We start from the raw sequence: 56,154 nt of genomic DNA, 5'->3' as shown, positions 1-56,154 counted from the left end.
ACCAGCCCAGCGCCCCAGCTCCGGTGCCTACCCCAGCCCACAGCCACCAGGGCAACGGCCTGGGCGGTTCCAGCGCTGGGCTTTCCAGAGACATAGGCGAGGTGGGCCGTTCGTGCAGCAGGACTTCCAGCCGCCGCAGGGTGTCCGGGTGGGCAAATGCTTCTACGTCGCCGTATCTGCGGGCCCGGTCCAGCGCCGCTTGTGACGCGTCGTACTCGCCCAGGCTGACCAGCGCTAGCGCCTGCAAATAGTACGCTTTGGGGTCGTCGCCTTCCGCCAGCAGCACGTCGGCGATCAGCCGCAGCGCTGCCTCTGGGTCGCGCTGCATCACCCGGTCTATCTCGCGGGGTGACTCGTAAGGCACGCTGAGGTCTTCCTCCTCCCACTGCGGCAACGCCTGCGCCTGGGCCAGCACTTTGCGCGCTTCGGCCCAGCGGTCCTGGCGTGCCAAAATCCGCGCCAGGACCACGCGGGCCCGGGCCGAATCCGGGCGGGCCAGCGCCGCCCTACGGGCTGCCGCCTCGGCTTCGGGCAACTGGCCGCTGTCCATCAGGTCCAGCACTTCGTCTGGGGTGAGCAGGGTCAGGACTGGAGCCGTAAGCAGGGGAGAGCGGGCGGAGAACGCCGCCCGGTGGCCCTGGGCCTGACCTGGCAGCAGCGCCGCAAGGAGCAGCAGAAGTTTAAGCATGAGGGGAACCTCCGCCAGCAGGTACGCGGCCCCCCACCCTGAGGTTGCAGGTGTTGAGGTTATAGGTGCTGGAACCTCAACACCTCCCTGCCTTTAGCCCCGGATGGCGCTGAGGACTGCTGGAATCGCGTCCGGGTTCTCCAGGCTGCTCAGGTCGCCCTGCGCTTCGCCGCTGCCCAGCAGGTCGCGCAGCACCCGGCGCATGATCTTGCCGCTGCGGGTCCGGGGCACTGTATCCACCACAATCACGCGCCCTGGCCGCGCAATGGCCCCCACCTCGCGCACGATGGCTTCACTCAGTTCGTGTTCCAGCGCTGGCCCCCGCTGGGCGTCGCCGCGCGGCACCACGAAGGCCACCGGCAGCGTGCCCTTGAGCTCATCGTCCACGCCCACCACCGCCGCTTCGCTGACGGCGGGGTGGGTGATTAGCGCCGCTTCCAGCTCCATCGTCCCGATGCGGTGCCCGGCCACGTTGATCACGTCGTCCAGCCTACCCGTGACCCACAGCTGCCCATCAGCGTCGAACAGGGCGGCGTCGTGGGCGGCGTAGCGGCCCGGAAAGTCGCTCAGGTAGGTGCTTTCGTAGCGGGCGTGGTCGCCCCACACGGTGCGGGCCAGGCAGGGAAACGGCTCACTCAGCGTCAGGGCACCCAGTTCGCCAGCCTCCGCCGGGGTGCCATCTTCGCGCAGCACCTCGGCGCGGTAGCCGGGCAGCGGATGGCCGCAGCTGCCCGCCCGCGTGGGGGTCAGGCCCACCATTGAGCTGGCCCAAGCGGTGCCAGTTTCGGTCTGGCCGTAGGTGTTGTTTACAAACAGCCGCCCGCCGCCCAGCTGCTGCCGCGTCCAGTGGAAGGTTTCGGGGTCCAGTGGTTCGCCCACCAACGCGACCAATTCCAGTCGGCTCAGGTTGTATTTGGCTACCAGCTCGTCCCCGGCGCGGCGCATCATTCGCAGGGCGGTGGGGGCAGTAAAAATCTTGGTGACGCCGTAGCGCTGCATGATGTCGTAGGGCCGCCCGAAATCCGGCGTGTCAATACTGCCTTCGTACACCACATGGGTGGCCCCATGCGCTAGCCCGCCGACCAGAGCGAAGATGGGAAAGGTCAGCCAGCCTACGTCGGCGGTGCACCAGTACACGTCGCGCCCGTGCAGGTTCAGCGCCCATTTCACGTTGGCGTAGGCCCCCGTCAGGAACCCCAGGCCCGAATGCACCAGTCCTTTGGGCTTGGACGTGGTGCCCGAGGTGTAGATGATGAAGCCGGGGTCGTTGGCTTCCAGTTCGGCGGGCGCAGCGCGGCGCTCGGTGGCCTTCAGCAGCGCGTGAAAATCCAGCTCGCCGCTCCCCAGCGGGAAATCTGGGTCTATGCGCCGTGCCACGATCACCTGTGGGCGGGGCAGGCCGACCAGGGCTTCGTCCAGCGTGCCCTTGAGGTCCACTGTACGGCCCCGGCGCAGCGTGGCGTCGGTGCAGATCACCACTTTGGGGGCGGCGTCTTCCAGGCGGTCCCGCACAGCCCCGGCGCTGAAGCCTGCAAAAATCACCGAGTAAATCGCCCCGATACGGTAACAGGCATGAATCGCAATAAAGGCTTCGGGGGCGTTGGACATATACACCGCCACCCGGTCTCCCTTCTCCACCCCCAGGTCCTCCAGGGCCGCAGCGAAACGGGCCACGGCGTCGGTCAGGCGGCCATAGCTCCACTCTTCGCGCTGGCCGTCCTCGCGCTCATACAGCAGCGCGGTGCGCTCCGGTGGATGGCGGTCCAGGCAGTTCACGCTGACATTGCCAGTCGCCCCCGGAAAATAGCGGAAGTCCCCAAATGTTCCTTCCAGGCCCCGGTCTGGCGCCCGGAACCAGCTCAGTTCACCGGCCACCTTCAGCCAGTACGCTTCGGGGCTCAGGCTCAGCCACTCCTGGGCTTCCTCGGCGCTGTAGGGCGACTCCTGGGACAACAGGTCCGTCGGAGAAATCAGCGGCTGCTGCAAAAGGGAAAAATCCATGCTCATAAGACTCCTGACCGGGGCTGGGCGTTTCCTCAGCACGGAAAAAGACGGCCGCGCCCCGCAAATGAGAGAGGGAGTGGGTGGTAAGGAGAGCTAAATTGTAAATGTGCAGGCATCTTAGCCCAGGGTGCAGGCTTTTGTCACGCCAATTCCGTCTCTGGCATAGCAATTGTGCAGCGCGGGGCACTGCTGCGGTGCGCTGAGGGCAGGGGCAGGCCAGAGGGGATGGCGCTTGAGGGGGCACCCGAACGGGCCATTACTGGGCCGACGGGAGAACTGTTTTACAATGCGGCCCGTGACTTCCGCCGACGCCGCTGCGCAACCGCTTCTCGTGATTGATATCGGCAATACCAGCACGGTGCTGGGCCTGACTGACGGCCATAGAACCCTGCTGGATACCTGGCGGGTGCGGACCAACCGCGACCTGCTGCCCGATGACCTGGCCCGGCAGGTGCGGTCCCTGTTTGCCATGAGCGGGCGTGAGCTGCCTGCCCAGGCGGTGCTGAGCAGTGTGGCTCCGCCTGTCGGTGAGAACTACGTGCAGGCGCTCGAAAGCCGCTTTGGGATGCGCACTTTTTCGGTGAGCAGCGCCGCGCTGCCGCAGGTGAGCGTGGAGCTGGATGACCCCGCCGGGGTGGGGGCTGACCGCCTGTGCAACCTGTTCGGCGCTCAGCCTTATCTGGAGCGCGAGAACGCCGAGTACGCCATTGTGGTCGATTTCGGCACCTCCACCAACTTTGATGTGATCGGGCGCGGCCACCGCTTTCTGGGCGGCATGCTGGCGACTGGGGCGCAGGTGAGCGCCGACGCCCTGTTTGCCCGCGCCGCCAAGCTGCCGCGTATCGCGCTTCAGGCTCCGCCGCGCACCATCGGCAAGAATACGGTGCAGGCGCTGCAAGCGGGCCTGGTCTTCGGGTACGCCGAAATGGTGGACGGCCTGCTGCGCCGCACGCGCGCCGAGCTGGACGCGCCTGCCATCACCATCGCCACCGGGGGCTTTGCCAGCGTGCTACAGGGCATCTGCACCGAGGTGGATTTCTACGACGAGGGCCTGACCCTGCGCGGGCTGATCGAGTTGTGGGAGCAGCGGGAGCGGGGGCAGGGCCAGCCATGACGGCGGCGTCCACCCATGCGCTGTATATCGGCCGCTTTCAGCCGCCGCACCACGCACATGTCGCCTCGGCCTTGGCGGCGCTGGAACACGCGCCCCGGCTTACGCTGGGGCTGGGCAGCAGCAACCTGGCCCGCAGCATCAAGAACCCCTGGACGCCGCAGGAGCGCGAGCAGCTGTGGCGGCTGGCGCTGAGCGAAGTGGGCGCAGACCTGGGCCGGGTGCGCTTTTGCCCGCTGCCCGACCGCTTCGATGCTGCCGCCTGGGCCGCCGACGTGCGCGGCCTGTTCGCTCCTGGCGAGGGGGTCACGTTGGTGGGTTACGAGAAGGACGATTCCAGCGCCTACCTGCACTGGTTCCCCGACTGGGAGCGGCTGGTATTGCCGGAGCTGGAAGGCGGCTTGAGTGCCACCGAACTGCGCCGCGCCTACTTTCTGGACGGCCCCGACTCCGCGCTGCTGCCTCAGCACCTGCCGGCGGCCACGCTGCCCTGGCTGCGTGAGTGGGCACGGACCCCCGACTATGCCCGCCTCCGGGCCGAATGGCTGGCTGTGGACGCAGCCAAAGCGGAAGCCCCGGCGCAGGGCGTGCGCGAGCAGCTGTGGCTGTGGCTGGACGGCCCCGATATCTGCCTCCGGGTGCGCCCCGGCCCCATCGGTGCGGGCCTGTGGGAACTGCCGGGCGTGACCCTGCCGCCACAGGCAGAGGGCACGGGCACCCTGTACAGCGGTGGTGGCCGCACCCTGACCGGCGACACCTTCAGCTGGGTGCAGCCTGGTCCGCCCCCGCTGGAGCTGCAACCCGGACTGCAGCGGGTGCCGCTGGCGCAGGCGTTGGGCCAGCCGAGACGCTTCTACGCCGACCATGGCGTGATCGTGGGGAAAATGGCAGGGGGGACCAGCAGGCAGCGGAGCTAGCCGGTTCCCAGCCTCTCCGTGACAGATTCGCTTAACCTTGGGCGCGTATACTCGCCCTAATGTTCCGAGTACCCAAAGTTCTAGACAAACTCTTTGACAACAACCAGCGGGATGTGAATACCATCATCCGCACCGTGGTGCAGCCGGTGAACACGCTGGAAGAGGAAATGAAGGGCGTAGAAGACCTCGCCGGGGCCTTTATGCAGCTGCGCCGACGTGTGCAGGAAGGCGGCGAGACCCTGGACGACGTGATGGTCCCGGCCTTCGCCCTGATTCGTGAAGCGGGCCGCCGCAGCGTGGGCAAGCGCCACTACGACGTGCAGCTGATCGGCGGCACCGCGCTGCACCAGGGCCGCATTGCCGAGATGCGGACCGGCGAAGGCAAGACGCTGGTGGCGACGCTCGCACTGGCCCTCAACGCGCTGGAAGGCAAGGGCTGCCACCTGGTGACGGTGAACGACTACCTCGCCAAAGTGGGCATGGAAGAAATGAGCCTGCTGTACCGCACGCTGGGCCTCACCGTGGGGCTGGTCACCCGCGACATGCAGCCGCACCAGCGCCAGGCCGCGTATCAGGCCGACATCACCTACATCACCAACTCCGAGCTGGGCTTCGATTACCTGCGTGACAACATGGCCCAGAGCAAGGATTCGCTGGTGCTGCGCGCCGACCATCCGCTGCATTACGCCATCGTGGACGAGGTGGATAGCATCCTGATTGATGAGGCCCGCACCCCGCTGATTATCTCGGGAGCCGCCGAGAAAGCCACCGACCAGTACTACGTGATGAGCAAGCTGATTCGCCGCCTGCAAAAGGGCGAACCCGCCGAGCCGGGCGTCCGCGAAGATCCCACCGGCGACTACGTGATCGAGGAAAAGGGCAAGCAGGTGCACCTGACCGAGCAGGGCATCGACAAAATCGAGCGGCTGCTGGGCCTGGACGATCTGTACAGCCCCCAGAACATGGACAAGGCCCACATGATTCAGCAGGCCATCCGCGCTGCCGAGCTGTACCACCGCGAAAAGGATTACATCGTGAACGCCGAGGGCGAGGTCATCATCATCGACGAGTTCACGGGCCGCTCCATGCCGGGCCGCCGCTACGGCGAAGGCCTGCACCAGGCGATTGAGGCCAAAGAAGGCGTGAAAATCGAGAACGAGAACCAGACCCTCGCCACCGTGACCTACCAGAACTTCTTCCGCCTGTACGACAAGTTCGCGGGGATGACCGGTACGGCCAAGACCGAGGAAAAGGAATTCCTGGACATCTACGGTTCCGACGTATTGGTGATTCCCACCAACCGGGGGATTCAGCGTATTGACCTCAACGACCTGGTGTACCGCACCCGCAACGGCAAATACGACGCCGTGGTGCGCGAGGTGCAGGAGATTCACGCGACCGGCCGCCCCATCCTGATCGGCACCGCCAGCATCACCACTTCCGAGGAGATGAGCGCCAAGCTCCAGCAGGCCGGCATCCAGCATGCCGTGTTGAACGCCAAGTTCGAGGCGCAGGAGGCCAGCATCATCGCGCAGGCGGGCCGCTCGGGCACCGTCACCATCGCCACCAACATGGCCGGGCGCGGCACCGACATCATGCTGGGCGGCAACGACGAGTTCATGATTGGCGAGGCGCTGGAACAGAACTTCGGCGTGAGCCGCTACGCGCCCGAGGCCGAGGCGTTCATCAAGGCCGTGAGCCGGGGCAGCGACAACGTGTATGAACTGGGCGCGCAGATTCCCGGCGTGACCCGCGACTTTGTGGCGCAGGCGGTGCAGCTGCACGCCGACACCCTGGCCGACCGGGAAAAGGTGAAGGAGCTGGGCGGCCTGCACATCATCGGCACCGAGCGCCACGAGTCGCGCCGGATCGACAACCAGCTGCGCGGACGCGCCGGACGTCAGGGCGACCCCGGCTCCAGCCGCTTTTACCTGTCTTTCGACGATGACCTGATGCGGCTGTTCGCCAACGAGCGCATCACCGCCATGATGGACCGGGTGGGCTTCGACGACTCCGAAGCGATTGAGGCCAAGATGGTCACCGGCGCCATCGAAAAGGCGCAGTCGCGGGTGGAAGACCGTAACTTCGGTATTCGCAAGCAGCTGCTGGAGTTCGACAACGTGATGAGCAGCCAGCGCGAGACCATCTACGCGCAGCGCCGCGAAGTGCTGCTGGGCGAGGACGAGGAAGTGGAGCTGTCGGTGGAAGGCATGGTGGGCGACCACCTCGAACTGCTGCTGGACGAGTTCGCCCCGCCTGAGCAGGCCCCCGAAGAGTGGGACCTGGAGGGCCTGCGCGCTTCGGTGCTGGACGCCATTCCCCAGCTGGAAGGCTTTGATTTTGAGGGCCTGCGCTCGGCCAGCCCCGAGGAGATGGAGACCCGTCTGATTGCTGCCGCCGCCGATGCCCTAGACGCCCGCAAGGAAGAACTGAGCCCCACCATGATGAACAGCCTCTCGCGCTACGTGATGCTGCAAGTGGTGGATCAGAACTGGAAAGAGCACCTCTACAACATGGATGTGCTGCGCCAGGGCATCGGCCTGCGTGGCTACGGCCAGCGCGACCCCTTTACCGAGTACAAGTTCGAGGCCACCAATATGTTCAACGAGATGATTGATGGCCTCAAGGGCAGCGTGACCCAGCAAGTCTTCCGTATGCAGTTCGGATAAGGGCAGAAGGCAAAAAGAGGCAGGCGGGCAGCTTTTCCGCTCCCGCCTGCCTCTCTCTTTTGTCTTTATTTCAGCGCTCGTCTTTATTTCAGTTCGGGCAATTCAAGTAGCGCGTCCAGCGCGGTGTAAGCGTCAGGACGTGCCAGCAGCATCACCTCGTCGCCGCGTAGCAACCTCTGGCTGCGCCGGGGCAGCAGAATCTCGCCGTCGCGGACTAGGCCTACCACTTCCACGCTGGGCGGCAGGGCCAGTTGCCCCACCGCTACGCCGCCCCAGCTGCTCGGCACCGGGCGGCGGTACAGCTCGCGGTCCTGATACGGGTCTCCCTCGCCAGCTCCGGCCTGTGCGGGCCTGCGGCTCACCTCGGCCAGCACCAGTGCGGCGGCGTCGGCCTCTTCCGAGCGCTTGGAGCGGCCGGCCACCTGTGCGGGCAGCAGCCCAGTCTCGCCGCTGAGCATGTGGGCCAGCCCGGTGGCCAGCAGGGCGGCCGGCAGCGCTGCGTCACCGCCCCAGGCCATGACCAGCAAGGTGGCCGCCACTGGAATGTTGTGGGTCACGGTGATAAAGGCCGCGGCGCCGAGCAGTGTTCCCAGGGCCGGGTCGCCGCCCAGCATGCCGCTTAAGGCCGCACCCAGCAGCCCGCCGATGGCCGCACCCGGCAGCACCCCGGCGCCGAAGGCCAGCCCTGCGCCCAGGGTCAGCAGCAGCCAGCGCCAGCCGGCCGCTTCCAGAGCCGCGCCGTCCAGCATGCCGCTCAGGCCCAGGCCCAGCCAGCCGCTCCCGTCGCCCAGCATCTGCGGCCCGGCCAGCAGGACCAGGCCGGCACTCAGCGCACCGAACGCCGCGCCGGCCGCTACCCGCGCTGCCGCTGTGCGTGGTTGGGGCAGGCGGGTACTCAGGCGCAGGGCCAGCCACGCCGCTGCTGTGGCAGCCAGGGTCACGGCCAGCCCCGGCAGCAGGTCGCTCCAGCTCAGGCTTTCTAGGCTCGGGGGCACAAACAGGGGATGAAACCCGAAAAATAGACCGTAGACCGCGTAGCCAGTCACCGCTGCCAGCACGCAGGACATCAGCACTTCGTATTCAAACTCAAAGCGGCGGTAAAGCACTTCGGCCACCAGCACAGCGGCAGCCAGAGGAGCGTGCAGGACGGCCCCCAGGCCCGCTGCCGTGCCCGCCAGGACCAGCGAGCGGTGTTCGCTGGCGCTGAGTGGAGTCAGCAGGGCGAGCAAGCGGGTGCCCAGGCGGCCCAGCGCTGCAAAGGCGGCGTCGCGTCCCACCAGCAGGCCGCCCGCCGAAGCCAAAGCGGCGGCGCTGAGGCTCTGCACTTCACTGTCCAGGGCCCAGCGCTGATCCGCGTCGCTGCGCTTGCCCAGGCCAATGCGGACCATCTGATTGAGTGGCGTGCCGTCTCGGGGCATCAGCCACACGTACAGCGCCCCCAGCACGGGCAGCAGCAACAGCCCAAAGTTCTGCGGCGAGCTAAAGCTGATCATCAGTCCGCCCTCGCCGGGGGTGCCGGGTGGGGCGTAGCCAGTGATAGATGTGGCGGCGCGTCCCAGGGCCTCAAGCATTAGCCGCAGCGCTGCCGCCAGCAGCCCAGTCATTACTCCGCCTGCCACGCTGAGCAGCACCAGCCGCGCACTCTGCCAGCGGCGCAGCACGTTCTGTCGGCTGAACTGAGAGAGGACAGGCAAATGCATCTCCCTATGCTACGGCATGGACTCATGAGAGCAGGAAGGTTGTAGAGTCTGATAAAGCTTCTGTGGGCATAGTTGTCAGGGGAGGTCGGGATGCCGACGACATCACATCAGTGGACTTGCTATGCTGCGGGCCGACGATGAGCCCTACCGATTCCCCCACACCTGCTCCTGCCCGCCGACCTGTTCGGCTGGGCCGACTGTGGGCGCAGGTGGGCCGGATTCCCCTGATGGCGGTGATGCTCTCGGTGCTGTGTGGGCTAGGGATCGTGCAGACCTTGGTGCATATCGGCACGGGAGTGCAGCGCTCGGTGACCTGGCGTCAGGAGGCGCAGGCCACCCAGGCCGAAAATGCGCGGCTGCGCCAAGACATTCAGATTCTGAATGACGCCAAGGTTCAGCTGAATTCTCCGCAGTATCTGGAACAGTTGGCTCGCTGCTGGGGCTATGTGGGCCAGGGAGAAAAAGTGCTGGTGGTCGAAGACGCTCCAGCGACGGTGGGCAGCAACTGCGACGAATACCGCCTGCCCTGAGTGGCGCAGACCTGAGTCGGCGGAGCTTTGAGCGCGCAGAGGCTCAGAAGTCTCCCCAGGGCCGCCGCGCTCGACCAGACAGCAGAAATCCCCACCACTGGGGTGGGGATCATTTGGCGGGCCCTGAAGGACTTGAACCCTCGACCTACGGTTTTGGAGACCGCCGCTCTACCAACTGAGCTAAGAACCCGCGCTCTGGGTAAACCCAAAGGCTGAAACAGTTTAGCAGAGGGGATGGAAGCGTGCAAGAGCCTGCGCCATCAGGGAGGTTGCGCACCCTCCCATTCATCGTCCTAGGGCCATCGCCCCAGATTCATCGTCTCAGACTCATTAATTCTGATGACACCATTACGGCAGTCCGCCTCGGGAGGGTCACATATGGCCGCACCAGAGTTGGCTGCTGGCTAGAAAAATCCCCCACCCAGCAGCAGCCTCAGCGCCGCCAACCCAATCACGACAGCATTAAACGTGGTGGCTCCCCGGTCACGGGCCAGCACGCCCAGCAGCAGTCCCAGCAGGGCCGGAGGCAGCGTGGCGAACCAGTTCACCCAACCCAACAAGGGCAAAAATCCAGCAAACAGGCCCAGCAGACCCAGAATGCCCAGCAGGATCGAAGCAGTTCTCATGCCTTCTGATACGCGCTGACGGCATTTGAGGTTCCTGAGTTTTGAGGTCCTGAGTAGTGCTTGTTCTGAGAGGACTGAGGGCGGAGGCGGAGTGCAGGCCCAACACTGGCTTTTGGAGCGGAACCGCTGGTATGCACAGCACGAGTGACCTGTACAGCACGGGCGAAGCTGCACTGCAATGAGGGCAGCCTCGCTTGAGAATGTGTACGGTAACCTCCTGAACTATTGGCCAAAAAGAGGCATCACTCTGCCGTGAGAAGGGGAGTGCAGCATGGAGCATGGAGTGATCTGGGGTAGTTCTCGCCGGAGCAATTCATTTGGACTTGCAAAGCTGCGGTGCTGCACACTGCTCTAAGCCATTTGGCGCAGGGGAGGGTGCGGCCTGCCGGTGTAGCCTAAAGGGCGTGACCCAACCTTCCCGAACGTCCGTCCAGCGTCTGCCCGCTGGGGCCCGGCAGCGTGCTCCGCAGGTGCTGGTTTCATTGCGTGAGCTATACCCGGACGCCCGCACCGAGCTGGAATTCCGCACCCCTTTCGAGTTGCTGGTGGCGACGGTGCTGAGCGCCCAGGCGACGGACGTGAGTGTGAATGCGGCGACCCCGGCGCTGTTTGCCGCCTATCCTGACGCAGCAGCCATGAGCCTGGCAGAGCCGGAGGACATTGAGCCTTATATCCGGCGGATTGGGCTGTACCGGGCCAAGGCCAAGAATCTGGCGCGGCTGGCCCGGCAGCTGATGGAGCGGCATGGCGGCGAGGTGCCGGACGATTTTGACGCGGTGGTGGCGCTGGCAGGGGCGGGGCGCAAGACCGCCAACGTGGTCCTGAGCAATGCCTACGGGCGGCCCGCCATCGCTGTAGACACCCACGTGGGCCGCCTATCGCGCCGACTGGGCCTGAGCACGCAGCAAGACCCCGACAAAGTGGAGGTGGACCTCATGCGGCTCTTTCCCGAAGGCGACTGGATTTTCCTGCACCACGCGCTGATTCTGCACGGGCGGCGCATCTGCCTGGCCCGCAGGCCGCTGTGTGAGCAGTGCCTGATGGCAAGCTTCTGTCCCAAAGTAGGCGTAGACCCGCGCTGATGAGCCGCCCCCGCTACTCCCGGCAACTGTGGCTGTTCCTGGCAGCCAGTTTCTCCTTTGGGCTGTCGCAGGCGTTCGTGATGCTGTTCCTGAACTTCTATCTGCGGGCGCTGGGGCTGGGACCGGAGTGGCAGGGCATCATCAATGCGCTTCCGGCGCTGACACTGGCCGCGGTCAGCCTGCCGCTGGTGGTGCTGGCCCGGCGGCTGAGCAACGCACGGGTCATTCAGCTGGGTGCTGCGCTCAGTGTCCTGGGACTGACCCTGCTGGCACTGGCTCCCGGTGCGCTGCTGGCGGTGGCGGGGGCACTGCTTCAGGGCATGGGCAGCGCCGCGCTGGCCGTCTCTGGTGCCCCTTTTATGGCGAACAATTCCACCGAGAAGACCCGTGTGGGCCTCTTTACGCTGCAAAGTGCCTTGATGGTGGGCGCGGGCTTCGTGGGGAACCTGCTCGGGGGGCAGCTGCCGGGGCTCTATGCGGCCTGGACGGGCGTCGATCCCGGCAGTCTGGAAGCGCTACGCACCGCCATGCTGATGGCGGCGGCACTTCAGCTGCTGGGGGCTCTGCCCACCCTGGGCCTGCGCCCCAGCGGGAAGCCGTCGCAGCCGGGCCGCAGCGGGGCGCTCAGCATTCAGGACAAGCCCACCATGTTCCGCCTGGTGCTGCCCACCATGTTTGTGGGTCTGGGAGCAGGAGCCACCATTCCTTTTCTGAACGTGTATATCGAGGGGCGTTTTGGCATCAGTTATGCCAGCTTGGGGACACTGTTTGCCTGGACCAGTCTGGCGACGGCGGTCACCGTGCTCATTCAGCCCTGGCTGGTGCGGCGGCTGGGACAGCTGAGTGCCGTGCTGGCGGTGCAGGCATCCAGCTTGCCGTTTCTGGTGCTGCTGGGTTTTGCACCTTACCTCTGGATGGTCACCGTGGCCCTGTTCATGCGCGGAGCGCTGATGAACGCGACTGGGCCGGTCTACTCGTCCTACGCCATGTCGGTGCTGCCGGAAGCGGACCGGCCCATGTACTCGGCCACCAACACCATTCTCTGGAGCGGCAGCTGGGCGCTCGCCAGCCTCGGCTCTGGGGCGCTGCGGGCTTCCGGCTGGTTCGATTTCGGCACCAATTTCAATATCCTGTTCGCCTTTACCCTGCTGATGTATCTGTGCAACACCCTGGCCGTGTACTTGGGCGTGTATCTGCCGGACCGGCGCGGCGAGCTGCGGCGGCAGGACGCCGACTTGCCGTCTGGCTGAGCCGCCCACTGTACTGCCCACTGTGCCGGACGCTGCTTACGGAGGCCTGTTCAGGGCTGGCCGCGCTGGATGGTCTAGACTGGAACCATGACCGATGCCGCCGCTTCCGCCGAACCACAGGTCCAAACAGCCGCTTCCTCATCTGCTTCAGGCAGCCCCATGGAGCGGCTGTTTGAGATTCAGGACCTGGACCTGCAACTGGACAGCCTCAGTGCGCGTGAGGCCGAACTGCCGCAGGAGCTGGTGGACCTCCGCCGGGAGATGGATGACCTCAACAACCGCCTAGAAGACACCGAAATGGTGCTGGAGCGCGTAGAAGCCCAGACCCGCCAGTTGGACCTGGACCTGGGGACCACCCGTGAGCAGATGGAGCGCACCCGCGCCGAGCAGGACAAAAATGCCTTTGACGCCCGCGCTCAGGCGCAGTATGGCAGCCGCCTGCAACAGCTGACCGAGCGCGCCGAGGAAATGGAAGAAGACCTCGCTCCACTGCGTGAGCGCCAAAGCAGTCTGCTGGCCCAGTCCACTGAGCTGCGTGCCCAGCACCGTGCCCTGCGTCCCCGCCTGGGCGAACTGGAGCAGGCCGACGAGCAGCGTGTGACGGACCTACGCGCTTCGGGGCAGGAGATGCGTGAGCGCCGTGAAGCCCTACTGGGCACAGTAGACCCCCGCACCGCCCGCGAGTATGACGCCATTCGCCGCTCTAAAGGGGGTGTGGGCGTGGCGACCCTGACTGGGGGCCGCTGCTCGGCATGCAATGTCAGCCTGCCGGTCAATGTTCAGCAGCGTGTCTCAGCGGGCCAGGTGCCGCCGGTCAAGTGTCCTTCGTGTGGCCGCTTTTTGCTGAGCCGCGCTGAGGGCTAAGCTGCCCAGTCCCACTCCTTTTTCACCTGCGGCTGCTACTATGTAAGCAGTCGCCGCAAGGCTGAAGCTTTTTTCGAGGTACTTCCATGAACATTGTCCTGACCGTTTTCCTGATTCTGTACGCCCTGGTTGCTGTGGGCACCATCTTTTTCGTGCTGCTGCAAACGCCCAAGCAGGCTGGAATGTCGCCCAGCATGGCGTCGGGCGGCGACCTGTTCGGCGGACAAGGCGTCGAAGGTGGCCTGATTCGCACCTCGGCTATCCTCGGAGGGCTGTTTATGTTGCTGGCCCTACTGATCAATTACGTGTCCTGAGCCCTCTGCGCCTTGCTTTGTTCTACGGCCCCGCTAGCCATGCGCTATGCTGGGGCCGTCAAATTTTTTAAACCCGGAACTGCTAGCGCTGTCCCACCCCCCCAAACCGGGGCGGCGTCAATCAATTTCTTATGCCAGATCATGTATATCGGGGCCTCGTCGCTGTGGATAGCGCAGGCTTGGTCCTGAGAAATCTAAACCGTGTATGATGGCGGGCGTGTTCCGAAGTGGAGGAGAGAAATGACCCAACAGGGCGAAGTCCTGCTGGCCGTAAAAGGCCTCAAGACGTATTTTCATACCGACGAGGGTGTCGTCAAAAGCGTTGATGGAGTGACCTTCACGCTCAACAAAGGCGAGACCCTGGCCGTGGTGGGTGAGTCGGGCTCGGGCAAAAGTGTGACCAGCCTGAGCGTGATGCGCCTGATTCCCATGCCGCCGGGCGAGATTGCAGACGGCGAGATTCTGTTCAATGACCGCGGCACCGTCAAGGACCTGACCAAAGTGTCCGAAACCGAGATGCGGAGCATTCGCGGCAATGAAATTTCCATGATTTTTCAGGAGCCGATGACTTCGCTGAACCCGGTGTATACCGTGGGCGACCAGATTGCCGAAGCGGTTATGCTGCACCAGAACAAGAACGCCAAAGAAGCCCGCGAAGTCGCCATTGAGATGCTGAAGTTCGTGGGGATTCCTGCGCCGGACAAGCGGGTGGATGAGTACCCGCACCAGCTGTCGGGCGGGATGCGCCAGCGTGTGATGATTGCTATGGCGCTCTCGTGCAACCCGGCCCTCTTGATTGCTGACGAGCCGACCACCGCCCTTGACGTGACCATTCAGGCGCAGATTCTGGACCTGATGCGGAAGCTTCAGCAGGAAATCGGCATGTCTATCCTGTTCATCACCCACAACCTGGGCGTGGTGGCAGAGATGGCGGACCGCGTGGTGGTGATGTACGGTGGCCGCGTGATGGAAGAAGGCGACGTGATTGAGATTTTCAAAGCGCCCCGCCACCCCTACACCATGGGCCTGCTGAACTCGATCCCCCGTCCCCTGACCGCCGAGCAGGCCGCCGACAAGAAGAACCTGCGCCTGGAAGCGATTCCCGGCAACGTGGTCAACCCGCTGAACCTGCCGCCTGGCTGCGCCTTTGAGCCGCGCTGCAAGTTTGCGCTGCCCGCTTGCCGTGAAGTAGTGCCACCGCTGGAAGACACCGGCGGCGGTCACATGGCCCGCTGCATCCGCTGGCAGGAGTTTGAAGCGGTGCAGGAAGGTGGAGGCGACTACAACAGCCTGCACAGTCAGGAGGTGGCAAGGTGACCCGCATGGACAATGACACCCCACAGGGGCCCCAGACTGACGCGGCCACGCGGACTGGCGCAACCATCACTGAAATCATTCCTGGCCCGGCGGCCACACTGACGGTCAGTGACAACGTTTCTGCTTCCCAGACCACGGCACCAGCCCCAGTGTCAGCAGATGTCACTGCCTCAGCTGCTGGCGTGCAGCCCAGCGGGGCCATGCAGACCGTGATGATCGGAACTTCGGTGCAGACGGGTGAACCGGTGATGGCCGAAGTACCCGCCTTCACTGCGGCGGGAGAGCGCAGCGAACCGCTGCTGAGCGTCCGCAATCTGCAAAAGCACTTCCCGATCAAGGGTGGCTTCTTTGGGCGAACGGTCGGTTCGGTCAAGGCCGTTGATGGCGTGGATTTTGACCTGTTCCGGGGCGAAGTGGTGGGCCTGGTGGGCGAGTCGGGCTCCGGCAAGACCACTGTGGGCCGCACGCTGCTGCGTCTGGTGGAGCCAACGGGCGGCGACGTGATCTTCAAGGGCCAGGACGTGGTCAAGATGAACAAGCGCCAGCTGCGTGAAGTTCGGCGCGACATGCAGATCATCTTCCAGGACCCTTTTGCCAGCCTGGACCCCCGCATGACGGTGGAAGAGGTCATCGGTGAAGCGCTGGACATCCACAAGCTGCACCAGGGAGCCGAGCGCAAGCCCCGCGTGGCCGAGCTGCTCCAGCGCGTGGGCATTCGCCCAGAGCAAATGGTGCGCTACCCGCACGAGTTCTCGGGTGGTCAGCGTCAGCGTATCGGCATTGCCCGCGCCCTGGCTGTGAGTCCCGATTTCATCGTGGCCGACGAGCCGGTTTCGGCACTGGACGTGTCCATTCAGGCGCAAGTGGTCAACCTGCTCCAGGACTTGCAGCAGGAACTGGGCCTCACCGTGCTGTTTATCGCGCACGACCTGCTGGTGGTCGAGTACATCTGTGACCGCATCATCGTGATGTATCTGGGCAAGATCATGGAGATCGCGCCCAGCCACCAGCTGAACAATGACCCCCAGCACCCTTACACCGAGGCGCTGCTGTCGGCTGCTCCTGTGCCCGACCCCACCATCAAGCGTCAGCGCATCATTCTGGAAGGGGACATTCCCAGCCCTATCAACCCACCCAGTGGCTGTGTCTTCCGGACCCGCTGCCGCTACGCGATTCCTCAGTGCGCCGAGGTGGTGCCCGCACTGCGCGAAGTCAAGCCGGGTCAGTTCAAGGCCTGCATCCGCGACGATATTCTCTGAGTCACATTTTCTGATTCTGCGGTTCTGGCCCTCTGGCCGGGCCGCTTTTTTATGCCCATGAGGTGAACCATGTCCCCCCTGGCCTTGCTGAAACGCTCGCTGACCACCCACTATTTGAATTTCACGTCCAGAAGTGGGCGGCGGGAGTACACCTTTTTCGCCTTGCTGGTCTGGCTGTATCCCTTCCTCATGGTGGGAGTGGCGGCGCTGCTGCTTCCAGACTTACTGGCAAAGGAACAAGAACCGTACACGTTGCTAGAAAAGGGCTTCGTAGGTTTATTCATGCTGATTCTGTTTGGCCTGATTCCGCCGACCCTGGCTCTTCACGTGCGCAGGCTCCATGATCTGGGCAAAGGTGAACTGCTGTATATCGTCATTCTCCTTCTTTCCTTGATTCCGTTTCTGGGAGTGCTGATTCAGTTGCTGTTCACCATTTATCTGGCGCTGGCTCCTGGGCAGCCGGTGCCTAACCGCTGGGGCCCGCCCCCGCTTGAGCGCTGAGGCCTTTCTTGACGCTGGCTCATACTTAAGCTGACGCCTGCCTGAAGCAAAGTAAAAGTTCGGTGACGCGGGCTTTAACGGCGCTTTCCCCGCCAGGCGGCACAGTCAGCGCATGGACGCGAAAATGAGGCTGGGGGGAATGCTACTGCTGGGTGCGCTGGGAGCCGCTGGGTTGGGAATGCTGGCTGGACGCGGCCTAGAGGTGCCGGGCAGTGCCGCGCAGGCCCAGGCGGCCAGCTCAGCGGCAACGGGCGAGCAGGCGCAGTCCGCTGGCAGTGAGCTACGGCTGTACGGCAGCTTTGCCGAAGTGCGGACGCCCGTGACCACGGGTGAAACCCAGCTCAGCTACGCTTGGCCCGAAACGGCCTGGGAGGGGATGGTCCCTGGTTCGCTGGACCTGGAGGGACTCCCCTATACCCGCGCTGTACATGCCGTGGCTGCACCCTGGCTAGAGGGCTATGAGGGCCAGACGGTGACCCTACACGAAGAAGGCCGCGCCAGCCGGGTCACGCTGGTGCGCGCCCGCGACGGGCTAATTCGTGACCGCCGGGGAGATTACCGGCAAGTTCCCCTGGCACAGCTGGCGGTGCCTGACATGCCACCCCTGAACAGTCAGGGCCTGGAAAGCGGGGGCCAGACCACCACGACATTCGACCTGCCTGCGCCGGGAAGTGGCACGCTGGCTTACTTGACCCATGCGCTGCGCTGGGCCCCCCGCTACACCCTGACTTTGGGGCCCGAGGGGACACCGCCGCAGCTTTCGGCCCTGGCCGACCTGCACAACGGCAGCGACCTGGCCTATCAGGTGCAGAGCACCGAGCTGCTGGCGGGCGATGTGGGGCTAGAGCTGGGGCCGAGCACTCCTGTCATGGGCCACACGGCGCAGGCCACCTCCGCCGCTGCCGAAACAGGCAGGGCCGCTTACGATATTGCCGCGCTGGGCAGCTTGAACGGTATCTACCGCTATGCACTGGACCAGCCGTTTGAGTTGCCAGCAGGCAGCACCGTGACCCTGCCTTTCATGGAGCCGAAGCTGAGCAATTTTGAGAGCTACGCAGGCCTGAATACCGGCTTTAGCGGGCAAAGCAGCAAAGGCGTGCTGGGCCGCTTTTACCGCTTCAAGGCAGCGCAGGCCCTGCCAGGCGGCACGCTGACCGTGCGCGAGCAGGGCCGACTGGCGGGGCAGACCCGCGTGTCTGAGACGGCAGCTGGGCAGCCAGTGGAGTTCTCGCTGGGCCGCGATCCGGACCTAAGCTATGACCGCACAGTGAAGAAGGGCGACGTGGTGCCCGAAGGCAAGGCCAAACGCGTGACGTACACCGTCACTTACCGCCTGCGCAATGCCCGCCCGCAGCCAGTCCGTGCCGAAGTGACCGAGCAGGTTTACGGCGACACCAGGGTCAGTGGTGACGCCGAGCTGCAAGGAGGCCGGGTGCGCCTAGTGGCCGAAGTGCCCGCTGGGGGAGAGGTGACACGCACCTTTACGGTGAAGGTGTTGCAGTAAAGAGGTTCCAGCTTTGTCCGCAGGCTTTTCCTCATGGACCGTCAGGTGAGAAGTGCCACAGTAAAGCCATGAACAAAATGATGATTTCCCTCCTGGCGGTTCCCCTCCTGCTGGGTTCGGTGCAGGCTCAGACCGTTTCGCGTCCCGCTGCTTCCGCCCCAGCTGCTGAGCGCACCTTGCAGGCGGACCTGCGCCTATATGGGGACTTTGCTGAAGTCCGCCAGGCGGTGACCCCTCAGGACGGCACCCTCACCGTGGTCTGGCCCCAAAGTGCCTGGAGCGGTCTGATTCGTGACTCGCTGGACCTGGAGGGCCTCGCGTACACCCGCGCTGTACATGCAACCCAGGCGAGCTGGCTGGAAAACCTTGAAGGCCGTGAAGTGGTGTTGCACGAGCAAGGCAAAGCCCCGCAAACCGTGACCCTGGTACGTGCCCGTGATGTGCTGATTCAGGACGCTCAGGGCATGTACCGCCGGGTGGACCCCGCGCAGCTGGCTTTCCCCGCGCTGCCCCCCGAAAGTGGCTACGGCGCGCTGCCGGTCAGCACTTTCACCCTGGCGGCTCCTGCTGCTGGGCAAGGCACGCTGAGTTACCTGACCCGTTCTCTCAGCTGGACCCCGCGCTACACCCTGCGTGTAAATGGTGGCAAGCCGACACTGGAAGCCCTGGCCGACGTGAACAACGGCACCGAGCTGAGCTACAGCGTGGGCAAGACGGAGCTGCTGGCGGGGGATGTGAACCTGAATCCTGGCAACGGATATACCACGATAGGAGAGCCAGTGATGGCGTTTGATGTATCCAAGGTGACTGAGGCCCAATTTGCATCTCGCAATATTGCCCAGCAAGAGAGCCTGAACGGTATCTACCGCTATGCCCTGACCGAAGCCTTTACTCTGCCCGCGAGCAGCACCGTGACCCTGCCGTTCATGACCCCGGCGGTGAGCGAGTTTGAGGCGTACGCTGGCCTCAAGCGCGGCTTTTCTGAACAGAATGACCGGGGCGTGCTCAACCGGTACTACCGCTTCAAGGCGGACCGTGCGCTGCCCGGCGGCGGCCTGACAGTGCGTGAAGATGGCCGCGTGACCGGTCAGACCCGGGTGCAGGAGACGGCCCCCGGTCAGCCGGTGGACTTTGCGCTGGGCCGTGACCCGGATGTGACCTATGTGCGCTCGGTGAAGGCACTCAGCCGCACGTCCCGCAGCGCCGCATTTCAGGTGACCTACGCCCTGGAGAACAGCAAAAAGCAGCCCGTGAAGGTAGAAATCACCGAAAGCCTGTACAATGACCGCGCTGAGGTGAAGGCCGAAGGTGCTCTGGGCGCTGGCGTGCGGCGTGAAGGCAGCGATGTGAATCTGGCCCTGACCCTGCCCGCAGGCGGCAAGACTGAGCGCACCTTTACCGTGACCATTCCGCTGCAATGAGTCCCGCGCTCTGAACCGAGCAAATCCCAGGCCCCGCCCCCAGTGGAGCGGGGCCGCTTCGTGGGCGGCGCACCGGCCAGCGCACCGTCTCTGGCATACTGCTGGGCGTATATGTCCGAGCTGAACTCTGCCTCCTCCCACCCCGCTTCCTCTCCGGCCACTGCCGGGCAGCCGCGCCGCCGCGTGCTGCTGCTGGCCGGAGGCCAATCCGAAGAGCATGAGGTCAGCCTGTCCAGTGCCCGCTCGGTGCTGGCCGCGCTGCCCCAGGACCGCTTTGAAGTGACGACTGTGGTGATTTCCAAGGAGGGGCGCTGGCTGCCCCCCTCCGAGACGGCGCAGGCACTGGGCGCAGGCGTGGCCGAGTCGGGCGGTGAGCTCATGCTTCGGCGGGTGTCGGACGCGGCTGGCTATGACGTGGTGTTTCCACTGCTACACGGCCCGATGGGTGAAGACGGCACCGTGCAAGGCATGCTCACCCTAGCGGGCCTGCCCTTCGTGGGCAGCGGTGTGCTGGGCAGTGCCGTGGGCATGGACAAAATCATGACCAAGCGGGTGCTGGAAGCGGTGGGCATTCCGCAGGTGGCGTGGCGCGAGGCCAGCCGCACCGAGTGGAGCCGCGACCCGCAGGGGGTGCGTGACCGCGCCGCCGAGCTGGGCTTCCCGCTGTTTGCCAAGCCTGCCAACATGGGGTCAAGCGTCGGCGTCAGCCGTGTGGGGAGCGCCGACGAATTGGACGCCGCCTTGGAGCTGGCCTTTCAGCATGACCGCCGCGTGATTCTCGAAGCGATGGCGGGCGTGAAGCCCCGCGAGGTGGAGGTGGGCATCCTGGGCAATGATGACCCCATTGCCAGCCCGGTGGGCGAACTGCGTTTCGACGCTGACTTTTATGACTACGACACCAAGTACACCGGGGGCCGCGCTGAGATGCTGATTCCTGCGCCGCTGCCGCCAGAGGTTGCGCAGCGGGTGCAGCAGTTGGCGCTCGAAGCTTACCGCGCCCTGGACTGCGCGGGCCTCAGCCGCGTGGACTTCTTTTACGTCGAAGAGACCGGCGAGCTGCTGCTGAATGAAATCAACACCATGCCTGGCTTTACCACCACGTCCATGTATCCGTCGCTGCTTCAGGCCCACGGCCTGAGCTACTCGCAACTGGTTAGCCGCCTGATTGAGCTGGCCCTGGAAAAGCGCTAGAGCAGATCGTTCGCGAATCAAAGGCTCTAGAGCGCAACCTAAATCCCAGACTTGACAATCCTGAGCGACTTACTTAGGATTAAGCCCATGAGAAAAGTATTTGTGATGGCGGGCGCTCTGATGCTTGCAGGCAGCAGCCTGGCGCAGAGCGGTTCTATTACCCTGTACTCGGGCCGTGGCAAGACCTTTGTGGAGCCGATCGTCGAGCGCTTTGAGAAGGAAAGTGGCATCAAGGTCAATGTTCGCTACGGCAAGGACGCCGAGCTGGTGGCCTTGCTGCGCCAAGAAGGTGCCCGCTCACCCGCTGACGTGTTCTGGGGCAACTCGGTGGGCGCGATGGGCCAGCTGGACGCGGATGGCCGCTTCGTGCGGCTGGGCAGCAACATCACCCGCCCGGTGGCGCGCGAGTACATGCCGGCCAGCGGCAACTGGGTGCCCACCACGCTGCGCTTCCGCACGCTGGCCTACAGCTCCGAGCGCGTCAAGGCCAGCCAGCTGCCCGCCAGCGTCTTTGATCTGCCCAAGATGAACCAGTTCAAAGGCCGCATTGGATGGACGCTGAGCTATCCCTCCTTTCAGGATTTCCTGGCGGGCATGATTGCCCAGCACGGCGAGGCCAAGACCCGGCAGTGGCTGCTGGACATGAAAAAGCTGAATCCGGTGGACTACAAGACCAGCAACGTCAACATGATGGAAGCCATCCGCGCCGGTCAGATTGATATGGGCCTGACCAACCACTACTACATCCAGCGCGTGGGCAAGCTGGGCTACCCGGTCGAAACCCACTTCTTCAAGGCGGGAGATATCGGCAACCTGGGCAATGCCACCGGCGTAGGCGTGCTGAAGACCAGCAAGAACCCCGCCGCCGCCAGCCGCCTGGTCCAGAAAATGGTGTCCAGCGACGCGCAGAACTTCTTTATGGGCGTGAACTTCGAGTACCCCGTCATCGGCAACACCTACACCCCCAGCGGCATGCTGCCCTATGCCGACGCCGTCAAGCGCAGCCCCCGCATCAGCGCCAGTGCCCTACCGAAAAACCTGGAAAAAGCCCAGAAGCTGCTGCGGGAAACTGGACTGCTGTAAGCCAGCTTCTCTTCTCCTTTCTCCCTGAACGGCCCCGCCTCCTTCGCCTGGCGGGGCCGCCTGGGTTGAAGGACGCTCCCACAAGCTTATTCCGACTGATCTACTCCGGTTTCTGATATGATTGGCCGCGCTGCCTGCCCCTCCTGCCTATGCCGAACCGTGCTGACCGCCCCCCGCTGCTGCTGACCCTGCCCGCTTTGCTGGCTGGACTGGGTGTGGCCCTCCCGATGCTGTACCTGCTGCGTGAAGCCTTTGGCGCAGACCTGGGCACCGTGCACGAGATTTTGTGGCGCAGCCGCAACCTGGAACTGCTGGGCAACACACTGTTGCTGACCGTGAGCGTGGTGGTATGCGGCACCCTGATTGCCCTGCCTCTGGCCTATCTGGCGGGGCGCACTACTTTCCGGCCCCAGCGGTTGCTGGCGCTGCTGGGTGTCTTGCCGCTGGCCGTGCCCGGCTACGTGGGGGCCTATGCCCTGATTGCAGCCAGTGGAGCGGGCGGGTCGCTGGACGCCCTGACCGGCTGGGCCCCAGCAACGCCTAGCGGATTTGGAGGCGCGCTGCTGGCGTTGACGCTCTTCACCTTTCCGTATCTGTTCCTGAATCTGTACGCGGGTCTGCGGGCCGCTGACCCTGCCCTGGAAGAAGCCGCCCGCTTGCTGGGGCGCACGCCCTGGCAGACCTTTGTCAGCGTGACCTTGCCTGCTCTGCGCCCAGCCTGGCTGGCTGGGGCGTTGCTGGTCGCCCTCCACGTGCTGGGCGACTTTGCTGTGGTCAGCCTGATGCGTTATCCCACCTTTAGCGCCGCCATCTATCAGCAGTACACCGCCGCCTATGACACGGTGTACGCAGCCTGGTTGGTGCTGGCGCTGCTCGCCCTGACCGGTGCTGTGCTCTGGCTGGAAGCCCGGCTGCTGCGCGGCTTTTTCCTGGGCCGGGTCTCGGCGGGGGCTGTGCGCCCACACCGCCGTCAGCCTCTGGGTGTCTGGGCCTGGCCTGCCTGGGCCCTGATGCTGACCCTGGCCGCCCTGACACTGGTGCTGCCGCTGGGCACGGCGCTGTACTGGCTGCGGCTGGGCATCAGTCCCTATGTGCTGGGCGAGGTGGGGGAAGCGGCCCGGTTGGCGGGTGGCAGTGCCGCACTCACGGCCACCCTGACCGCGGCACTGGCCTTTGTGCTGGCCTATATCGGCAGTCGCTACCGTGGCTGGCTGGCCCGCCTGGCGGAGCGGGTGGCTTACCTGGGCTACGCCACGCCCCCACTGGCGCTGGCCCTGGCGCTGGTGTTTTTTACGCTGGCGGCGGTGCCTGCGCTGTATCAGACCCTGCCGCTGCTGGTGCTGGCCTATACCCTGCACTTTGCTGCCGAGGCCATCGGGCCGCTGCGGTCTTCACTGGTGCGCGCCACCCCCCGCCTGGAAGAAGCCGCCCGCGTGCTGGGCGACACCCCAGGGCAGGCCATGCGCCGCGTGACCTTGCCTATCGTGCTGCCGGGGCTGCTGGTCAGTGCGGCGTTCGTGTTCCTGAGCGTGCTCAAGGAACTCCCGCTGACCCTGCTGCTTGCCCCGGCAGGCTTTGACACGCTGGCGGTAGGCGTGTGGACCTACACCGAAGAGGCCCTGTATGGCTCGGCGGCGCCCTACGCTCTGGCGCTGATGCTGGCCGGGGCCGCGCTGTCGGTCCTGATTTTGCGCCGTGAGAAGCTGTGACCTCCCGCCTCAGCTCCTTGCTCCCTGGAATCCAGCTCCCTTGAACACTGCCCCTCTGAAAGAGTGAACCTATGACCCAAATGCCCCTGCTGTCCCTGCGTGACCTGACCAAAAGCTACGGCCCTGGCCTGCCGCCGGTGGTGCAGCACCTGAATCTGGATGTGGGGGAGGGTGAGCTGGTCACGCTGCTGGGGCCTTCGGGCTGCGGCAAGACGACCACCCTGCGCCTGATTGCTGGGCTGGAAGCGCCGGACGGAGGCCAGGTGGCCCTGCGCGGTCAGGACATCACGCCGCTGCCCCCCGAGCGGCGCGGGATGGGGCTGGTCTTTCAGGATTACGCGCTGTTTCCGCACCTCAGCGTGCTGGACAATGTGCTGTTTGGTCTGCGCGCCTTGCCCGCCGCCGAGCGCCGCCAGCGGGCGCAGGACACCCTGGCTCTGGTGGGCCTGACTGTGTTTGAAGGCCGAATGCCGCACCAGCTGAGTGGCGGTCAGCAGCAGCGCGTGGCGCTGGCCCGCGCCCTGGCCGTTCGCCCAGCCCTGCTGCTGCTCGACGAGCCTTTTTCCAATCTGGACGCTTCACTGCGCCACTCCACCCGCGCCGAGGTGCGCGCCATTTTGCGTCAGAGCGGCACGGCGGCGCTGCTGGTCACGCACGATCAGGAAGAGGCTTTGGCCTTTAGTGACCGTGTGGTGGTGATGCGGGCAGGCGCAGTGGAGCAGGCCGGTCCGCCTGCTGAGGTCTATGCTGCGCCGCGCACCGCTTTCGTGGCAAATTTTCTGGGCCGCGCCAACTTGCTGACTGCTGCGGCCCAGGGGGACACCGCCGAGTGTGCCCTGGGCCGCGTGCCGCTCAGCCGCCCGTTGCAGGGCACGGCCATGCTGTGCCTGCGCCCTGAGCAGCTGCGCCTGAACGCGGACCCAGCCGGTCCCGCCGAAGTGCTTAGCCGCGAATTCCGGGGGCCGTCGGTGGCCTATACTCTGCGGCTGGGAGAGGGGGGCAGCGCCCAGGACCTGCTGGTGCTGCGGCCCGCTGGCGAACCGCTTTGGGCCGAAGGCACGCGGGTGGCTGCCGAAGTGATGGGCTCCGCCCATGTGCTCGACTGAACACAAAGCCGCGCCGCCTATACGGTGACAGTTTTGCCAGCCTAAATGAGTGCATACTCAGGTATGGCAAGGCCCAAAATTATCGAGACTGAAGCCCTGGTGGCCGCGGCCCGCAGTGCATTTCTGGAGCAAGGTGTGGGCGTGAGTACTGCTGAAATCGCGCGCCGGGCGGGCATTTCCGAAGGCACCCTGTTTAGCCGCTTTGCCACCAAGGAGGAGCTGTTCGAGGAAGCCATCGGCCTGAGCCGCTATGGCCGCTGGCGCACGGAATTGCTCCAGCAAGTGGGACAGGGTGACGTGCGCGGCAATCTGGAACGCTGCGGCATGAGCTACCTGCGCGAAGCCCAGGACCTGCTGGACGCGCTGATGCTGGTGTTTTCACGCGGGCACGCTCCCGAACACAATCCGCTGCTGGCGCGGCTCGGCAACCCGCTGGCGCAGGACACAGGCGCACTGGCCGACTACCTGCGTGCCGAGCTGGAGCTGGGGCGGCTGCGTCCGCTGGACACCGAGCTCACTGCCCTCACCATCACCGGAGCGCTCAGTCAGTGGCTTCAGCAGGGGCGGATGCCTGCTGCTCCTGCGGGGCCGCGCGACCCGGGCCGCTTCGTGCGGGGGCTATTTGACCTGCTGTGGCCGGGAATGGCTTTTGGCGAGGGAACAAAATGAGCAAACACTTGAAAACCGACCCATCCTTGACCACACTGGCTGCTGTGTGGACAGTTTTTCCCTTGTTGGCAGGTGCCCTATGAAACAGTTGACCCCTTTTCTCCTCCTGGCGCTGCTGGCCCCCGGCCTGAGTGGGTGCCGCCCCGCCGAGCCCGGAGCCCAGCCCGCCCGCGTAGATGTGGCCGCGCCGCCGCCCAAAGTGGTCGCCCAGCCGGTTCAGGTGCTCACGGTGCAGGAAGGTACCCTCCGGACCGAGCGCCGCGTCACCGGCACCGCCCAGGCCAGCCGCACCAGCAATGTCGCGGCACTGACCAGCGGAGCCCTGCTGCGCTACGAGGTGGCCGAGGGTGAAAGTGTGGCTGCCGGAGCTGTGGTGGCCCGCCTGGACGATACTGACGCTCAGCAGGCAGCCCAGAATGCCCGCGCCCAGTTGGAGCAGGCCCGCATCGGCTACGCCTCGGCCCGCCAGAGCCTCAGCCAGAATGCTGGAGCACTGGAAGCGTCGGTGACGGCAGCGCAGTCCAGTCTGAATCTGGCCCAGCAGGAACTGAACCGCGCCCAAGAGGCCAGCGGCACACCGCAGTCGGCCCTCGACGCTGCGCGTGACCGCGTGACCCAGGCCCGCGCCGGACTGGCCCAGGCGCAGGCGGCCCTGAGTGCCAACCGTGCAGGCACCGCCACGGGAACCAATCTAGAGCTGCTTTCTGCGCAGGTGGACGCTGCGCAGGCGGCTGTGACCCAGGCCGAGGACCGGATCCAGCGGGCCAGGGTGACGGCTCCGTTTGCAGGGACGGTGAGTGCGCACCTGGTACAGCCGGGTGAATTCGCCGCGCAGGGAAGCCCGGTGTTCCGGCTGGTGGACACCTCCTCGGTGCGGGCGGCCTTTGGCGTGTCTCCGCAGGACGCTGCGCAGCTGACTCCCGGCACCCGCCTGAATCTGGGCTACGGTGGCGTCAACTACGTGGCTGTGGTGGAAGGCGGCGAGCGCATCGCAGGCGAGGACCGTCAGGTGCCGCTACGGGCCCGCATCCAGGGCGGCGAAGCCATTCCGCCGGGGGCCACGGTGCAGCTGCGTTACCGGCTGGAGCTGGCGGGCGGCGTCTTGGTGCCAAGCCGCGCCCTGAGTGTATCGGGCAGTGAAAACTATGTGTATGTGGCCGAGGGAGACGAGGCCCGCCGGGTGCCCGTCGAAGTGCTGGCCGAAAGCGACGGCCAGGTGGCGGTCAGCGGCCTTCAGGATGGTGACCGGCTGATTTATCCGGTGCCCAGCTCCTTGCAGGACGGTTCCCGCGTTGCGGTGCAGTCAGGCGTGTCAGGCGGCGGCGAATGAGTGGGCTGACTCCGCAGAGCCAGGGCCAGGGGAAGGGACAGGCTCAAGAGCCGCTGCCGACTGCCGGGCTGGACCGCTACGGGCAGCCCGACCCCTTTAACCCGCCGCCTGGCCTGCTGCCCGACGGCACTCCTGAGCCGCCCATTCATCCGGCGGTGCGCTTCAGCGTGCGGAACGTGGTGTTCTCGCTGGGTATCTTCGTGGTGGCAGTGCTGCTGGGCCTGATTTCGGCCAGCCGTCTGGGCACCGACCTGCTGCCCAACTTCGAGGTGCCGGTGCTGGCGGTCAGCACCACCTATCCTGGAGCCAGCCCCGAGCAGGTGAACCGCGAAGTCAGCACCCGCGTCGAAGACGCCATCAGCACGGTGGCGGGCGTCACCGACGTGAGCACCACTTCGGTGGGCAGTCAGTCGGCGGTGGTGATTACCTTTGCCGAGGGCACCGACATTGACGCGGCGGCCAACTCGGTGTCGCAGGCGGTATCGGCCATCCGGGGCGCGCTGCCAGACGGAGCCGAAGCGCCCGTGGTCCAGAAGTTCGACCCCAATGCTCAGCCGATTCTGACCCTGGCGCTGCTTTCTTCGGGGGCAGGCCCCGCCGAGACAGCCCGCTACGCCGAGGACATTCTGGTGCCGCGCTTGCAGCGAATTCCCGGCGTGGCCGACGTGTCAGTGTCGGGTGGGCGCGAGCGGGCCGCAGAAGTGCTGCTGGACCCGGCCCGGCTGGACACCTATGGTCTGAGCGCAGCGCAGGTGACCGGAGCCATCGGTGCTTCGGCGCTGGACGTGCCAGCGGGCACGCTGGTGCAGGACGGGCAGGAAATCACCTTTGCCACCCGCAACACCCCCGGCACCCTGAGCGATGTAGAGAACATCCTGGTGGATTCGGCACGCGGCATTCAGGTGGCCGATGTGGCCGATGTGCGCGACGCCAGCGAAAAGGTCACGGCCCTCTCGCGGGTCAATGGTCAGCCCGCCGTGCTGCTGGATGTGCGCAAGGCCAGCGGCAGCAATTCAGTGGCGGTGGCTGAAGCGGTGCGTGAAGTCGTCTCCGAGCAGGCCGCTGAGTTGCCGCAGGGCTACCGCCTGAGCGTGGCCACCGACACCACCGAAGTCACCCGCGCCACAGTCGAGGACACCCTGCATGAGTTCTTTATTGCGGTGGCAGCGGTGGGCGTCATCGTGCTGCTGTTCCTGGGCCGGCTCAGCACTGTGTTTGCGGTCATCCTGGCGGTGCCAATTTCTATCAGTGCCGCGCCGCTGGTGTACAGCAGCCTGGGCTTTACCTTCAATATCGTCTCGCTGCTGGCGATTATCGTTGCTATCGGCATCGTGGTGGACGATTCCATCGTGGTGGCCGAGAACGTGCAGCGCTACCGCGACATGGGCTATGACCGGCTCAAAGCGGTGCTGCTGGGCGGCTCGGAAGTCTTTTCGGCGGTCACGGCAGCCAGCTTCGCGCTGCTGTCGGTGCTGATTCCCCTCAGCCTGATGCCGGGACTGCTGGGGCAGTTTTTCAGTCAGTTCGGTCTGGGCCTGTCTGCTGCCATTCTGATGAGCTGGCTGGAAAGCTTGCTGTTCCTGACGGTCCGCATGGCCTACACCCGTGACCGTCAGCCGCTGGGCTGGGCGGATGTGCCGGGCGTGCTGGCACAGTTCCCAGGGTTGCTGCTTCAGTCGCTGGCCGGGGTCAGGACCGGGCGCGGCGTGCTGGGGCTGCTGCTGGCGGGCGCGGCCACCTGGCTGCTGGCCGAATGGGTGGCCCGCACGCAGGGCTACGCACTCGAACCCTGGGCGCTGGCCGCCCTGTCGCTGCTGGCTCCGCTGACCCTGGCCGTGTTTCGTTACCTGACCGCCGCGCTGCTGGGAGTCCTCGAAGCCCTCACCGGCACGCTGCACCGCGCCACCGAGCGGGCCGTCTCGGCGGTGGCCCGCGCCTACGCGGCTTCGGTGCGCGCCCTGCTGAACCGTCCCTGGGTGGCCGTGCTGGCGGCTGGACTCTTTTTGCTCAGTGCGCCGCTAGCGCTGCGGAGCATCGGCTTTAGTTTTGTGCCGCAGAGCGATTCGGGTCTGATGACCGTATCGGTGGAGCTGCCACGCGGCGCGGCGCTGGACGCCACCAACGCCCTGACCGCGCAGGTCGAGGAGCGGCTGCTGTCCAAACCCGAAGTGACGCTGGTGCAGGCGGACGTCGGCTCCGGTGGCCCACTGGCCGGGGCCCGCACCAACGAGTCGAGCCTGACCGTCAACCTGACTCCCAAAGAGCAGCGCCCTGGCGTGCAGGAGCTGATCGAGGCGTACCGCACCGAGCTGGCTCCCCTCGCCGCGCAGGTGCCTGGCGCAGACATCCGGGTCACTGCTGTTGAAACCGGACCTGCGGGCAGCAGTGATGTGAGCCTGGCGCTAGCAGCTCCTACCCAGGCGCTGCTGCGCGAGCGTCATGCCGCCGTGTTGGAGGTGCTGCGGGAGGACCCGAATGTGCAGAGCGTGACCAGCAGCCTGAGCGACACCCGCCAGGAGCGCGTCTTCGTGCCGGACCCGGCCCGCTTGAGCGGCACCGGCCTCACCGTGCGTGACGTGGCGAATGCGCTGCGCACCTACAACGAGGGCAGTGTGGCGGGGCAACTGCGTGAGGGCGACACCGGCGTGGATATTGTGGTGCGGCTGGACCCGGCCCGCATTCCCACAGAGCAGGCCCTGCTGGGGCAGACCATCTATGCTCCCGCTCTGCGGACCGAGGTGACACTGGGGTCGCTGGGCGAATTCCGCATTGGCGAAGCGCCGGCCACGCTCTCGCGGCTCAACAAAGCCTTTACCGCCACACTGGACATTGACCTGGTGCCCGGCGGCCCCAACGCCTTTGCCTATGGCAAGCAGCTGACCGATAAGGTGGCTGCGGCAGGCCTGCTGAAAGACAACGTGTCCCTGGGCAATGCCAGCTCGTTCGGCAGCGCGGGCCTCACCGAAGACCTGATTTTCTACGGGCCGGTGCTGATCGTGCTGGCGTCGCTGCTCACCTATCTGGTGCTGGGTAGCCAGTTCAACTCGTTCCGCTATCCGCTGTACCTGCTGCTGCCGGTGCCGCTGGCGCTGGTGGGCGGCCTGTGGTCGCTGCGGCTGTTTGGCACTGACCTGGACGTGATTACCATGATTGGCATGGTGATTCTGCTGGGCCTGAGCACCAAGAACTCCATCTTGTACCTCGAATTCGTGACCGAACGCCTGCGCTCACAGCCGCTGCGTGACGCCCTGATCGAAGCCGCCGAGCTGCGCTTCCGGCCCATCATTATGACCACGCTGACGGTGCTGGTCATCAGCATTCCGCTGATTCTGGGTCAGGGCGACGGAGCCGAGTTCCGCCGGGGCCTGGGCATCGTGATTCTGGGCGGCATCGTGACCTCAACACTCCTCACCTTTTATGTGGTGCCCAGCGTGTTTTATCTGGGTGAGCGGGGCCGCCAGGCGGGTGAGCAGCCCACAGCAGCTCCCCGGCTGGAACCAAGTTGACTTTTTCTTGACTTTTCCTGACTTCTAAATGCGGCGTCAGCACCTGTGGGAGCTGCGCCGCTACACTGTGGCAGGTAGACCAGACAGGAAAAGGGAGCCGGGACGCCCGCACGCCGTGGGCTAGGCTCCCGCAGTGGACTACCGATGGAGGCGCACGGCCCGCTGGGCACCGCCGCACAAGGAGCAAACGAAAGACTATGGAATGGAAAAATCTTCCTGGCAGTGGCCGTGGATTTGAGAACAGAGGCGGGGGCGGTGGAGGCGGCGGCCTGGTCGTCGGCGGAATAGGGGGCCTCCTCCTGATGCTGGTGGCTGCCTTTTTCGGAATTGACCCGCGCATCATCACGGAGACGGGCCTGGTGCAGACCGAGCAACCTCAGCCCCAGGCACAGACCGCTCAGAATGACGAACTCAGCCAGTTCCTCAATTCGATTGCGGGCAGCACCGACAAGGTCTGGGCAGAAATTTTCACCGAGGAGGGCCTGCAATACAACTCGCCCAACTTCGTGCGGTTTAGCGGTCAGACCCAGACGGCCTGCGGCACCGGCACCAGTGGCGTCGGCCCTTTTTATTGCCCGCTGGACAGCACCGTATATCTGGACCCCAGCTTCTTTAGCGAAATGCAGCAGCAGCTGGGTGGTGGCGGCGACTTTGCGTATTCCTACGTGATTGCGCACGAAGTCGGCCACCACATCCAGAACGAGCTGGGCATTGCCGATCAGGTGCAGCGTCAGCAACAGCGTCTGCCCGAAGTCCAGGGGAACCAGCTCAGCGTGCGCATGGAGCTTCAGGCCGACTGCTTCGCGGGTGTGTGGGGCAAGCGGGTTTCCAGCCTGGCTCAGTTGACCCAGGACGACGTGCGCGAAGCGGTGGACACCGCCGCCGCCATCGGGGACGACACCTTGCAGTCGCGTGGGCGCGGCTATGTACAGCCCGATTCGTTTACCCACGGCACGTCCGAGCAGCGGGTGAACTGGTTTATGAAGGGCTTCCAGAGCGGCGACGCCGACCAGTGCGAGACCTTCAACCAGGACTACAGCCAGCTGTAACTAGAGCAGTGAGTAGGCCCCGCCCTCTTCAGAAGGGGGCGGGGCCTGCTTGCCGAGAATCACAGCTTGCCAAGAATCACAAAGTCACATTGCGGGCATTGGGGTGGGGGCACCGGGCATAGGGTCAGGCAGGCCAGGGGTATCCGGGTTGCTGGGGGCGTCCGGCGTGGGCATCCCCGGAGTGTCGGGGTTGGTGGGCGGGTCCTGCATCGGCACCGGGTCGGTGTCCTGGCCGGGCATCTGCTCCGGACGGGGCGCGGGCATGTCCGTTGGTTCACCGGCAGGCATGGGGGGACGGTCATAGGGGCCAGTCGCTTGCATGGTCATAAAAAACCTCCTCTGAACGGGGAATTAGGGATGGGCCTTTAGGATGGCATGCTCCCCTGGCGCAAACGTGACGTGTGACGCCTGCCGGTGTGTTTCTCAGCAGTTCCTAAACAGAGTGAAAGAGTCAGATGATTACAGGAGGTGCAGCCTACGCGCGAGCAAAGCGCGTGCAACACGCTCCGCAGGACAGAAAGCTAGAGTGACACCGGGTGCTTCTCCCTGCGCCACTCTACTTGGACCTACAATGCTGCGCCGCAGCCAATAGCTTTAGCTTCCGCTCTCTTCCAGGGCGTAGGCCAACATCAGCCGTCCGGTCTGCTCAAGCGCCTGGGTATGGGTGCGCTCGTAGGCGTGGCTGGCGTCCACCCCAGGGCCAATCAGGGCCACTGGAAAGTCGCCGCCTGCCCGCCAAGCGGCGGTGCCGTCCGAAGCGTAGTAGGGGTAGATGTCTACCTTGAGGTCCACTCCGCAGCCTGCGGCCACCTGCCGCAACCGGCTGCTCAGAGCGTGGTCGTAGGGGCCGCCGCTGTCGGCGACACACAGGGTGCAGTGGTGCTCGGAACTGGTCTGGCCCTCGCCCACAGCCGCCATATCCACCGCGATCAGTTCATCCGTGTGGGGCGGGATACCGGTAGCGGCACCGTGACCGACTTCCTCGTAGGTGGTCACATGAAAGGCGACCGTGCGCTCCGGCGCAGTCTCCAGCAGCGTGCGGGTCAGCGCCAGGAACAGCGCCACCGCCGCCTTGTTGTCGATGTGGCGTGACTTGAGATAGCCGGACGGCATCAGCCGGGGCCGGGCGTCCAGCGACACGAAATCGCCCACCTCAACCCCCAGCACCCGCGTTTCACTGGCCGAGGCGGTCACTTCGTCCAGGCGCACTTCCATCGCAGCGGCGTCGCGCTTCAGTTCGCGCAGGGCCGGGCCGTGAACGTGGCCGCTTTGCTTGATGTTCACCACTGTGCCGGTGAGTACGCGGCCCGACTGGGTGTGGACCTTGATATCTTCACCCTCAGTGGTGGCCCAGTCATAGCTGCCCAGCATGCTCAGCGCCAAGCGGCCCGACGGCTTGATGGCTTTGACCATGGCGCCCAGGGTATCTACATGCCCGCTGAAGGTGATATGCCCTTCGCGGCGGCCAGCCACCTCCCAGCTCAGCGCCCCTTTGCGGCTGCGGACACTGCTGACCCCCATCGTGGCCAGTTCGGCCTCAATGAGCTGGACGGCAGCTTCTGTAAAGCCGGTGGGGCTGGGCGTGTCCAGCAGCCGAATCAGCACGTCCAGGATGTAGTCGAGGTCCAGCAGAGGCAGGTCTTGACGTTTAAGGGTGTTCATGGAGCCTCCTGTCGGAAAGTCGGAGAAATGCAGAGGGCGCAGCTCAGTGGGCCGAGGGGTGGTCCGGCTCGGCGGGAGTGTCCGTGACCTTCAAAGGCAGCAGATGCAGTGTCAGGCCGTAGCCCGCAGCGTGTGCCTGCGCTGCCGCCAGCTCTGGAGAGCCGGGCAAGGCCAGCACATCCAGCTCGGTGCAGCCCAGCGCCTGGAGGTGCGCCGCCAGGGTGCTGTCGCCCTCGGGCAGCTGCCCGGCAAAGGGGTCGCTGCTGCTGGCCCGCACCAGCAGGTCGCCTTCCTCGGCGCGGATATCAGGGTGCAGCACCCAGCCGCGTGAAAAAGTCTCCGCAGCGCCGGGGAACAGCCCACCGTCCCACTGCACCAAAATGGCGCCGCTGCCGCTTCGGGCCTGTTGCAGCCGCTCACGCAGAAGAGGTAGGGCCGGGTGGTCACCAGCCGAGGTTTCGAGATGATGCCGCTGCACCGTGAGGAACAGCGGCAGGCGGGAAGCAAAAGTCATGTTTCCGATGATAACCGTCTGAGAACCAGATATGACGGGCCGCGCCGTCCAATCATTCCTGGTGGCCTGCGGTGGCCCCCGCCGCAGGCGGTGCCTTGACGGTGGCGATGCTGGCCCCGCTGTCCACATAGATGGTCTGCCCGGTGATGCCGGTGCTCAGATCGCTCAGCAGGTACAGCCCCAGGTTGCCCACCTCTTCGGGGGTGGGGTTGCGGCCCAGTGGGGCGTTGTCGGCGGCGTTGCTGTACAGCATCGCAAATGCTGGAATCGAGCGGGCGGCAATGGTCCGCATTGGGCCAGCGCTGATGGTGTTCACGCGAATCTGGCGCTCACCCAGTTCTACCGCCAGGTAGCGGGTCGAGGCTTCCAGGGCCGCTTTGGCTGCGCCCATCACGTTGTACTTGGGCACCACGCGCTGCGACGCCTGGAAGGTCAGGCTGATGATGCTGCCCCCGTCGCGCAGCAGCGGCTCGGCGTGGCGGACAGCGCTGACCAGCGTGTAGGCGCTCACGTTCAGCGCGGTGTTCCAGTCGTCCGAAGTGGTGTCAATAAAGCGGCCATCCATCGCCGCCTTGGGCGCAAAGCCGATGGCGTGAACCAGAAAGTCCAGCCCACCGAATTCATCTTTGACGCGCTGGAACAGGGCCTGGAGGTCATCTTCGTTGGTCGCGTCGCACTGCTGAATCCAGGTGCCAGGGCGGTCAGTGGTCAGCTTTTCCAGTTCCCCCCGCAGGCGCTCACCCTGATAAGAAAAGCCCACCTGGCAGCCCGCTTCCAGCAGCCGCTCAGCGATGGACCAGCCCAGGGACCGGGCATTTGCCACTCCCATGACCAGGGCGCGCTTGTCTGACATATCAATGCTAAGACTCATGGGCCAAAGTCTAGAGCACTTCATCCTCTTGGACCGCATCCAATTTTTGCCGCTCCAGTACGGCTGGACGTGAGCAGCGTCAGAGTACCGAGAGAGCGGGCACCGCATACTGCCGGGGTGTCAGGCACTCCCTTGCTTATCCGCAGCCCTCTGATTCGCTTGCCGCACGGCTTTACAACCCGCCGCGGCGGGCTGTCGCAGGGGCCGTTTGCGGGGCTGAATCTGGATGACCGTCAGGACGACCCCCAGCTCGTGGCTGAGAACCGCCGTCAGGCCGCCGGAGCGCTGGGCTACGGGCTACACGAAGTGGCGCGGCTGGAACAGGTGCATGGCCTGGACGTGCTTTCTGCCCGCCCAGGTGTGCAGACCGGCGACGCCCTGGTCACGGACAGCCCGGACCTGCTGCTCGCCATCGGCACGGCTGACTGCTACCCCATCTTGCTGGCCGATGAGGAAGCGGGGGTCATCGGTGCTGCACACGCAGGCTGGCGGGGCACGGCTGGGCGCATCGCCGCCCGCACCCTGGCTGCCATGTGCGAGCTGGGAGCCCGCCCGGAGCGCACCCGCGCTGCGGTGGGGGTGGGCATCTGCGCCGCGCAGTATGCCGTCGGCGAAGAAGTCGCTGGTCAGTTCAGGGCAGCGGGGCTGGGGGAACATCTCAGTTCGGAGAATGACTCCAGCCCTGCCGCAGCGCACCAACTGGACCTGGGCGCGGCCAACCGCCAGATTCTGCTCGAAGCGGGCATCCAGCCGCAGCATGTGTGGCAGGCAGGGGGATGCAGCACCGACCCCGACTTTTACTCGTACCGCCGCGACCAGGGCGTGACGGGCCGAATGTGGGGCTTGATCGGCCTGCGCCCACAGGCCAGCGGGCAGGTGGGCGCATGAGCTTGCTGCGGCCCGATGACCTGATTCGCAGCGTCTCCGACATCACCCCGGAGTTCCTGGCGGCCCGTGGGCTGCGCGGGTTGCTGCTGGACCTGGACAACACCTTGGTCCCGTACCACTCCTATGACGACTTTCCCCGCTCGGCCCGCTGGGTGGAGGAGATATCCGGCTCCGGCATTCGGCTGGCGCTGCTGAGCAACGCGACGGTCAAGCGGGCCGGGGAGTGGCGCAGCCGCCTGGCGCTGGAAGGCGTCGGTATGGCGGGCAAGCCCTACCCGGCATCATTTCGCCGCGCCGCTGCGGCGCTCGGCCTCCCCGCCTATCAGGTGGGCATGGTCGGGGACCAACTGTTTACCGATGTGCTGGGCGGCAACCTGGCTGGCCTGCATACCATTTTGGTTCACCCACTGGTTGACAATGCCCTGCCCCACACCCGCCTGGCGCGGATGCTGGAGCGCCGGGTGCTGGCCCGCTACGGCCACGCCTGGGGGCCGGACATCTGGCAGCCCGGTGGCCCTGAGGACCCACATGAACCGTAGGTCCTTTGGAGCGAAACGCTCCGCGCTGAGGGGTTTTGGATTTCATTCTGGCAATTCACTTGATGTTGACTGCGCTCCGGCTGCTGGGCGCACGCAGGAGGATGCATGACAACGTTATCTATCGCAGACCGTAAGTTAGGAGCCGTACTGCTGGACGGCGGCTATATCAGCGACGAAGACCTTCAGCGCATGCTGGTGCGCCACGCCGAAGTGGGCGGACGCCTGGCGGACGTGATGATTGATTCGGGCGTGGTAGGCGAAAAGCGCCTGGCCCACGCCATCGAGTCCAGCCTGGGTATTCCCACAGTGGATCTCATGACGGTTGAGCCGGAGATTACAGCGCTGGCGGCCATTCCCGGTCAGGTGGCGCAGAATGCCGGTGCCCTGCCGTTTGCGCTTGAAGGGGACCGCCTCAAGGTCGCCATGCTTGATCCTCTGTCGACCCTCACCATTGAGGTCCTAGAGGACGAGACGGGCTACGACATCGAGCCTTATCAGGCCATGCGCGCCGCGCTGAACTGGCGGCTGGCGACCCACTACCCTGAGCTGGGTCTGACCGCGCAGCGTCCCGACCAATCGGCCCCCGGCCAGGAGCGCCTGGGGGACTATCTGGTGCGCCTCGGCATTATTACGCCGCAGCAGCTGGATGCGGGACTGAAATTTCAGGAGCGTACGGGCGAGCCGCTGGGACAGGTCCTGATCGGACAGGGCTCTTTGAACGACGAGCAGCTCTACCGCGCCCTCGCCAGCCAGCAGGGCCTCGAATACCTGCCGGACCTGGGCGGCCTGACGGTGCCTGAGCGGGTGTTGCAGGTGCTGTCGCGTACCGACGCCGTGCGCTACGGTGCGCTGCCACTCTCGCATGACGAAGGCGTCTACGAAGTGGTGACCTATGACCCGCGCTACTTCTCACAGATTCAGCAGCTGATCGGTGAGCCGGTGCAGTTCCTGATGAGCCTACCTTCTCAGGTTGAGCAGGCGATTGACCGCTTTTATCCTGCGCCCGCGCCTGCGCCCTTCCGTGATGAGATGCAGTCGCTGTACGCCGCCAGCGGCGGACCGTCCAAATCGCTGACCGAAGTGATCATGGAAATGGGCTTTGCCGATTCCGAGGACATTCAGGCGGCCATGCAGCAGCAGCAGCAGGGCGGTGCCCGGCTGGAAGACACCCTGGTGCAGTCGGGCAAGCTGAGCCCGGAGATGCTGGCACAGTCGCTGGCGACCCAGCTGGGCTACGAGTTTATTGACCCGGCCAAGAATCCTCCTGACAGTGGCGTTTCGATGCTGGTGCCGGAGGCCACGGCCCGGCGCTACACGGTGGTGCCTATCCGCCTGGAAGGCGAGTCGCTGGTGGTCGCCATGAAGGACCCGCGCAACGTGTTCGCGCTGGACGACCTGCGTCTGATCACGGGCCGCGAAATTATCCCAGCGGTGATGGTGGAAAAGGAAATCACCCGCCTGATCGAGAAGTATTTCGGCTCCAAGGACATGGCCGAGTTGAACCAGCGCCTGCTGGAAGAAAGCCGCGAGCGCCAAAAATTGCAGGAGTCGGCTGGGGGCGGCGAGGTGGATACCGCGCTGGACGACAATGCTGTGGTCCGCACCGTGGAGAACCTGATCCGCGAAGCCGTGCTGCAAGAAGTGAGCGATATTCACATCGAACCCACCGAAACTGAAGTGCTGGTGCGCTACCGCATTGACGGGGCGCTGCGCAAGCACGCTTCCCTCCCCAAGGGATCGGCCCAGGCGCTGCTGGCCCGTATCAAGATCATGGGCGGGCTGGACATTGCCGAGCGCCGTGTGCCGCAGGACGGGCGCGTGCGGTTCCGCAAGGGTGCGATTGACATTGACCTGCGTCTGTCCACACTGCCCACCGTGTACGGCGAGAAAGCCGTGATGCGTCTGCTGCAAAAAGCCGAGAACATCCCCGAAGTGGAGCAGCTGGGCTTTTCCGACCACAACTTCCGCCGCTACTTGGAAGTGATCGACAAGCCCAACGGCATCTTTTTGGTCACTGGCCCTACTGGTTCGGGCAAATCGTTTACCAGCTTCTCGACGCTCAAACGCATCGCCAAACCCGAAAAGAACACCACCACCATTGAGGACCCGGTGGAATACGAGATTCCCGGCATCATGCAGAGTCAGGTGAACAACGCCGCTGGCATGACTTTCGCCAAGGCGCTGCGGGCCTTTCTCCGCCAGGACCCGGACATCATCTTCGTGGGGGAAATCCGGGACGGCGAAACCGCCAAAATTGCCACCGAAGCGGCCCTGACCGGCCACCTGGTGCTGGCGACGCTGCACACCAACGACGCTGCCGGGGCCATTGTGCGCCTCGAAGAGATGGGCGTGGAGCTGTTCAACATCGGCGCGGCTGTAATTGGGGTGCTGGCGCAGCGGCTGGTACGCCGGGTCTGCAAGGACTGCGCCCAGTCCACTGTCGCCGACCCGGAAGTGCTGCGCCGCCTGGGCCTGAGCGACGAGGACATCCAGGGAGCCACGCTGAAAAAGGGTGCGGGCTGCCCCCGCTGCGGCGGCACCGGCTACAAGGGCCGCACCGGCATTCATGAGCTGCTGGTGATCGATGACACCATCCGCCGCGCTATCAATACCGGCAAGACCGCCACCGACATCAAGGACATCGCCATCGAGGAAGGGGACATGTGGACCCTACGCACCGACGGCATTCACAAAGCCCTCCAGGGCATCACCACGCTGGAAGAAGTTCTGGCTGTCACCAGCAACTAAGCCGCGCACTCACGCTCCAAAGCTAAAGGAAGATACCCATGACCCAACTTGGCCCCGATATTACCGATATCCTGAAATACGCCGCCGAAAACGACGCCTCCGACGTGATTCTGACGGTGGGCCTGCCACCACAGTTCAAGTTGCAGGGCCGCTACGAGGCCCACGAGGACTACGCGGTTCTCAAGCCGGTGGACACCCGCAAGCTGATGTACTCGATGATGAACGAAAAGCAGCAGCGCACCTTTGAAGAGCGCCGCGAGCTGGACTTTTCGTTCGCGCTGGGCGACAAGGCCCGCTTCCGCGTCAACGCTTTTATGCAGCGCGGCAATGTAGGCGGCGTCATGCGTCTGATTCCCACCAAGGTGCGCACGGTGCAGGAGATGGGACTGCCGCAGAACGTCATTGATATCGCTAACTCGCCGCGTGGGCTGGTGCTGGTGACTGGCCCCACCGGCTCGGGTAAGTCCACCACGCTGGCTGCCATGATTGACCACATCAACGCCACCAAGCGCCTGCACATCGTGACGATTGAAGACCCGATTGAGTTCATGCACGACCACAAGCAGAGCATCATCAACCAGCGCGAGGTCCACGCCGACACCATGAGCTTCGAGAACGCGCTGCGTGCCTCGTTGCGTCAGGCTCCCGACGTGATTCTGGTGGGCGAAATGCGTGACTACGAAACCATCAAGGCCGCTGTGACGGCTGCCGAAACCGGCCACCTGGTGATGGGCACCCTGCACACCAACTCGGCTCCGGAATCGATTGACCGTATTGTGGACGTGTTCCCTGAAGAGCAGCAAGAGCAAATCCGGGTGCAGCTCGCCAACAACCTGGTGGCGATCATGACCCAGCAGCTGCTGCCCCGTGCCGACGGCCCTGGCCGCATCCTGGCCTATGAATTGATGATTGCCAACTCGGCCATTCGGGCGCTGATCCGCGAAGGCAAGACCTACCAGATCGTCAGCTCCATGCAGACCGGCACCCGCGAGGGCATGATCACCATGGATACCTACCTGGCGCAGCTGTACCACCGCCGCATCATCTCCTATGACACCGGCCTGGAGCGTGCGGTGGACAGCAAGGAATTTGCTCGCCTGGCCGCGGACAAGAGCGGTGATACCGGTGGCTCCATGCCTGGGGCCGCGTCTTCAGCCGCTCCGGCTGCGTCAGGCTATGGCCGGGGCACCGCCGCGCCTGCTGGCGAAGGCAGCAAGACCTACGGGCGGGGCTGAGCGGTGTAAGGGGATAGGACTGGGTGGGCTGTGTGCCTCCGGTTTTCTCCCCCCAGCCTAAGCAAAATCACCCATCACCGCCCCACAGTCTTTGGGAGACATAGGACTTGAGAGGTGGTGACTTGAGGCTGAAGGAAGGACCGCTCCTCCGGTCATATGGATTGGGTCGGGTTCCATTCCATAGACTCTGGAGAAGCAGTACCTTTCTATTTCATCTGGGCTCCACAGTGTTGCCGGTCCCGCAGTGCGTATCGCTCGCCTAGGTTGCTGTACCGGTTCTTCCCACTGGGCGATATCGCTGCTTTTGGCGATATCACCCCACTCTGTATCAGTACCCGCGTCCGGTGTCCACTTCGCCTTCTGGCTGCTTGCCTTGGAGCAGGGCTTGCAAGAAGGCTCCGGCATAATCGGCGGCCCGCTCGTTCAGGTCGGCGGTGGCACTGCCGACGTGGGGAGTAAGAATCACATTGTCCAGGCTCCAGAGGGGATGCCCGGCGGGGAGCGGTTCGGGTTCAGTCACATCCAGCAGAGCGCCGCCCAGGTGACCCCCGCGCAGCACCTCCACCAAGTCGTCCTGCACGACCAGGTCGCCGCGTCCGATGTTGTATAGCCAGGCCCCAGGTTTCATGCCGCGCAGGAATTCAGCGTCAATACTGCCCCGCGTGTCTGGCGTGCTGGGCAGCAACAGCACCAGAAAGTCGGCCTGGGCACGCACCTCGGCTTTCTCCTGCTCACTGCTGCCGCTGCGGACGGTGAACACCTCAGCGCCGAACGGCTCCAGCAGACGCTCAATTTCGCGCCCAATGTGGCCGTAGCCCCACAGGGCCACCCGTTGGCCTTGCAGCGTATGCATTCGCTCAGGCAGGCGCTGCCACTGTCCCTCACGCTGCGCATCACGGTAGGTGTGCAGCTGCCGCGATGCCGCCAGCAGGCCAGCCACCACATGCACGGCGACGGCGTGGGCGTGGAGGGCGTTGGCATTGAACAGCCGCACGCCCTGCGGCAAGTCGGGCGCGAGGTGGTCCACTCCGGCGGTCAGGGTCAGCACCCACTGCACGCCTGGCGTGTTCATCAGGGCGCGGCGCTGGGCCTGCTCCACGCCCAGCAAAAAGATCACGCCATCGGCCTGGTCAAAGGTCTGGCCGTCTTGGGAGCGGTAGGGCAGCAGCTCGGCACCATGCTTGGCCAAACTCTGGAAGGCGGGCAGGTCGGGAACAATCACTTTCATGAGGGACCTCCAATTGGGGAAGGAGCAAGCGGGGAAGAAGAGGCAGCAGGGACAGAAGAGACGGAATCAGGGTGCCGGGCCAGCCAATCCTCGCGGCGCAGTTCCATGTTGACTTCGGTGTGGCCTCGCTGCTCAAAGCGGCCCTTTTCCTCAAAGCCCACGCGCCTAAAAGCCGTCTGTGCGCGCTGGTTGCTGCCCAGGGTGCTCAGGCGGATGCGCTCTAGCGCTGGGTCAGGGCTGCCCGGCACTGCACCAAAACCCCAGGCAAGCAGAGCGTTGAGCGTGTCCTGCCCGTAGCCCTGACCCCAGGAGGAGCGGGCCAGCATCACCCCCAGCGTGGCGCGGGTGGGCTGGGCCGGGCGCGCCGGGCCAAAACCGTACAGTTCGGCGTTGCCGACCAGGTGCCCGCCGACCATCACCCCAAAGCTCATGCGCTCGTGGCCTTGCTCGGCCAGCAGCAGCAACCGGAACATCCAGCGCGGAATGCGGGTCGGCTCGGCAGCATTCAGGCGGGCCAGCTCCGGGTCGCGGTACAGCGCATAGAGCGCGTGCCAGTCGGCCCGGCGCAACTGCCGCAGCTCAAGCAGCTGGACCTGACCCCACTGGACCGCGGGCTGGGGAGAGGGCGCGGAGCGGCGGAACACCATCCCAGTCTAGTGCATTTGACAAAAGGAACAGATGATTTCTCTGCGGGCAGAGCGGGAAAAGTGTTGAGCAGGACGGCAATTGGAGTGATGCAGCTGCCCCTTTGCCCATCGCGCCATTTGCAGCGTTGCTGTGGGGTCAAGGTCTGGGGGCTGAAAGCGTGGGTCTGAAGGCGTGCGTCAAAGGTTCTCAGGTTTTGGCCTGGTGTCTATGGCCGCGCCCTGGTCTATAGCCACTTGCTCCGCATCAAATTCTCCCTCCCAGACGTTCATCAGCCGTCCGTCTTGGACAAGCAAGATGGTGGGATACTGCGCCACACGCAGCTGCCGGGCAAAGCGGCCTGCGTCCTCACCGTGCCACGGCGTGACGGGTGCGCGGGCGGTGCGGCGCAGGTCACCCTCTGCGAACACCGCCCGCACCGGCAGGCCACTGGCAAGCGTGGCGTCCCACAGCCCGGCCATGTCGCCGCAGCCGGACCCATACACCACCACCAGCTCACGCCCCTGCGCCGCCCAGGGATGGGCCGGCAGCGTGTCGCCCAGGCGCACCTTGGCCTCGGCGGAGGGCAGGCCAAGGGTGAGCAGCAGCGTGGCGAGAGGCGCGTGGCGGGCCAGTCGGTGCAGCGTGCGGCGGGCCGTGGGCACAGGGGTCATGCACCCAGTGTGCCCGTGCCCGGTGATGTGGGCGTGAGCGCTGGATGCATGTTCCGGAGCAGGGGCTTCTGTCAGGATTCATGCTCTAGCATGGCGGGCGTGAAGCCTGGCCCTGCCTATTCTCAGCCTGCGCCCCCCGCCCCCGCCACTGTGCCTTATGCCCTGTACGCCGCTGACCTGTCACATTCCTTTGGAGAGCGGGCCGTGCTGCACGCGGTCAGCTTGGGTGTGGCCCCCGGCGAGGTGGTGGCGGTGACTGGCCCTTCGGGCAGCGGCAAGTCCACCCTGCTGCACCTGCTGGGCGGGCTGGACACGCCCGGCAGCGGCGAGGTGTGGTGGGGACAGACGCGCATAGACACCCTGGGCACCCAGGCGCGGGCAGCGCTGCGGGCCTCATCGCTGGGATTCGTATTTCAGCATCATTACCTGCTCGAAGACCTGAGCGTGGCCGAGAACCTGGAAGTGCCGCTGCTGCTGGCCGGGCAAGCGGGCGGACGTAAGCGGGTTCAGGAGCTGCTGGACGCAGTGGGCCTGGGCGGACGCGGCGCAGAAAGCACCGGCGTGCTGAGCGGCGGCGAGCGGCAGCGCATTGCCATTGCGCGGGCGCTGGCTTCGCGGCCCCGCGCTCTGCTGGCCGACGAACCGACAGGCAGCCTGGACCAGCAAAATGCCCGCGCCGCCGCCGCGCTGATGTTCGACCTGGCCCGTCGCCAGGGCACCGGCGTGCTGCTGGTCACCCATGATGAGACGCTGGCCGCACAGGCAGACCGCCGCCTGCATTTGATTGATGGAGTGCTGAGCGCGTGAACAGGGGGACCCGCTTCGCGGCCCTGATGGCCCTGCTGACTGCGCTCCCGGCGCAGGCCCAGGCGTATCAGTCGCGTGAGCCGCTGCTGCGTGTGACCGACCCTACCGGTGATGCCCACGGAGACGGCAGCGCCGAACTGCCCACCCAGCCCGCCCTCTTGCCCGAAGCGCTGGACCTGCGCTCCTTTGAGGTGTGGCCGCGTGGCCGCGTGCTGACCTTCCGCACCGAATTTGGAACGCTGCAAAATCCCTGGAACGCTCCCGGCGGCTTCTCGGCACAGACACTGGACATCTTTATTGGCACCCGCTCGGGCGGCGAGAGCACGCTGGCCGACCTGAACCTGCGGACCGAGGGCGGTGGCTGGCAGTATCACCTGCGCGTGACTGGGCAGGGGGCCCACTGGGCCCACGCTTCGGAACCGGCGGGCCCAGAAACGCCCGGTACCGGAGCGGCAGGTCCTGGGGTGCAGCCTGAGTCTGCTGCTCCTGCGCTGCCGCCCCCGCCGCAGGTCCGCACCGAGGGAGGCAACACCCTGGTAATTGACACCGAATTGCCGCGTGGCCGCTACGCCTACTGGGTGACCAGTTCGGTGTATTCGCCCATGTCGGCAGGAGGAGTGCTGCAGCCGGGGGGCAGCGGGCCTTTTTCGGTCCGTGTCCCGGCTGGCCGCGCCCCGGTGCCGGTGCCGCTGGATGTCCTGGCGGAAGAAGCCTCGCCCCAGCCCTTTAACCTGGGTCAGCTGGCTCCGGTGGGCCGCCTGAATGACTTCCGGCCCTGGCTGCTGTGGGGCCTGGGCCTGCTGGGGCTCACACTGGCCGCAGGAGCATCTATCTCGCTGTGGCGGACTCCCCGTGAAGAGGTGCTGCTGCTGCCCCGGCGCTGAGGGCACGCCCCCTTTATGAGGAGGGGAGGGCCACCCTTCATCCCCCGGCCCCCGGTTTGGGCCATGCTGTAGCCATGTTGTCTCCTTTCCGGCGCTCTCACTTGGCCCTGGCTGGCCTGCTGCCCGCTCTGCTGCTGGGGTGTGTGCAGCAACCTGCGCCGCAGCCTCCGGTCAGCGCGCCGCCTGCCCTGCCACCCGATGGATGTGATGGCTGCATGACGCCGCCTGAAGGTGCGGTGACCCTGGACCTGGGCTATGCCGAGCAGGGCCGCATCGAAAAGGCTTTTGCAGGCAACTGGCGGGTCGAACAGAAGCCCGCCTGGCTCTCGCTGACCACAGTCAAGAACCCCGCCGACAAGACACTGGTGCTGGATATTAATGGGGTGGACCGCAACGTAGCGGTGGCCCCAGACGCCGCGCAGCCTCAGCTGGGTGGAGTGATACGCATTCGCTGGCAAGCGCCGGGCAGCACCGAATGGATCACCTCAAAGTGGACGGTGCAGGCCCGCCGCTTTGTGCTGAGTGGGCAGGTGCAGTGGCCAGAAGTGAGTGGCGAGGACGCCACCCCCACCCCTGAAGATGTCCAGCCCCCCGCTGCGGGCGAGGCAACTCAGGTCATCGTGAAGTACCGCGCCGCCGCTGTGGCGCAGGCGGTGGGTGCGCAGTTGGAGCAGGTCCCGGGCACAGCTGTAGGCTCTGGTCTGGGTGCGCTGAGTGGTGTGCAGAGGCAAGCGGCGCTGGACTCGGCGGGCCGCTGGCAGCGCGGCGCGGCGCAGGTGGCTGGTCAGCTGGGCGGGCAGACGCTGCTGGCCGAAGCCGCCGACCCAGAAGCCCTGGCCGCGCTGCTCCGCCAGGACCCAGCAGTGGAGTACGCCGTGGTCAGTGCCCCGCTGAGGAGCCAGCAAGCGGTCACATCGCCGCAGGCGCTGGCGCAGCCGGTGGTGCCCAGTGACCAGTACGCGCCCCTACAATGGGCGTTCCGTACCCTGGGCTACGGCGCTGTGTGGCGCGATATAGAAGCTGGAGGCTACACCCGGCCAGTGACCGTGGCGGTGCTCGACAGCGGAGTGCGCTACGACCATCCCGATCTGCAAGGCCAACTGCTGACCAGTCAGGAAGGCGCGCTCGACGTGCTGGGATTTGTGCCCGCCGCCCCCGGCCAGTCGGCCTACGACAATGGCGACGGCGACGGAGCAGACCGCGATCCCACCGATCCCGCCTTCCAGGGCCGCGCCCCGCAGAGTCACGGCACCCATGTGAGCGGCATCATTGCGGCTCGCTGGGGAGAGCAGGCGCTCAGCAATCCCAAGTGGAGCCCCAGCGGCGTGGTGGGGGCGGCCTACCGTGCGCCGGTCCGCATTCTGCCGGTGCGCGTGATTGACGCCCTGGGCAATACCGATGTGGCCCAGGTGGTGGCGGGGATTCGCTACGCAGCGGGCCAGACCGTGACGCTGGACGGGCAGACGTTCCGTAACCCTGCGCCGGTACAGGTCATGAACCTGAGCTTGGGTGGGCAGATCAGTGCAGCCCAGGCGCAGCCGATGTGTGACGCCGTGGCCGAGGCCCGCGCTGCCGGGGTGCTGGTGGTCGCGGCAGCGGGCAACTATTCCGGGACGACGCCGGTGTATCCAGCGGCCTGCCCCGCTGCGCTGGCGGTGGGAAGTGTGACTCTGTCGGGTGCTTCGGCTCCCCGCCACTCTGAGTTCTCGAACCGTTTCGCTGAGGTGGCCCTCAGTGCGCCGGGGGGGACCGGACTGGGCACCACCTTCAACGGCGGAACCCTGAACAAAACACCAGTGCCCGACCAGATTTTCTCTACCGATTGGGACTATGCCAAGAATGAGCCGCGCTACGCTTTCCAGGCGGGCACTTCGCAGGCCGCGCCGCAGGTGAGTGCTCTGGCGGCGCTGCTGCTGTCCAAAGGCGTGACTGCCGGCCCGGCGGACACGGCAGACCGCCTGACGGCCACGGCCACTGACCTGGGCGCAGCTGGCCGCGACGAGTATTTCGGCTACGGCATGATCAACCCAGCCGCCGCGCTGGGAGCGCCGCCTGTCAGCGCCACTCCCGGCTTTTCATTGCAGTCGGACCGGGGCCAGAGTTATCAGCCTCCACTGGATGCCGAGGGACGCTTCACGGCCTACCTGGGGGCGGGCACGTTTACCCTGCGCGGCGGCATAGACCGCAGCGGCAACGGTCTGGCTGGCGAGTACGGCGAGGCGGGCGCAGAAGTCTCGGGCACCCTCAGCGCCGCGCAGCCCGAAGTCCAGCTGGCACCGCTCCAGCTGCGCTGAATCTGGTTTGCAGAGCTGGGCAGAGAATGGGGGGTTCCAGTGAGAAGAGGGACTGGTCTGACTTCCCCCCGCCTCTGCATGCGTGTGCTTAGGCTGCTGTAGTGGGGTGGGATTTCCCAGGCCGGGATTGTCAGAATTCTTTATAGACCATGCGCTAGCGTGAAATTTATGGCACTGGCAGGCAAGCGACTGGAGGGGGGAATCCGTCTGGTGCGCCCGGTGGGCACGGGCTCGCACGCTGTGGCGTACCTGGCGGTGACTCCTGGCGGTCAGCCCTGCACCGTCAAGCTGTTTCGGCCCTCAATGCTGGCCCATGCCCAGCGTGAGTTGGAGGTGGGCCAGCAGTTTCGCCACCAGCGGCTGGCCCGCATCGTGCGGCTGACCCAACTGGGCGAATACCCCGCCCTGATCATGAGCTGGGTGCCTGGAGATACGCTGTTTGCCCACTACCGTCAGCGCCCGGCTCTGCGCTGCGAACCCTACGCTTACCTGACCACCCTGGCCGACGTGCTCGAAGGCCTGGACCATATGCACCGCCTGGGTACGCTGCACCGCGACGTGAAGCCCGACAACATTTTGGTGCAGCCTTCGGGGCATGCCACGTTGGTGGATTATGACCTCAGCGGGCCGCTTGGCGAGGACCTGTCTGGACAGATTGGCACGCCTGCGTTCCGCAGTCCCGAGGCCGAGATGGGCGCTGGCTTAGGCCCGCAGAGCGACCTGTACGGGGTGGGTCTGCTGCTGTACTGGGGGCTCTGGGGGGCGCTGCCGGAGCCGGAGAGTGCGCCGCTGCCTGCCGGGGGCTGCTCTCAGCTGCCTTTTCAGCACCAGGCTGAGGCGCTCACCCATCAGCTGCTCAGGCCGCAGGCTGGGGTCCGTCCGTCTTCGGCCTCTGCGGTACGCGCACAGCTGCTGAACTGGCGCACCCAGGTGAGTGCCCCTGTCGCGCCAAGTTTGCCCCCGCTCCGGCTCGAAGCCCCGGTGGCTGGGCGCGAGCGGGGCTAGCTCCGGTTTCTGGGGGTAGGCTCAGGGCAGCGGAACGTCCGCCCCCAGGCGAATCACCAGGTCACTGCCGTCTGGATTGGGGGTGGTGTCGGCTTCTCCGAAGTTGAGCAGCGCCTGGACCTGCTCGGCGGCGGGGCCCTGAATCTGCGTAGTGGCGAGCGGGCCTTCACCGTTGCCCACGGTCAGGTTGTTAAAGCCCTGTGCACGTAGCGTATCGGCCAGCCTGCCCGCGCTGCCCGAAGGTGCGCCCACGTTCAGGATGGTGACCGACATATCGGTATTGAGGGCTGCTGCCTGAACATCGTGGTCGCCTGTGTCCGAGTGTGTCTGGGCCTGACCGCTGAATTCCCGCGTCACCAGCTCACGCAGCGCGGCGTGGTCTACGGCCCAGGTGCCCCGCTCTCCAAAGTCCCCCGGCACCATGAAGGTGTTGACTTTGGGGCCGTGCAGGGCGGCGGCCAGCACCGCGCCCACCTCGCTGCGTGTCAGGTCGGACTTGGTGTTGGCGTTCAGGGCCCCGGCCACCACCGGCCAGCGCCACCAGTTCAGCGGCTGCTTGAGCTGCCCCGTAAAAGCAGTCACGAACTGCTGCTGGCGTCCGATCCGGCCAATGTCGCTGAGGTTGTCATGGCGAAAGCGGAGAAAGCCTTCCATCTGCTCGCCGTTCAGCCGCTGCACACCCGGCCTCAGGTCAATGTGCAGCCCCCCGGCGTTGTCGTCGTACTTCATGGGCTGCTTGACTTCTACAGTCACGCCGCCAGCCGCGTCAGTCACGGAACGCACGGCGTGCAGCGAGAGCAGCGCGTAGCCGTCCACCGGCAGCCCGGTCAGGTCACCGACTGTCTGCGTGAGCAGGTCGGGGCCGCCACGTGCGTTGCTGGCATTGATTTTGCTCATGCCTACGCCGGGAATTTCGACCCACGAGTCGCGGGGCACCGACAGCAGCTTGACGGTGCCGTCAGGGTGAATCTGCGCCAGCATGATGGTATCGGTCAGGCCCGTAAAGTCTTCGGGGGCTGCCGGATAAGGCCAGATGGCGCTGGGAGGATATTTGGGAGTCACGCCAGCCAGCAGGATGTTCAGTGGCCGGTCCGAGGGCTGGGGGAGGGTGCCGTAGCGGGCCAGCGCCGGAGCAGCTGGGGCCAGCAGGGCCAGGAAAGCGGCCATCAGCAGGCCAAGAACGGTGAAACTTACACGCACGCTCCGCAGTCTAGCCCGCAGTGCGTGAGAAACGGCGCGGAAAGGTACGGCGGCCATCCCAGATATGGGCGGCTGGGGGCAAAGGGGCATAGAAGCCTGATTCCACTGCACTGTGGGAAGACCAGCTGACAAAACATTGCGATTTTTGCTGCACACAAACCGGGGAGAGAAGCCCGAGCAGAGCGGCGAATAGAGTGATCTGGAATAGTTGATCCTCAATCACTCTATTTGGACTTGCCAAGCTGCTTCAGATAAACAGCGGCGCTTCGCTGTCGTCCTGCCCGGCACCGGCGGAGCGGGAGCGGTCATAGTACATCGCCGCAGCGAGGCCCAGGGCCGCGCCCAGCGTGACCAGCGCGATAACCCAGGGCAAAGTGTCTTTTTGGGCTTGGTCTTTTCGGGCTTGCATGGTTTCAGAATACATGCTGGTACACATTCGGGGCCGCCATCTGGGACGCGGCCCACTTGAACCCTACCGGCTGGAGCGGCTTACCCTTTTTTGCCCTTTTCGGCTTGCTGGGGCAGCGTGCGGGGCAGTTGCCGCCACAGCGCCAGCAGGCTGAGCGCACCGAGGGCCGCCACCACGCTCAGGCCCCAGTGTGGACCCAGCGGCCCTGTCTTGCCGATCATGAAGCTGACAAAGATGGCGCTGGGCGGCCCCATTCCTGCCAGCACGAACGAGTAGAGGCTCATGACCCGTCCGCGCAGTTCGTCGGGGATGATCAGCTGCACGGTGCTGTTGGCACTCACCAAGAAGCTCAGCATGCCAAAGCCAGCCAGTGCCAGCAGCGGCAGCCCCAGCGTCGGCCCCGGCACCCAGGCAAAGGCGGCGGTGGCGCCCACCAGAATCAGTGCCCCCAGGCGCAGGAAGCGTACTGGATTGGGCTTGCTCGCCTGATACAGCGCTCCTGCGACGGCTCCAGCTCCGAACACCGCACTCATCAGGCCAAAGGCCGCCTCGCGGGCTCCAAACACCTCGCGCGCGAAGTACGGAATGACGATGTTGAAATTGATGACCGTCAAGCTGAGCAGTCCCACCAGCCACATCACGCTGGAGACATCATGGTTGCCGCGCACGTAGCGCAGGCCGTCACCGATTTGTTCCAGCACGCTGCCGCGTGGTGCGGCCTGGCGCGGCGGAAAGGGGAGGGTGGCAATCACATACATCACCAAAAAGAAAGACGCCACATTCAGATAAAACGGGAAAGCCAGCCGTGACAGCGCGCCCTCATCACCGCCGGCCAGCAGCGCCACGCCCCCGGCCACCACCAGGCCGAACAGCGCCTGCCCCGTGGTGCGGCTCACATTAAAGGAAAAGCTGTTGAGCGCAATCGCGTTGGCGACACTGCTGCGCGGTACCAAATCCACCACGATGCTCTGGCGAGCGGGCATGTCGAACGCCTGTGCCATCCCGTGCACGAAGGCCAGCCCCAGCACCAGCGGCAGCGTGACGATTTCCAGGTGGGTGCTGACGGCCAGGGCGGTGGCCGTCAGCAAAAAGCCGGTCTGCGTGAGCAGCAGCACAGTGCGCCGGGGCACCCGGTCCACAATCGCCCCGGCAAAGAGCGACAGTAGCAAGCTGGGCGTGAACTGCGCCGCCGTGACCCAGCCCAGCGCCGCCGAGCTGCCGCCGGTCAGCTCCAGCACCAGATACTGCTGCGCGGTGGTCTGCATCCAGGTACCAATCAGGCTCAGCAGCTGCGAACTCCAGTAGCGTCGGAACAGGTCGTGTCCCAGGGCGCTAAAGGTGCGCCGCAGCCAGCCCATGACGCCTCTTTCCGCGCCTTGCTGCGTGTGGTCCTGGTCCTGGGGGTCTTGCGGCGTACTTTCTGGTCCTTCCCGGTCTGGGGGACGGCCCGGGGCAGCCGGAGGTGTGCTGGAAGGGGAGGCGGCCATCTGACCAGCTTACGCCTGAGCTGGGTGATTCATTGTTTTTCCGTGCTTCTGACTGGTGGCTGCGGGCCCCTTGACCAGTTCTCAGGGGAAGGGAGCTTTGCCCGGCTGCCAGCAGCCTTCGGGGCCTCCCGTCCAGTGCCAGGGGTCTCCTATGGGGGGCCGCAGTGCCAGCGCCCGCGCGACTTCGGGCAGCGGTACGCGCCGTGCGAAGCGGGTGCGGGCGTGCCACTGACGGAGGGCCCGCTCGGCAGCGGTGCCCTGTAAGCCACGGAGCGCCGCCGCCGCACGGTTGACGGCCAAGTCAAACAGGGCCGCAGGAATTGCCCCAGGCAGCAGATCAGCTGGGGAGCCCGGCGGCAGGTCCGGTGGCGGGAGGGTCATGCTCACAGCATAGGGGCCAGTTCGCACCTCTCTACACGTTCCACCAGCCCCCACCGAGGTGCGCTAGGCTGAACTGTTATGAGTGCGCTGAGAAAAGTCTCTATCAAGAAACCTGCCGAAATCGAAATCATGCGCCGCGCAGGCGGACTGGTGGCCGAGACCTTCCGGGTGCTCGACCCCTTCGTCAAGCCTGGCGTGACCCTGGCCGAGCTGGACCGCATCGCGGAGGAGCACATCCGCGCCGCTGGAGCGCTGCCCGCTTACCTGGGCTACGGTCCCAAGTCCAACCCGTTTCCCGGCACCATCTGCGCCAGCGTGAACGAAGTCATCTGCCACGGCATCCCCGACGGGCGCGTGCTGCAAGAGGGTGACATCATCGGGGTAGATATCGGCGTGCTGCTGGACGGCTTTTATGGTGACGCCTGCCACACCTACGCGGTGGGTCAGGTCAGCCCGGAGGTGCAGGGCCTGGTGGACACCACCCGCGAGGCGCTGGACGCCGGGGTGGCCACCGTGCGCGCTGGCTCACGCCTGGGCGACATCGGCGCGGCCATTCAGGAGGTGGCCGAGCCACGCGGCTACTCGGTGGTCGAGGAATACACGGGGCACGGCATTGGCCGCCAGCTGCACGAAGACCCCACTGTGTTTCACCGGGGCGTGCGCTACACCGGCCTGAAGCTGGAAGAGGGCATGGTCTTTACCATCGAGCCGATGATCAACCTGGGTGCGGCCCCCACCGAGCTACTGGCCGACGGCTGGACGGTGGTCACCCGTGACCGCAGCCCCTCGGCGCAGTTCGAGCACACCCTGGTGGTCACCAAAAAGGGTGCTGACCTGCTCACGGTCTAAGTCAGCCGTAGGGGGCGCGTCCGATGCTCTAAGCTGAGCCCCACGTGGACGCCCCCTTACCTGACCATCATGCCTCTCAGCGTCACTTCCGACAGGGGTTCACCGCCATGTTGCCCCTCTGGCCGGGCATGCTGCCGTTCGCGGTGGCCTACGCGGTCACTGCGCGGGCGGCTGGCCTCAGCGTGTTCGACACTTGCCTGATGAGCCTGACCGTGTTCGGCGGGGCTTCGCAGTTTGCGGCGGCGGGGCTGTTTGCCCAGGGAGCCAGCGGCCTGGGGATTGTGCTGACCACTTTTTTGCTGAATGTGCGGCATGTGCTGTACGGGCTTTCGCTCTCACGCGACCTGGCCCTGACCCCGGTGCAGCGGCTCACCGCCGCGCAGTTTCTGACCGATGAAGCCTACGGCGTGGTCACGCTTGAAGCGCGCCAGGACCCGTCCAAGCGGACCTTCGCTTTCCTGCTAGGCGCGGAGCTGAGCCTGTTTACCGTGTGGAACCTCAGTACCCTGCTGGGCGCTTTGGGCGGTGAGGTGCTGCCTTCGCCGGAAGCTCTGGGCGCTGGAGTGATTTTTCCGCTGGCCTTTTTGGGCCTGCTGGTTCCCTTGCTGGTGGACCGCTTGACGCTGGTGGTGGCGCTGTTCTCCGGGCTGCTGGCCTGGGGGCTGGCGCAGCTGCTCCCCGGCGGACTGGTGGTGCTGGTTGCCGGCGTGGCCGGCGCACTGCTGGGGGCTTACTTCTCCACCCGCCGCACCCCGGAGGCTCAGGCGTGAGTGCCCTGGCCGTCATCCTGCTGATGTGGCTGGTCACGTATCTCCCGCGCTGGCTGGGCCTGAACCTGGGGCATCTGCAGCTGCCCGCATTCTGGCAAGCATTTTTGCGGTTCGTACCGGTCAGTGTCTTTCCGGCGCTGCTGGTGCCGGACGTGCTGGGCAGTCCTGAATGGCCGCAGCGGCTCATGGGCTGCGTGGTGGCGGTGGCCCTGCTGCTGCGCACCCGGCAACTGGCCCTGGGCATTCTGGGCGGATTTGCGGCTTACTGGCTGGCCCGTGTGCTGAGTGGCTGACTGCCACAGGGGCTGAACGGCTGGGGCATCCGGGCATGGGGTGGGGTATGCTGTACGGCGAATGACGGCAGAAGAAGTGCGAATCGGCGACAAATATACGGTGCTGCGCACGCTGGAGGAGCGGGGCAACCTGACCCTCAGCGAAGTGAGTGCCCCCGGTGGTGAGCTGCTGCGGCTGGCCTGGTTTGAGATTGACACGCCCGAGCAGCGCCGTGACTTTTTCGCTTACCGCGACGCCCTACGTGCGCTGAATCCCACTGGTCTGGTGGAACTGGTGGCGACCCCCGAGGCCAACTACGCCGTGTGGAGGCCGCTGGCAGGGCACACCCTGACCGACTTTGCGGCGCTGCCCTCCCGACCTGAAGAAAGCCTGGATGCGCTGCGGCTGATGACCCAGCACCTGGCCGAACACGGCTACGCCCTGACCGACGCCGAGGTCAAGATGACCGGGCGGCGCAGCGAGCAGGCGGAACTGGCGTATCTGGAACCTGCGCCCGAGCGGACCGACGCCGAGATTGCGCGCCTGAATGCTCCACTGCTGCGCCCCGTGTTTGAGGGGCGTACCCAGCGCCGCGGCGAACTGGGCTGGCTGAGCTTTGTGCCGGGACTGCTGCTGCTGGGAGCGGCTGGCTGGTACGGCTATCAGGCCGCGCAGGCGTACCTGAACCCCGAAGTGGGTGTGGTGCAGCAGGTGACGGGGCTGCCCGCCAACGAAGCCGCGCAGAAATTGGCCCAGAGTGGCTTCCGGGTTGCTTACGCTGAAGGTGAAGGCGGCGACGCAGCCATCGGCTCGGTGCTGCGCCAGGAGCCTGAAGGAGACACCAACATGCCGCTGGGCCGCCTGGTCACGCTGACGGTCAACAGCCCGCCCGACCTCACGGTGCCGCGCGTAGAAGACCTGTCGGTGGACCGCGCCACTGTGAACCTCAAGGAAAGCGGGTTCCGCCTGGGCACCGTGACCAAGATTGACGGCACCCCCACGCAGACCCCCGAAGGCCGCATCATCTCGCAGGACCCGCCTGCTGGCCTCTCCACCCAGCGCGGGCAGAGTGTCAATGTGCTGATTTCGACTGGGATTGCGGGCAAGGAAACCTGGATTCCTGACCTGACCGGCCTGGACTACACCTCGGCCCGCGAACACGCCCGCACCGCTGGACTGGTCATCACCGAGGTCAAGACCGAGGAAAGTGACCTGCCAGAGAACACGGTGATTTCGCAGACGCCCAAGCCCTATGCCCGTATCGGCAGCGGCGAGAAGATGACGCTGACGGTGGCGGCGCCCAAGTTCAGCGAGCCCCCGGCTGCGGTAGGGGCGCTGCCGGTGCCGCCCGCCTATGTGCCCCCGGCTCCGCCGCCTCCCTTGCCAGAGCCTGAAGTGCCCGCAGCCCCTGAGGTGCCGACTCCGGCCACAGGTCCTGACCCCATTCCGGCGACCCCGGCAGGGGAACAGGGCGCTCAACTCCGCAATGTTGAGCTGAACTACAGGTTCCCAGCTGATTTGCCCGCAGGCAGCTACTCGATTGTGGTGCGCGACGAGGCTGGACAGCGCGTGTTGATGGGTGCCACTTCGGGCGAGCAGTTGGCTGGGGCGCAGGCGTCCAGCACGGTGCAGGTTACCGGCCAGGCCACCTTCATCATCCTGCGCGACGGCGAGACGTTCGCTACCTCCACGCCCTAATCCCCAAGTGGTGCGTGGGGGAGAAGCCGGGGCCACGGGTCGCCGCTTCTCCCCCTGCCGCGTCCTGAGCTTGGCCCCAGGAAGGGAAATCCTGCATGATCTACCTTGACTACGCCGCCACCCACCCCATGACCCCCGCTGCCCTGGCTGCCTACGCTGAAGCGGCGGCCCTGCCGGGCAACCCGTCCAGCGTGCACGCCGCCGGACAGCAGGCCCGCGAGAAGCTGGAAGAAGGCCGCGCCCGTATGGCGCAGGTATTTGGCGTGGACCCCCGCCGCCTGACCCTGAACAGTGGCGGCACCGAGGGCGACAATGCGGTGCTGTTCGGAGTGGCGCAGGCGTATGAGACGCAGCATGGACGGCCAGGCCACCTGGTGACCAGCGCGGCTGAGCACTCTGCGGTGCTCGCTCCGGCCCGCGCCCTGGCCGAACGTGGCTGGGACGTGACCTTCTTGACCCCGGATGCCTGCGGACGCCTGGCCCCTGAGGCGCTGCGGGCGGCTCTACGTCCAGACACCGCTCTGGTCAGCCTGCACCATGCCAACAATGAGTTGGGTACGGTCCAGCCAACGGCGGAGTTGGCGGCCATTGCTGCCGCTGCTGGCGTGCCCTACCACACCGACGCAGTCCAGGCCCCCGGCGTGTTGCCGGTGTCGCTGGAAGACTGGGGGGTCAGCTACGCCACGTTCAGCGCCCACAAATGGGGTGGCCCACGTGGGGTCGGCGTGCTGTATTCGGCGCGTGGGCATGACCTACCGCCGCAGCAGATAGGTGGAGGACAGGAGAGTGGGCTGCGGGCAGGCACTCAGAACACCGCTGGGGTCTACGCGGCGGGCGTGGCCCTGACCGCTGCCGAGGACGTGCGTGAGGCCACCTTTGCCCATCTCACTGCGCTGCGCCGTGCCTTCATGGACGCGGTGGGCGAGTTGCCTGGCCTGCGCTGGAACCATCCGCCGGACGGCCCTGGCTCCAGTCCCAAAGTCGCCAGCCTGACCCTGAGCGGCGCTGACGGCGAAGCCCTGCTGATGAATCTGGACATGGCTGGCGTCTGCGCCAGTGCGGGCAGTGCCTGTGCGGCGGGCACCATGCAGCCGAGCCACGTGCTGAGCGCCATCGGGCACAGCGAAGCTGACGCCCGCAGCAGCCTGCGCTTTAGCTTTGGGGCAGCCACTACGCTGGAAGAAGTGCAGCGGGCAGGAGCGGCACTACGGCAAGCAGCGGAGTGGTCGCGGTTGGGCTAAAGGGGCCGCACAGAAGTGCGGCAGGGTAAGGGGCTTTCGAGTCTTCGAACTCGGGCCTTTGAACAGTTGCCGTTGGAATGGAACTGTTTGATGCACGGGCCAAGAGGTGTACCAGAGCTGTAAGGCAAGGTGTGGTTTTGTGGCTGCATTATGGCAAGCAGGCAAGTCAGAACCCATCCCTGGACGGGCCGGGCCACAAGCTTGGTGTGGTCGCTGTTGCTGGGACTTTGCATCACTTCTGGTCCGGCGCAGGCCGCCATCAGTCAGGTCAACTACACTCTGACCTTTGACGGAGTCTCCGATGCGGACGGCGCATTTGACCCAAAGGCGGGCCCTGGATTCGATACTGGTCCCAACAATGCCATTGTCCGCACCAATGACCTGGTTGAGTACACTGTGGCGCTTGGCTGACTACCCCTCAAAACGTGGGACAAGCCGTGCCAGACGGCTCCAATTTTCAGGGCTTGGGTGGC

At 65.4% G+C, this 56,154-nt stretch carries 50 protein-coding genes and 1 tRNA gene (1 of these 51 only partly in view); 35 read left to right on the top strand and 16 right to left on the bottom strand.

All coding sequences use genetic code 11. The annotated features are described in order from the left end of the window. Window positions 1–688: the 5' portion of a tetratricopeptide repeat protein gene (locus IE158_RS07485; protein WP_189643033.1), read on the bottom strand. Its footprint begins 449 nt before the window's first position; 688 of the gene's 1,137 nt are visible here — the first part of the coding sequence; its start codon is at window positions 686–688; its stop codon lies off the left edge, out of view. Window positions 689–781: 93 nt separating this feature from the next. Further along, a complete protein-coding gene (locus IE158_RS07480; protein WP_189643032.1) occupies window positions 782–2,689 on the bottom strand; it encodes an AMP-binding protein in 1,908 nt (635 codons plus the stop codon). Between the two features lie 289 nt (window positions 2,690–2,978). Here IE158_RS07480 and IE158_RS07475 point away from each other — a divergent pair, with 289 nt between their 5' ends. Genes IE158_RS07475 through secA form a run of 3 tightly spaced genes read left to right on the top strand, consistent with a single transcriptional unit; the run spans window position 2,979 to window position 7,389 of the window. Next, on the top strand, window positions 2,979–3,806 hold the full coding sequence (locus tag IE158_RS07475; protein WP_189643031.1) for a type III pantothenate kinase: 828 nt from the start codon (window positions 2,979–2,981) through the stop codon (window positions 3,804–3,806). Next, the gene (locus IE158_RS07470) at window positions 3,803–4,720 is read left to right on the top strand and encodes an adenylyltransferase/cytidyltransferase family protein (protein ID WP_013615100.1); all 918 of its coding nucleotides are present in this window, start codon (window positions 3,803–3,805) and stop codon (window positions 4,718–4,720) included. Before IE158_RS07475 ends, IE158_RS07470 begins: the two co-directional genes overlap by 4 nt. A gap of 59 nt (window positions 4,721–4,779) precedes the next feature. Further along, window positions 4,780–7,389 (top strand): preprotein translocase subunit SecA, encoded by a 2,610-nt coding sequence (gene secA / locus IE158_RS07465; RefSeq protein ID WP_189643030.1) that lies wholly within the window; start codon window positions 4,780–4,782, stop codon window positions 7,387–7,389. Between the two features lie 83 nt (window positions 7,390–7,472). On the opposite strand, the gene IE158_RS07460 is transcribed toward secA, so the two are convergent. Further along, window positions 7,473–9,089, bottom strand: a complete 1,617-nt coding sequence (locus tag IE158_RS07460; RefSeq protein ID WP_189643029.1) for a chloride channel protein — start codon at window positions 9,087–9,089, stop codon at window positions 7,473–7,475. Between the two features lie 137 nt (window positions 9,090–9,226). On the opposite strand from IE158_RS07460, the gene IE158_RS07455 reads away from it, so the two are divergent. Further along, window positions 9,227–9,619, top strand: a complete 393-nt coding sequence (locus IE158_RS07455) for an FtsB family cell division protein (RefSeq protein WP_229838986.1) — start codon at window positions 9,227–9,229, stop codon at window positions 9,617–9,619. A gap of 114 nt (window positions 9,620–9,733) precedes the next feature. Here the strand turns inward: IE158_RS07455 and IE158_RS07450 are convergent. Beyond that, window positions 9,734–9,809: transfer RNA gene (locus IE158_RS07450), tRNA-Trp, on the bottom strand. A 214-nt stretch (window positions 9,810–10,023) separates the two neighbouring features. Continuing rightward, window positions 10,024–10,245, bottom strand: coding sequence for a hypothetical protein (locus IE158_RS07445; RefSeq protein WP_189643028.1), 222 nt, complete (start codon window positions 10,243–10,245; stop codon window positions 10,024–10,026). Between the two features lie 404 nt (window positions 10,246–10,649). On the opposite strand from IE158_RS07445, the gene nth reads away from it, so the two are divergent. From nth to ypfJ, 17 genes are all read left to right on the top strand, one after another. Continuing rightward, complete coding sequence (gene nth, locus IE158_RS07440; RefSeq protein ID WP_189643027.1) at window positions 10,650–11,327, top strand: endonuclease III; 678 nt, start codon at window positions 10,650–10,652, stop codon at window positions 11,325–11,327. Next, the gene (locus tag IE158_RS07435; RefSeq protein WP_189643026.1) at window positions 11,327–12,577 is read left to right on the top strand and encodes an MFS transporter; all 1,251 of its coding nucleotides are present in this window, start codon (window positions 11,327–11,329) and stop codon (window positions 12,575–12,577) included. The genes nth and IE158_RS07435 overlap by 1 nt, the downstream gene beginning before the upstream one ends. An 87-nt stretch (window positions 12,578–12,664) precedes the next feature. Then, window positions 12,665–13,441, top strand: coding sequence for a zinc ribbon domain-containing protein (locus IE158_RS07430; RefSeq protein WP_189643025.1), 777 nt, complete (start codon window positions 12,665–12,667; stop codon window positions 13,439–13,441). Window positions 13,442–13,527: 86 nt separating this feature from the next. After that, window positions 13,528–13,755, top strand: a complete 228-nt coding sequence (gene secG / locus IE158_RS07425; RefSeq protein ID WP_373295831.1) for a preprotein translocase subunit SecG — start codon at window positions 13,528–13,530, stop codon at window positions 13,753–13,755. A gap of 240 nt (window positions 13,756–13,995) precedes the next feature. Further along, the gene (locus IE158_RS07420) at window positions 13,996–15,072 is read left to right on the top strand and encodes an ABC transporter ATP-binding protein (RefSeq protein ID WP_189643024.1); all 1,077 of its coding nucleotides are present in this window, start codon (window positions 13,996–13,998) and stop codon (window positions 15,070–15,072) included. Window positions 15,073–15,320: 248 nt separating this feature from the next. Then, entirely contained in the window at window positions 15,321–16,331 is a 1,011-nt protein-coding gene (locus tag IE158_RS07415; RefSeq protein WP_189643047.1) for an ABC transporter ATP-binding protein, read from the top strand. 69 nt (window positions 16,332–16,400) lie between these two features. Then, the gene (locus tag IE158_RS07410; RefSeq protein ID WP_189643023.1) at window positions 16,401–16,832 is read left to right on the top strand and encodes a DUF805 domain-containing protein; all 432 of its coding nucleotides are present in this window, start codon (window positions 16,401–16,403) and stop codon (window positions 16,830–16,832) included. Between the two features lie 112 nt (window positions 16,833–16,944). After that, window positions 16,945–18,336 (top strand): hypothetical protein, encoded by a 1,392-nt coding sequence (locus IE158_RS07405; RefSeq protein WP_229838985.1) that lies wholly within the window; start codon window positions 16,945–16,947, stop codon window positions 18,334–18,336. Between the two features lie 68 nt (window positions 18,337–18,404). Then, entirely contained in the window at window positions 18,405–19,757 is a 1,353-nt protein-coding gene (locus IE158_RS07400) for a hypothetical protein (protein WP_189643022.1), read from the top strand. A gap of 111 nt (window positions 19,758–19,868) precedes the next feature. Beyond that, a complete protein-coding gene (locus IE158_RS07395; RefSeq protein ID WP_189643021.1) occupies window positions 19,869–20,948 on the top strand; it encodes a D-alanine--D-alanine ligase family protein in 1,080 nt (359 codons plus the stop codon). Between the two features lie 87 nt (window positions 20,949–21,035). Next, on the top strand, window positions 21,036–22,031 hold the full coding sequence (locus tag IE158_RS07390) for an extracellular solute-binding protein (protein ID WP_189643020.1): 996 nt from the start codon (window positions 21,036–21,038) through the stop codon (window positions 22,029–22,031). A 149-nt stretch (window positions 22,032–22,180) separates the two neighbouring features. Continuing rightward, on the top strand, window positions 22,181–23,740 hold the full coding sequence (locus IE158_RS07385) for an ABC transporter permease (RefSeq protein WP_189643019.1): 1,560 nt from the start codon (window positions 22,181–22,183) through the stop codon (window positions 23,738–23,740). Between the two features lie 71 nt (window positions 23,741–23,811). Beyond that, window positions 23,812–24,846 carry an ABC transporter ATP-binding protein gene (locus tag IE158_RS07380; protein ID WP_189643018.1) on the top strand — a complete coding sequence of 345 codons (1,035 nt, stop codon included), beginning with the start codon at window positions 23,812–23,814 and terminating at the stop codon, window positions 24,844–24,846. Window positions 24,847–24,909: 63 nt separating this feature from the next. Then, window positions 24,910–25,515, top strand: coding sequence for a TetR/AcrR family transcriptional regulator (locus IE158_RS07375; protein WP_189643017.1), 606 nt, complete (start codon window positions 24,910–24,912; stop codon window positions 25,513–25,515). 79 nt (window positions 25,516–25,594) lie between these two features. Continuing rightward, on the top strand, window positions 25,595–26,845 hold the full coding sequence (locus tag IE158_RS07370) for an efflux RND transporter periplasmic adaptor subunit (protein ID WP_189643016.1): 1,251 nt from the start codon (window positions 25,595–25,597) through the stop codon (window positions 26,843–26,845). Beyond that, the gene (locus tag IE158_RS07365; protein ID WP_229838984.1) at window positions 26,842–30,351 is read left to right on the top strand and encodes an efflux RND transporter permease subunit; all 3,510 of its coding nucleotides are present in this window, start codon (window positions 26,842–26,844) and stop codon (window positions 30,349–30,351) included. Before IE158_RS07370 ends, IE158_RS07365 begins: the two co-directional genes overlap by 4 nt. Window positions 30,352–30,548: 197 nt before the next feature. After that, window positions 30,549–31,400 carry a KPN_02809 family neutral zinc metallopeptidase gene (gene ypfJ, locus IE158_RS07360; protein ID WP_189643015.1) on the top strand — a complete coding sequence of 284 codons (852 nt, stop codon included), beginning with the start codon at window positions 30,549–30,551 and terminating at the stop codon, window positions 31,398–31,400. 84 nt (window positions 31,401–31,484) lie between these two features. Here ypfJ and IE158_RS07355 read toward each other — a convergent pair whose 3' ends face one another. The 4 genes from IE158_RS07355 to IE158_RS07340 form a co-directional block, all read right to left on the bottom strand. Further along, window positions 31,485–31,727, bottom strand: a complete 243-nt coding sequence (locus tag IE158_RS07355) for a hypothetical protein (RefSeq protein WP_189643014.1) — start codon at window positions 31,725–31,727, stop codon at window positions 31,485–31,487. A 267-nt stretch (window positions 31,728–31,994) separates the two neighbouring features. Continuing rightward, window positions 31,995–33,062, bottom strand: coding sequence for a M42 family metallopeptidase (locus IE158_RS07350; RefSeq protein WP_189643013.1), 1,068 nt, complete (start codon window positions 33,060–33,062; stop codon window positions 31,995–31,997). Between the two features lie 43 nt (window positions 33,063–33,105). Further along, window positions 33,106–33,576 carry a cysteine hydrolase family protein gene (locus IE158_RS07345; protein ID WP_189643012.1) on the bottom strand — a complete coding sequence of 157 codons (471 nt, stop codon included), beginning with the start codon at window positions 33,574–33,576 and terminating at the stop codon, window positions 33,106–33,108. A gap of 52 nt (window positions 33,577–33,628) precedes the next feature. Further along, the gene (locus tag IE158_RS07340; RefSeq protein WP_189643011.1) at window positions 33,629–34,447 is read right to left on the bottom strand and encodes an enoyl-ACP reductase FabI; all 819 of its coding nucleotides are present in this window, start codon (window positions 34,445–34,447) and stop codon (window positions 33,629–33,631) included. Window positions 34,448–34,564: 117 nt separating this feature from the next. Here IE158_RS07340 and pgeF point away from each other — a divergent pair, with 117 nt between their 5' ends. The 4 genes from pgeF to IE158_RS07320 all read left to right on the top strand — a co-directional run bounded on the left by pgeF (window position 34,565) and on the right by IE158_RS07320 (window position 39,857). After that, window positions 34,565–35,335: a peptidoglycan editing factor PgeF gene (gene pgeF, locus IE158_RS07335; protein ID WP_189643010.1), complete on the top strand. Its 771-nt coding sequence runs from the start codon at window positions 34,565–34,567 to the stop codon at window positions 35,333–35,335. Next, window positions 35,332–35,874, top strand: coding sequence for a YqeG family HAD IIIA-type phosphatase (locus IE158_RS07330; RefSeq protein WP_189643009.1), 543 nt, complete (start codon window positions 35,332–35,334; stop codon window positions 35,872–35,874). The genes pgeF and IE158_RS07330 overlap by 4 nt, the downstream gene beginning before the upstream one ends. 105 nt (window positions 35,875–35,979) lie before the next feature. Continuing rightward, the gene (locus tag IE158_RS07325) at window positions 35,980–38,622 is read left to right on the top strand and encodes a type II/IV secretion system protein (RefSeq protein ID WP_189643008.1); all 2,643 of its coding nucleotides are present in this window, start codon (window positions 35,980–35,982) and stop codon (window positions 38,620–38,622) included. A 38-nt stretch (window positions 38,623–38,660) separates the two neighbouring features. Then, a complete protein-coding gene (locus IE158_RS07320; RefSeq protein WP_189643007.1) occupies window positions 38,661–39,857 on the top strand; it encodes a type IV pilus twitching motility protein PilT in 1,197 nt (398 codons plus the stop codon). A gap of 328 nt (window positions 39,858–40,185) precedes the next feature. On the opposite strand, the gene IE158_RS07315 is transcribed toward IE158_RS07320, so the two are convergent. From IE158_RS07315 to IE158_RS07305, 3 genes are all read right to left on the bottom strand, one after another. Next, window positions 40,186–41,085 (bottom strand): NAD(P)-dependent oxidoreductase, encoded by a 900-nt coding sequence (locus IE158_RS07315; RefSeq protein ID WP_189643006.1) that lies wholly within the window; start codon window positions 41,083–41,085, stop codon window positions 40,186–40,188. Continuing rightward, the gene (locus IE158_RS07310; RefSeq protein ID WP_229838983.1) at window positions 41,082–41,729 is read right to left on the bottom strand and encodes a GNAT family N-acetyltransferase; all 648 of its coding nucleotides are present in this window, start codon (window positions 41,727–41,729) and stop codon (window positions 41,082–41,084) included. Before IE158_RS07310 ends, IE158_RS07315 begins: the two co-directional genes overlap by 4 nt. 180 nt (window positions 41,730–41,909) lie before the next feature. Further along, a complete protein-coding gene (locus IE158_RS07305; RefSeq protein WP_229838982.1) occupies window positions 41,910–42,383 on the bottom strand; it encodes a penicillin-binding protein in 474 nt (157 codons plus the stop codon). Between the two features lie 90 nt (window positions 42,384–42,473). Between IE158_RS07305 and IE158_RS07300 the strand changes: the two genes are divergently transcribed. The 4 genes from IE158_RS07300 (at window position 42,474) to IE158_RS07285 (ending at window position 47,373) form a co-directional block, all read left to right on the top strand. Next, window positions 42,474–43,190, top strand: a complete 717-nt coding sequence (locus tag IE158_RS07300; protein WP_189643004.1) for an ABC transporter ATP-binding protein — start codon at window positions 42,474–42,476, stop codon at window positions 43,188–43,190. Further along, window positions 43,187–44,074: a glucodextranase DOMON-like domain-containing protein gene (locus IE158_RS07295; protein WP_229838981.1), complete on the top strand. Its 888-nt coding sequence runs from the start codon at window positions 43,187–43,189 to the stop codon at window positions 44,072–44,074. The genes IE158_RS07300 and IE158_RS07295 overlap by 4 nt, the downstream gene beginning before the upstream one ends. A gap of 74 nt (window positions 44,075–44,148) precedes the next feature. Continuing rightward, window positions 44,149–46,368 carry a S8 family serine peptidase gene (locus IE158_RS07290; RefSeq protein WP_189643003.1) on the top strand — a complete coding sequence of 740 codons (2,220 nt, stop codon included), beginning with the start codon at window positions 44,149–44,151 and terminating at the stop codon, window positions 46,366–46,368. 168 nt (window positions 46,369–46,536) lie between these two features. Further along, entirely contained in the window at window positions 46,537–47,373 is an 837-nt protein-coding gene (locus IE158_RS07285; protein ID WP_189643043.1) for a serine/threonine-protein kinase, read from the top strand. 21 nt (window positions 47,374–47,394) lie between these two features. Here the strand turns inward: IE158_RS07285 and IE158_RS07280 are convergent, their stop codons facing one another. The 4 genes from IE158_RS07280 to IE158_RS07265 form a co-directional block, all read right to left on the bottom strand. After that, the gene (locus tag IE158_RS07280; RefSeq protein ID WP_189643002.1) at window positions 47,395–48,573 is read right to left on the bottom strand and encodes an LCP family protein; all 1,179 of its coding nucleotides are present in this window, start codon (window positions 48,571–48,573) and stop codon (window positions 47,395–47,397) included. A 247-nt stretch (window positions 48,574–48,820) separates the two neighbouring features. Then, window positions 48,821–48,982: a hypothetical protein gene (locus IE158_RS07275; RefSeq protein ID WP_189643001.1), complete on the bottom strand. Its 162-nt coding sequence runs from the start codon at window positions 48,980–48,982 to the stop codon at window positions 48,821–48,823. A gap of 80 nt (window positions 48,983–49,062) precedes the next feature. Next, entirely contained in the window at window positions 49,063–50,340 is a 1,278-nt protein-coding gene (locus IE158_RS07270) for an MFS transporter (protein WP_189643000.1), read from the bottom strand. Window positions 50,341–50,550: 210 nt separating this feature from the next. Beyond that, window positions 50,551–50,850 carry a hypothetical protein gene (locus IE158_RS07265; protein ID WP_189642999.1) on the bottom strand — a complete coding sequence of 100 codons (300 nt, stop codon included), beginning with the start codon at window positions 50,848–50,850 and terminating at the stop codon, window positions 50,551–50,553. Window positions 50,851–50,928: 78 nt separating this feature from the next. Here IE158_RS07265 and map point away from each other — a divergent pair, with 78 nt between their 5' ends. From map to IE158_RS07235, 6 genes are all read left to right on the top strand, one after another. Next, window positions 50,929–51,699 (top strand): type I methionyl aminopeptidase, encoded by a 771-nt coding sequence (gene map / locus IE158_RS07260; RefSeq protein ID WP_373295830.1) that lies wholly within the window; start codon window positions 50,929–50,931, stop codon window positions 51,697–51,699. A gap of 107 nt (window positions 51,700–51,806) precedes the next feature. Beyond that, entirely contained in the window at window positions 51,807–52,469 is a 663-nt protein-coding gene (locus IE158_RS07255) for an AzlC family ABC transporter permease (RefSeq protein WP_189642998.1), read from the top strand. Continuing rightward, entirely contained in the window at window positions 52,466–52,762 is a 297-nt protein-coding gene (locus IE158_RS07250; RefSeq protein WP_189642997.1) for an AzlD domain-containing protein, read from the top strand. Before IE158_RS07255 ends, IE158_RS07250 begins: the two co-directional genes overlap by 4 nt. Before the next feature lie 61 nt (window positions 52,763–52,823). Beyond that, window positions 52,824–54,440 carry a PASTA domain-containing protein gene (locus IE158_RS07245; RefSeq protein ID WP_189642996.1) on the top strand — a complete coding sequence of 539 codons (1,617 nt, stop codon included), beginning with the start codon at window positions 52,824–52,826 and terminating at the stop codon, window positions 54,438–54,440. A 95-nt stretch (window positions 54,441–54,535) separates the two neighbouring features. Beyond that, window positions 54,536–55,681: a cysteine desulfurase family protein gene (locus IE158_RS07240; RefSeq protein ID WP_189642995.1), complete on the top strand. Its 1,146-nt coding sequence runs from the start codon at window positions 54,536–54,538 to the stop codon at window positions 55,679–55,681. Between the two features lie 150 nt (window positions 55,682–55,831). Then, window positions 55,832–56,092, top strand: a complete 261-nt coding sequence (locus tag IE158_RS07235; RefSeq protein ID WP_189642994.1) for a hypothetical protein — start codon at window positions 55,832–55,834, stop codon at window positions 56,090–56,092. Window positions 56,093–56,154: the final 62 nt, after the last annotated feature.

This window comes from Deinococcus piscis, assembly GCF_014653275.1.
In the GTDB taxonomy this organism is placed as follows: Bacteria; Deinococcota; Deinococci; order Deinococcales; family Deinococcaceae; genus Deinococcus; species Deinococcus piscis.
This window is presented reverse-complemented; position numbering and strand designations above follow the sequence as displayed.

What these genes read in the sequence shown, in the direction of transcription:
- IE158_RS07480 (WP_189643032.1), bottom strand. Translation starts at nt 2,689, where the DNA reads ATGGATTTTTCCCTTTTGCAGCAGCCGCTGATTTCTCCGACGGACCTG.
- IE158_RS07475 (WP_189643031.1), top strand. Translation starts at nt 2,979, where the DNA reads ATGCGGCCCGTGACTTCCGCCGACGCCGCTGCGCAACCGCTTCTCGTG.
- IE158_RS07470 (WP_013615100.1), top strand. Translation starts at nt 3,803, where the DNA reads ATGACGGCGGCGTCCACCCATGCGCTGTATATCGGCCGCTTTCAGCCG.
- secA (WP_189643030.1), top strand. Translation starts at nt 4,780, where the DNA reads ATGTTCCGAGTACCCAAAGTTCTAGACAAACTCTTTGACAACAACCAG.
- IE158_RS07460 (WP_189643029.1), bottom strand. Translation starts at nt 9,089, where the DNA reads ATGCATTTGCCTGTCCTCTCTCAGTTCAGCCGACAGAACGTGCTGCGC.
- IE158_RS07455 (WP_229838986.1), top strand. Translation starts at nt 9,227, where the DNA reads ATGAGCCCTACCGATTCCCCCACACCTGCTCCTGCCCGCCGACCTGTT.
- IE158_RS07445 (WP_189643028.1), bottom strand. Translation starts at nt 10,245, where the DNA reads ATGAGAACTGCTTCGATCCTGCTGGGCATTCTGGGTCTGCTGGGCCTG.
- IE158_RS07435 (WP_189643026.1), top strand. Translation starts at nt 11,327, where the DNA reads ATGAGCCGCCCCCGCTACTCCCGGCAACTGTGGCTGTTCCTGGCAGCC.
- IE158_RS07430 (WP_189643025.1), top strand. Translation starts at nt 12,665, where the DNA reads ATGACCGATGCCGCCGCTTCCGCCGAACCACAGGTCCAAACAGCCGCT.
- secG (WP_373295831.1), top strand. Translation starts at nt 13,528, where the DNA reads ATGAACATTGTCCTGACCGTTTTCCTGATTCTGTACGCCCTGGTTGCT.
- IE158_RS07420 (WP_189643024.1), top strand. Translation starts at nt 13,996, where the DNA reads ATGACCCAACAGGGCGAAGTCCTGCTGGCCGTAAAAGGCCTCAAGACG.
- IE158_RS07415 (WP_189643047.1), top strand. Translation starts at nt 15,321, where the DNA reads ATGGCCGAAGTACCCGCCTTCACTGCGGCGGGAGAGCGCAGCGAACCG.
- IE158_RS07410 (WP_189643023.1), top strand. Translation starts at nt 16,401, where the DNA reads ATGTCCCCCCTGGCCTTGCTGAAACGCTCGCTGACCACCCACTATTTG.
- IE158_RS07405 (WP_229838985.1), top strand. Translation starts at nt 16,945, where the DNA reads ATGGACGCGAAAATGAGGCTGGGGGGAATGCTACTGCTGGGTGCGCTG.
- IE158_RS07400 (WP_189643022.1), top strand. Translation starts at nt 18,405, where the DNA reads ATGAACAAAATGATGATTTCCCTCCTGGCGGTTCCCCTCCTGCTGGGT.
- IE158_RS07395 (WP_189643021.1), top strand. Translation starts at nt 19,869, where the DNA reads ATGTCCGAGCTGAACTCTGCCTCCTCCCACCCCGCTTCCTCTCCGGCC.
- IE158_RS07390 (WP_189643020.1), top strand. Translation starts at nt 21,036, where the DNA reads ATGAGAAAAGTATTTGTGATGGCGGGCGCTCTGATGCTTGCAGGCAGC.
- IE158_RS07385 (WP_189643019.1), top strand. Translation starts at nt 22,181, where the DNA reads ATGCCGAACCGTGCTGACCGCCCCCCGCTGCTGCTGACCCTGCCCGCT.
- IE158_RS07380 (WP_189643018.1), top strand. Translation starts at nt 23,812, where the DNA reads ATGACCCAAATGCCCCTGCTGTCCCTGCGTGACCTGACCAAAAGCTAC.
- IE158_RS07375 (WP_189643017.1), top strand. Translation starts at nt 24,910, where the DNA reads ATGGCAAGGCCCAAAATTATCGAGACTGAAGCCCTGGTGGCCGCGGCC.
- IE158_RS07370 (WP_189643016.1), top strand. Translation starts at nt 25,595, where the DNA reads ATGAAACAGTTGACCCCTTTTCTCCTCCTGGCGCTGCTGGCCCCCGGC.
- IE158_RS07365 (WP_229838984.1), top strand. Translation starts at nt 26,842, where the DNA reads ATGAGTGGGCTGACTCCGCAGAGCCAGGGCCAGGGGAAGGGACAGGCT.
- ypfJ (WP_189643015.1), top strand. Translation starts at nt 30,549, where the DNA reads ATGGAATGGAAAAATCTTCCTGGCAGTGGCCGTGGATTTGAGAACAGA.
- IE158_RS07355 (WP_189643014.1), bottom strand. Translation starts at nt 31,727, where the DNA reads ATGACCATGCAAGCGACTGGCCCCTATGACCGTCCCCCCATGCCTGCC.
- IE158_RS07350 (WP_189643013.1), bottom strand. Translation starts at nt 33,062, where the DNA reads ATGAACACCCTTAAACGTCAAGACCTGCCTCTGCTGGACCTCGACTAC.
- IE158_RS07345 (WP_189643012.1), bottom strand. Translation starts at nt 33,576, where the DNA reads ATGACTTTTGCTTCCCGCCTGCCGCTGTTCCTCACGGTGCAGCGGCAT.
- IE158_RS07340 (WP_189643011.1), bottom strand. Translation starts at nt 34,447, where the DNA reads ATGAGTCTTAGCATTGATATGTCAGACAAGCGCGCCCTGGTCATGGGA.
- IE158_RS07330 (WP_189643009.1), top strand. Translation starts at nt 35,332, where the DNA reads ATGAGCTTGCTGCGGCCCGATGACCTGATTCGCAGCGTCTCCGACATC.
- IE158_RS07325 (WP_189643008.1), top strand. Translation starts at nt 35,980, where the DNA reads ATGACAACGTTATCTATCGCAGACCGTAAGTTAGGAGCCGTACTGCTG.
- IE158_RS07320 (WP_189643007.1), top strand. Translation starts at nt 38,661, where the DNA reads ATGACCCAACTTGGCCCCGATATTACCGATATCCTGAAATACGCCGCC.
- IE158_RS07315 (WP_189643006.1), bottom strand. Translation starts at nt 41,085, where the DNA reads ATGAAAGTGATTGTTCCCGACCTGCCCGCCTTCCAGAGTTTGGCCAAG.
- IE158_RS07305 (WP_229838982.1), bottom strand. Translation starts at nt 42,383, where the DNA reads ATGACCCCTGTGCCCACGGCCCGCCGCACGCTGCACCGACTGGCCCGC.
- IE158_RS07300 (WP_189643004.1), top strand. Translation starts at nt 42,474, where the DNA reads ATGGCGGGCGTGAAGCCTGGCCCTGCCTATTCTCAGCCTGCGCCCCCC.
- IE158_RS07290 (WP_189643003.1), top strand. Translation starts at nt 44,149, where the DNA reads ATGTTGTCTCCTTTCCGGCGCTCTCACTTGGCCCTGGCTGGCCTGCTG.
- IE158_RS07285 (WP_189643043.1), top strand. Translation starts at nt 46,537, where the DNA reads ATGGCACTGGCAGGCAAGCGACTGGAGGGGGGAATCCGTCTGGTGCGC.
- IE158_RS07275 (WP_189643001.1), bottom strand. Translation starts at nt 48,982, where the DNA reads ATGCAAGCCCGAAAAGACCAAGCCCAAAAAGACACTTTGCCCTGGGTT.
- IE158_RS07270 (WP_189643000.1), bottom strand. Translation starts at nt 50,340, where the DNA reads ATGGGCTGGCTGCGGCGCACCTTTAGCGCCCTGGGACACGACCTGTTC.
- IE158_RS07265 (WP_189642999.1), bottom strand. Translation starts at nt 50,850, where the DNA reads ATGACCCTCCCGCCACCGGACCTGCCGCCGGGCTCCCCAGCTGATCTG.
- map (WP_373295830.1), top strand. Translation starts at nt 50,929, where the DNA reads ATGAGTGCGCTGAGAAAAGTCTCTATCAAGAAACCTGCCGAAATCGAA.
- IE158_RS07255 (WP_189642998.1), top strand. Translation starts at nt 51,807, where the DNA reads ATGTTGCCCCTCTGGCCGGGCATGCTGCCGTTCGCGGTGGCCTACGCG.
- IE158_RS07245 (WP_189642996.1), top strand. Translation starts at nt 52,824, where the DNA reads ATGACGGCAGAAGAAGTGCGAATCGGCGACAAATATACGGTGCTGCGC.
- IE158_RS07240 (WP_189642995.1), top strand. Translation starts at nt 54,536, where the DNA reads ATGATCTACCTTGACTACGCCGCCACCCACCCCATGACCCCCGCTGCC.
- IE158_RS07235 (WP_189642994.1), top strand. Translation starts at nt 55,832, where the DNA reads ATGGCAAGCAGGCAAGTCAGAACCCATCCCTGGACGGGCCGGGCCACA.